Source organism: Pannonibacter sp. CBAS1226, from assembly GCF_055685825.1.
In genome coordinates this window covers 111,036-167,813 of record NZ_JBVOUO010000006.1, presented here as the reverse complement: position 1 = coordinate 167,813, position 56,778 = coordinate 111,036, and the positions used below count along the sequence as shown (strand labels likewise).

Genomic DNA, 56,778 nt, shown 5'->3' with positions numbered 1-56,778 from the left:
CCGGTCGCCAGCGCCGCTGCGCTGGCAGCATCTTCCGCGCTCTGGTGCTCGCGCCAGAAGGCTTCGACGGCTTGCCTGTCGGCATCAAGCGTTGCGATCGCCGGTTTGAGAGACTGAAAAGCCTCAAGGCTCAGGTCCGCTCCGGCAAGCCTTGCAGCAAATGCCTCCTCGGCCTTCTGCTGCCGCTCCTGGCAGCTCAGATGCTGCGCCCTGGCGTTTTCGAGGTCGCGTGCGGCGGCAAGGGCCTTTTCCCGCGCTGCCCGGTCAGCTGTAGCGGCTGCCGTCCGCCCGGCCACAAGCTTGTCCAGCGCCTGCGAGACCTTTTGAAGGGCCGCAGCAAGGGCCTGCGGGCTCCGGAGGTCTGCGGGCACGTCTGCAAGCTGGCTGTCTCTGGCGCTGATGGCAGACGTTGCCCTGTTGCGGCTTTCCTCGAACTGATCCCGCAGCCTGTCGCGCTCCAGTTCAAGGGCGGCAAGCTGCCGGTCCAGCGCGGCAAGACCGTCTTCGGCGGAAGCGGCATCTGCCTCCGGCCCGAGCGCAGCGAGCGCGTCTGCCAGCTGTTTCAGTTGTCCGGCCAGAAGCGGCGCAGGCTCTTCGGGCTGTGAAAGCGCGGCAAGGCGCGCCTCCCGCTCCGCCCGTGTTGCCTTGAGGCCTGCCAGCCTTTCAGCCGCCTGGCCCACCTCGCGGCTGGCTGCCTCCCATGCGGCCTTTGCCATCCGGAAGGCCGCGTCCAGCCCTGCGTTTGCGGCTTCGCCCGTGGCGGGAGCCGGGTGCTCGGTGGCGCCGCAGACGGGGCAGGGCGAGCCCGGCTCCAGCCGGGTGGCCAGATGCAGCGCTTGTGCGCCCGAAAGGCTCTGTTCAGCGGCATCGAGATCCCGCTGTGCCTGTCCGGCCTTTTCCTGGGTTGCGGCATGAACAAGCTGCTGCCGCTCTTCCGCGTTACGGGCTTCGGACACCTCCTCAAGCGCTCTGGCATAAGCGGATGCAGCCGCATGTCTTGCGTCAAGGTCGCGGTGCTGTCCGGCGAGAAGGGCGCGCTGCTTTTCCGTCTCGCGCTGCACTTTCAAGGATTCCTGCGCCCGGTCCCGCTCCTGCCGCAGGCCGGCAAGCCTGTCCTGTGCCGTCTCCAGCTTTGCTGCGGCCTCTTCCTGAGCCTTCAGCGCGGCGGAGGCTGTCTCTTCGCTTCCGGCAGCTGCTTCCAGAACACGGCCGTAGCGGCCAAGGTCATCCTTCTGGCGGCGCAGTGTTTCCACTTCGTCAGACCGTGCCTCCTCGCGCTGCAGCGCCGCCTCTGCGTCCGCCGCCGCTTTCGCGGTCTTTTCGACAGTTTCCGCTGCCCGCTGCAATACCCCGGCGGCCTTTTCGGTTTCCGCCGTTGCATCTTTCACCCGCTCTTCCGGGTCGAGGAGGCCGCGCGCAAGGTCAGCCTGCCGCACCTGTCCGGCCAGCGTCTCAATCTGCTGGCGAGCTGCTTCCAGTTCCGCCAGCCGTGCCTGCGCCTGATCTGCCGCGGCGAATTTCTCCTCAAGGGCTTCGGCAAGCCGCAGGCGCTTTTCGGCGGCCTCCGTTTCCGCTCTTGCCTCTGTCTGGGCAAGCTCGAGCCCGGCAAGGCGGGCCTGAGCCGCTTCGATGCCCTCGTCCAGCGCATCGAAGCTTTCGAAGCCTTCCGCATTCAACTGCCGGTCGGACAGGGCCAGCTCCTCGCGCACATGCCGCTCGGCAGCCTCGGCTTCCGATTTCAAATCCGCCATGAGCGCTTCATAGCGGGAGACGTCGAAGAGCTCGCGCAGGATCTCCAGCCGCTCCTTTGTCTTGGCAGCGAGAAACGCCTCAAAACGGCCCTGCGGCAGCAGCACGATCTGGCGGAACTGCCGCGCACCATAGCCGAGCAGATCCTCGATGGCCGCATCCACGTCCCGCACCTTCTTTTCGGCGATGATCCGGCCGCGCTGCGCCTGTGAAATCTCCTCCGGCTCCAGGCCGGAGGCATCGAAGAGATAGGCTTCGTGCGCGCTGCGGGTTTCGCCGCCGCCCCGGGTCTTGAGGCGCATCTGTTCCGGGCGGCGCAGGGCGGTGTAGCGGTGCTCTGCGATGTCGAAGACAAATTCGACTTCGGTCAGCATGTCCGCATCGGCATGGTCTGACCGCAGCGAGGAGGCGTCCTGCTCCGCCTTGGCGGCCTCGCCGAAAAGGGCGAAGGTCATGGCGCTGAAGATCGTCGATTTGCCCGAGCCCGTCTGGCCATAGATGCCGAAAAGACCGGCATCGACTGCCTTGCGGAAGTCAATGCTGACCCGGCCGGGGTAGGGGCCGAAGGCCTGAAGGGTGAGCCTGACCGGTCTCATTGCCCGTCCTCCTTCATGCGCAGGCGCTCCAGCGCGGCGCCGAGAACCTTCAGTTCCGCCTCAGACAGGCGGTTGCCCCGCACCTGCTCCAGGAAATCGCCCATCACCGTCACCGGGTCGGCCGCTGCCACCGTGTAGCTCGCGGATTTCATCTCCGGTGCGCGCTGGTGGCGCTCGTAGACGAGTTCGCAGGCATTGGGAAACACCTCCCGCAGCCGCTTCATCCCATCGATGACCGGTGCTTCGTCGGTGAGAACGGCCTTGATGAAATCGCCCGAGGGCGGCGCCTGGAGCAGCTCCGCATGGGTTCCCTTCAGCACGCGCACGCGGCGCAGCGGGGTGAAGGGAATTTCCTCGACCATGGTCCGGCCTGCGGCATCCAGCTCGACAAGGCTCATGGATTTCGCACAGTCTGCCTCATCGAAACCGAAAGCCAGAGGCGATCCGGAATAGCGGATATGGGGTGCTCCCACCTCCTGCGGCCTGTGCAGATGCCCGAGCGCGACATAGTGGGCGCCAGTGAACACCTCCGTGCTGACGGTCTCGATGCCTCCGACCCGGGTCAGGGGCCGTTCGCTTTCGCTGTTGGAGGCTCCGGCCACAAAGGCATGGGCGACCGCAACCCAGCGCACTCCTTCGGGCAGATTGTTTCGGGCGCTGGCGATCTGGGCGCGCAGCACGTCCTCCGGGCTTTGCAGGGTGTCATCGGAAAAACACTCGCGGGCGGCGTGCTCATAGGCGAAAGGCAGACCGGTGAAGGCCACCGGTCCTGCTGCATCCTGCAGAACAAGCGGCATCTCGCTGGCGCTGATGACACCCCGGATCAGGGCGCGGCGTGTGTCGGTCATGACGGACATCGCGGCAATACGGTCACCGGAATCATGATTACCGGCGATCATCACCACCGCCGCGCGGCTCTGTGAGGCGACCTGCAAGAGGAAGGCGTTGAACTGGCGGACGGCGGGGGCAGGCGGGGCGGCCCGGTCGAAAATATCCCCGGCGATGACGAGGACATCCGCATCCCTGGACACGAGCGCATCAAGGATCTGGCCAAGGATGGCATCATGATCTGCCTCCAGCGGCAGGCCGTTGAACTGCCGCCCGAGATGCAGATCTGCCGTATGGAGTATCCTCATGCGTATACCTGTCAGGTTTCCAACGCATGAGGTTTAAAGGCAGACCGGCTGCTTCGTCTACCTGCAGTATGTTCCGGCCCGCCGCCACACACTCAGTCAGTAATTCGCGGGCGGATCGCTCGCCGGAAAGGACTCGTCGCTTTCCTCATCAACCTTGTCCCAGTCTTCCGGCGGATTTTTCATCTCCTGCGGACCGGCATTGCGGATATCCGGATAGTCGCCCGTGTAGGCGGGCGCTGTTGCTGCCCGGTAGAATGCAAACCCGGCAAGGGCTGCAAAGCCAAGCCTGCAGAGATTGGACATGCTGTGCATGAAGAGATCTCCCTGTTGGAAGGTTACGCCTGACCTGCTTTGGCCAGACGAAAATGTTATGTTCGATGCTGTCCTGTCACCGCAGACCGAAGAACGACAGGATTGCCACGATGACCACGATCAGCCCGACCAGATAGATGATGTTGTTCATGGTGAAGTCCTTTCCTTTTCTGGAACAGTGAAGCGGTGCACATGCGGCTTCCTCTGAGGTTCAACAGAAAGGGGCAGGGAATGTTCCGGTGAATGAGGTCTCTGTGTCTTCCGGCGGGATAAACGCCTGTCTGGCGGTGGAATGGATGACAGTGCCGTCCAGGGCGGCTTATCCGGGGCGCCAGCTTTCCAGCACTTCCTGCGCAAGGGCGACTTCAACCTGGGTGCCGAACCGCCGCAGGCACAGATCCATCAGGGCGTCGTGGCTGCGGTCGGAGGAACTGCACAGCGCGTCGCGGATCAGAACCACGCGGTACCCCCGGTCAATGGCGCCGAGGGCGGTGGAAAGCACGCAGATATCGGTTTCTCCACCGGTCAGAAGAAGAGTGTGAGCCTTGATCTTGCGCAGCAGCCCATCCAGGGCCGGGGTCAGCCAGGGGGAGTAGACTTGCTTGCCGACCACATGGGCCGGGGGCACGAAGCGGGCAAGGGCAGGGACCAGATCCGCCGCCTGCCGCCCGATCCGGTCCAGCGTCACGTCCTGCCATTTGCGGTAATAGCGCCGCCAGGCACCTCCTGCATCTTCAGGAGATGCAGGAGGCAGGAACCGGGTAAATACGGTATGCGCCGGAGCATGCTCGCAAAGCCGTACGACAGTGGGCTCGATCCGCTCCAGCCAGGGTACCGCCCAGGGCGAACCGGCCGCAAACAGGCGCTGCATGTCCACGCAGATGTGGATGCAGCCGCTTCCAAGCGGGCCATGGAGCAGTCCCTGCTTGCCGCTCATCGCGTCCTCGGGTCTTTCCGTGGGCGTGGCTCAGGCATCGTCCGGGCCTTTCTTGCCCCTCAGGGCAGGAGCACGCGCTCGCGTGACCACAGCCGCAACTCGCGGCAGCGGACGACAAAGCTGGCACCTGTGCCTGTCTCCAGCGGCATCATGCCTTCGTCAGCATCCGGGGCGATCCCGGCGGCCTGAAGCAGGGGCGCTGCGCCCGGTGTGTGGCCGATGAACTTGCAATGGGCGAAGGCATCGGTGACGAAATCCCGGCCCGGCGCTTCCTGTGCCAAGAGGTCTGCCCCCTCCGGCGTCAGGATCAGAGCCACCGCATCGAAGAGCACCGAAGGGCCGCCGTCGATGAGATGGGTGACGGGAACGAAACTGCCATCACCTGCGGTGATCCCGCCAGCCTTGCGGGCGATGATTTCAAGCTTTGCACCTTCGGCTTCAAGCGCGGCCTTCAGTTCCTGCAGCAGCGTGCCGTCTGCACCGTCGCAGGTCAGCACCCCCACCTTGCGTCCGGCGAAACTCGCCGGGGCATTCTTCAAGATGCTGAGGGCGGGCGAGGGCGGCAGATCCCGCGGCGGCACGGCAGCGTCCGCCGGGTCCGGCAGAGGTTCGATGCCGAGTTTGCCGGCCACCCTTTCGGCCAGCGGGCCGTCGATGTTGAGCAGATGCGCCACCATGCGTTCGCGGATCACCGGCATCTCGCATTTCGACAACTCGAAGATCAGCGCGTCTGCAATGTGCTTCTGCTCCACGGCCGTCTGGCTCAGGTAGAATTGCCGCGCCTGGCTGTAATGATCGGCAAAGCTCTCCGGGCGCAGGCGCTGCTTGGGGCCCTCCACCTGCGCAGGATAGGTGCGGATGCCGGTTGCCGGATCTTCGCGCGGCCCTTCACCCCAGGAATTCGGCTGATAATTGGCCCGTCCCCTCGGATTGTGCATGGCCATGTGCCCGTCCTGCTGGAAATGCGCGAAGGGGCATTTGGGGGCATTGACCGGGATGTGGGTGAAGTTCGGGCTGCCAAGCCGTTTCAGCTGGGTGTCGAGATAGGAGAAGTTGCGCCCCTGCAGCAGCGGATCATCGGAAAATCCGATCCCCGGCGGGACATTCTGCGTCATGAAGGCGACCTGTTCGGTTTCGGCGAAGAAGTTGTCCGGCATCCTGTCGAGGATCAGCCGTCCCACCGGGACAGGCGCGAGGATTTCTTCCGGAATGATCTTGGTCGGATCCAGCACGTCGAAATCGAAACTGTCTGCAAAATCCTGGTCGAACAGCTGCAGGCAGAGCTCCCATTCCGGGAACTGTCCGGAAGTGATGGCCTCCCAGAGGTCGCGGCGATGGAAATCCGGATCGGCGCCGTTGATCTTCAGCGCCTCGTTCCAAAGCACCGACTGCATGCCGGACTTGGGCTTCCAGATGAACTTGACGAAGGTTGATTTACCTTCCTCTGTCACCAGACGGAAGGTGTGGACGCCGAAGCCTTCCATGAAACGGAAAGAGCGCGGTATGGCCCGGTCGGACATGACCCACATGATCATGTGCATCGATTCCGGCGTCAGCGAGATGAAATCCCAGAAATTGTCATGCGCCGATTGCGCCTGCGGAAAGGCCCTGTCGGGTTCCGGCTTCACGGAATGGATCACATCGGGGAATTTGATCGCGTCCTGAATGAAGAAGACCGGGATGTTGTTGCCCACCAGATCCCAGTTGCCTTCCTTCGTATAGAATTTGACGGCAAAGCCCCGCACATCGCGCGCAAGATCGAAGCTGCCCTTCGAGCCTGCCACCGTGGAAAAACGCACAAAGACAGGCGTGATTTCGCCCGCGCGCTGGAAAATGTCCGCGCTGGTGTATTCGGCAAGCGACTTGTAGGTCTCGAAATAGCCATGGGCTCCATAGCCCCGCGCATGGACGACGCGCTCGGGGATGCGTTCATGGTCAAAATGAAAGATCTTTTCGCGGAAATGCTGGTCTTCCATCAGCGCCGGCCCGCGTGCGCCGGCCCGCAGCGTGTTCTGGTCGTCTCCGATCGGAGTGCCCTGTGCCGTGGTCAGGATGTCCATGCCCTCTTCGGCGGTCTGGTGAAGTTCCCCGCCGTGGCCCCGGGTGAGGGTCTGGTCATGGATCCTCGCGGACTGTGCGGGTGGATGCTGCTGGCTCATCGGTTTTCTCCGCTCGCTGGCTTGAAAGAGGTCTGCCGTTCCCATTGCTGCGGAAAGGCGGCGTCAGTTGAGGGCGGGATGCCCGCCCCCTGATGGGGGCGGGGACGGGCACCGCAAGGTCAGTTCGCCTGCGGGGCGACCGGACGGCCAAGCGTCTCCGGATTGGTCTGGTCGTATTCCGGCAGGGATTCGATCTGGTCACGGGTCCAGGGCAGATAGACCCGGGTCTCGGTGTTGTTGGCATAGACAGTCAGATCGGACACCGGCACGGCAACGCGTCGCTGGCCGATGCCGAGGAAGCCGCCCACATCCAGAAGCACGTGGGTGATTGTCTCAGGCGTGGCCGAGGGGGCCGGCGTCGGCTGCGTGACGCCGGACTGGCCGGTTACGGAACCGCCTGTTGCGCCACCGGTGCCCGGCTGTGCCTGCTGACCCGGCTGTGTTTGCTGGCCCGGCATGCTGCCGGTGCCACCCGTCTGGCTGTCCGGCGACATGCCGGTGCCGGTGGTGGTATCTGTGCCTGCCGCCGGAGGCGTGCCGGCCGTGCCGCCCGGGCTGGTGCTGGCCGGGGGCTGAGCGGCACCGGCAGCACTGGAGTCAATCACCAGATCCTGCACCGAGCCGATGGAGTCACCCGTGGCGTCATAGATGGTGGCGCCAAGCAGGTCCTCGGCCGTTAGCACGATATCCTGACGGGCATAGCCTTCGGGCGCGGTGAAGCCCGGCATTGCGCCCGTATCTGCGCCGGTGCCCGGCGCCGTCTGCTGCATTCCGGGCTGGGTGCCCGGCTGCGTACCGGTTTGGGCAAGGGCGGAGGTTGCGGCAAAGGCCGAAACCAGCATGGTTGTCATAAGCAGCTTTTTCATTGGTATCTCCTTGGTAGGACTGCCGCAGCGCGGCGGCAGCGCGGGGTTGCGGCGCAAGGACATGACGGCGGGAGCAAGCCGCCTCTCTCCCCGTGTTTTGCGCGGGGATGGTCCAGCACCGGAATGTGTGTCAGGGCCTAGCGGCCGGCCGTCAGATCAGCGGCACTGCGCTCAAGGAAACGCCGTGCGGTTCCATCAAGGTGCTCGAAAAGCCAGTCGGCCATGTCCTGCTCTTCCGTGAGGATCTGCTGGAAAACGGCGATGGCAGGTTCGTCACCCAGCTCGCGGGCTGCGGCGATCAGCACCTTGTAGGCCGCGATCTCCATGTGTTCGAACGTGTAGCTGGCCATGCCGCCTTTCACGACTTCATCGCTGGCAAAAAGCCCGCTCAAAGCCTGGCCGCTGGCTGCCACCTTGCCCATCACGTCCTTGACGGTGGAGGTGTCTGTAGCGCGGTCCTCCAGGAGCTTGCGCAGGGCGTCCTCCTGACGCTCGGTCTCTGTGATGTGCTGCCGGATCCGGGCGCTAAGCTCGGGGTAGTTCTCCAGCCTCGACATCATGCCCCGCATCATGGTCAGGGCCTGTTCCTCCATGGCGTGCGCGTCGCGCAGCCAGGAGAGATAATTCTCGCGGATCTCTTCCATAGGGTGTTCCTTTGTTGGCTGCCGTTTCTGTGGGACAGGCCGCAGGGGGGGAGGGCCCCCCTGCGTTCCGGGTCAGCGGCGGCGGTTGTCCCAGCCGCGGCGCGAGGCCTCGGAGTGGCCCTCGTAGTCACCGAACCAGCCGCCCTGGCCGTGGTCCCTGGAATGATCATCATCCCGGTGGCGCGAATAGCGGCGGTCATCATCGCTATAGCGGCTGGAGGACCGGCCATAGGTGCCGCGCTCATCCTGTCCGCGCCGGTGCTCCCAGCCACGGCGCGAGGCTTCGGAATGGCCTTCGTGATCACCGAACCAGCCACCCTGACCGCGGTCATGGGAGTAGTCGTCATAGTGGCCGCGGGACGAACGGCGATCGTCGTCGTCGTCCTCGTAGCGGCTGGATGAACGGGAATAGGAGCCGCGTCCGTCGTCCTCGCGGCGGTGTTCCCAGCCGCGGCGGGAAGCCTCGGAATGGCCGCGCGGATCGCCGAACCAGCCGCCATGGCTGTGCTCACGGCCATAGTCGTCATCACGGTGGCTGGAGTAGCGGCGGTCGTCTTCGTCGTGACGGCTGCTGTAGCGCCCATTGTGGCCGTTTTCGCTCATGAAGCGGCCATACCTGTCACGCTCACGGTAGGTGCTGCCGCCGTGGCGGCCATAGCCACGGTGATCGTCGTCACTCACGAAGCGGCCATGGGAGTCGCGTTCGGGCATGTCGTTGTATCTCGGCATTCTATCCTCCTTCGGAGTTTTCGGGCCTCGCTCCTCAAACCGCGCCGTAAAAAAGTGCGGGAGGGAAGGTCCGGGTCCGGCACCATGCCGGAAGGGGACGGAAGCCGGAGACCTTGGATGGCAGGTGTGCAGGGCCTAATTGCCCTTGCCTGCCCTGTCTGTCTGCTTCCGTCTGTGCCTGCCGTGTCCGGCATGCGACTGGTTCAACAGGCAGCTGGGCGGGATGTTCCTGAGTTCAGGCAGATCATTTGAGAAAGCCGGAAAAATCGGCCTGTCCACCCTGCGGCGGCATGCCGGACCCTGCTTATTCATCTGAAGAAAAAGGTTTTCGGCTGGAGGACGCCTGGAAGCTCTGCCCCGTTTACATACGGAAACGGCAGAGCTGTTGCTCCGCCGTCTGTGCCGGTTGAGAATTTTCGCGAACCGCAGAGCCCGCTTATAGGTCAGGTCAGATCGGCGGCAGGGGAGAGCGGGTGCGCAGCCGTTCCCGCCGTGTTGCTTCGGCGGTGCCGTAGTCCCAGCCTTCGGCCTCGAACCGGGTTCTCAGATCACCAAAGCCGACCGTCGGCACCTGATCGAGAGCGGCAATGACCTCGGCACGCCGCTCCTCCGGGAACCGGACGGTCAGCGCCACGTTGCCGCGCCGCATGGCCTCGTCAAAAACCGGAGCATCGCTGTCACTGACGCCCATATCCGTCAAAGCGCCAATGGCACTTCCGGCGACTGCCCCGCCGACTGCGCCGGCAGCCGCCGTTGCGAGCCAGCCGGCGGCCACCAGCGGGCCGATGCCCGGGATGGAAATGGCGCCAAGTCCGGCCAGAAGCCCGGCCCCGGCGCCGGCAACCGATCCGATCCCCGCGCCAGTTGCCGTCCCCGAAGCCTCATCATTCGGCACTCCGGCTGGCTCGTAGCGCTCCTGCAGGCTGCTGCCGCCGACCAGCGATACATCAATATGGTTGCGGCCGAGCGCCGTCAGCTTGGCATGAGCGCGTTCGGCGGTGGCGAGATCCGGATAAACTCGTGTTACGACAGGCATTGCAATTCTCCTTGGTTGTTAAGTGCGTTTCATTACGGGTTGGCCTGGTCACTGGGCTGCCGGAGTGGTGACGACGTTGCCCCGGTAGTCGACGGCAACCGACACCGGCTGTCCGTCCACTGTGCCGGTCCCGCGCCAGATGCCCTGATCATCCAGAGTGAGCTGGGAGACATTCGAGACATTCCACGCCATGGCGCGGTCGCGGGCCTGCTCTTCGGTGAAGCTGTTTGCACCTTCAAACGGAGCGCCCGATTCCGGTGCCGACTGAGACCAGGTGTGGGAGTCGCAGACCTCGAGAAACTGGTCCCGGGTCAGGCCCTGTTCGCCGATGACAATGCCATCGATCATTGTCCGTGCCTCTTCGCGAGCAGCCTCGCTCTGGCTCAGAAAGCCGTCTCCATCCAGATCGAGCGCATCGAACTGCGCCTGGCAGTCCACCTGCACAGCGTCCCGGCCGGTGAGCGGGTCGGCCCCTTGCGAAGGCGGCACCGTATCCTGCGCCGATGCCAGAGACGGAAGGGCGAGCGCTGCGATCACCGTGAATGCAAAACCGTGGCGTGTCATTTTGGTCCTCCTGGATATGCGGCGGTTTGGTCCGCCGGTGCGCTGGTGAACCTGACCCCGGGCGAAATGTTCCAGCGCCACGCTGAGGCCGCTTTTCTGCCTCTCCGGCAACAATCTTGGGGAACAATGCAGAGTCCTGGCAGTTGGCCTTCCCGAGTGCTGACGGGCTGCAGCAGTCCGGCCGTCCGGTGGGGATCTACTGAAGAGAGATTTCGTACGGGCGGCCCGGAGAATGCGGCGCAGCATCTCTGGCGGCCAGCTGACGCAAGATCTTGCTGAATAGGGGAATTGCAGGCTGCCTCCGCCCTGGCGGGAGCGATCCTGACGATGTCAGGCACTTTCCCGCCAGCGCAAAAGGTTGCGGATGTCCCGTGCCGCTGTGGCGGGCTCAACGTCTCCAGGGGGGACGATTCAAAACCCTGTCATCCATAGCTGCCGGTGGTGCGTAGCCTCTGGCCTGGTGCGTTGATCCTGATCACGCGCTCAATGAAACGGATTCCTGATGTAGATGTGCCGAACTTAGTGGGGAGTAGAAATGTCGACACGCATCATGATGAACTGCAAACTGGAACGGGAAAATGGGAAGCTCCTTCAACTTCTTTATCGGACAGCGCGTGGATTTGTTCTCCGACGGGGAGGATATTTTCTACGAAGCGGAGAGGGTCTTTGGGACTGCAGAGGCCGATCGCTCTGTGCCGAAGCATCTCCAGGCAGCTGCAATGGCTTTGGGACAGGCCCTTGATATCCGCTACGGCGGAGATGGGGCGCATCTGCAACGGACAAAGCCTCCTGGCCGCCGCGAAGCCGCATTCTCGGGGATGGGCGGTGGCGGTGCCCTTCAGGGATTTGACCGCACGAGACGGGGTGGCAGGTCATAAGCTGCCACCTGCCGGGAACATGCCCGCTGTTTGCCGGTTGCTGACCGGTCCATAACAGCGGAGGCATTGAGATGACCCATTCCACACACGGCGGCGCAGGCCGCGCCGCCCGGTCTTCCGGCAACCCGGAGGAAGGCCGCTCCATGCAGCAGGACAACGGTGCCCCGGCCAAGGGGCACCGGTCCTTCCCCCGCCCGCCGTTTCCCGAACAGACCCAGGATCTGCCGGGCAGTTTCCAGAAGATGGATCCGCGGCCGGATCACGGCGAGGAGACATGGCGCGGTGCTGACCGGCTGAAGGGGCTGGTGGCGCTCATCACCGGCGGGGACAGCGGCATCGGCCGGGCCGTGGCCATTGCCTATGCCCGCGAAGGCGCTGATGTAATCCTTGCTTATCTCAACGAAAGTGATGACGCTGCCGATACTGTCCGGCTCATCGAGGAAAGCGGCCGCCGCTGCCTGTCGATTGCGGGTGACATTGCGGAGGCGGAATTCTGCCGGGCCATTGTCCGCAAGGCGGTCGATACCTTCGGACGGATCGACATTCTGGTGAACAACGCCGCGCATCAGGACACGTTCGACGAGTTGAGCGAAATCTCCGACGAGGAGTGGGAGCGCACCTTCGCGGTGAACATTCATGCCATGTTCTGGCTTACCCGCGCGGCGGTGCCGCATATGGCGCCGGGAAGCTCCATCATCAACACGGCCTCGATCAACTCCGATATGCCCAACCCGACCCTCTTGGCCTATGCCACTACGAAGGGAGCGATCCAGAACTTCACGGGCGGGCTGGCTCAGCTGCTGGCGGAGAAGGGGATCCGGGTCAATTGTGTCGCGCCCGGGCCGGTCTGGACCCCGCTCATTCCTGCCAGCATGTCCGGCAGCAGGGTGGCGAAGTTCGGCGGCGACACTCCGATGAAACGCCCGGCACAGCCGGCAGAGCTGGCATCTGCCTATGTGATGCTGGCCGAACCGGTGTCGAGCTACACCTCGGGGGCGACCATTGCCGTGACTGGCGGCAAGCCTCTGATCTGATCGAATGGAAAAAGGGCTATGGGACTGAAGCTTCAGTGTCATAGCCCTTTGCTTCGTCCCCTTTACATGTGCCGTGGAGTCACGACAAGGAAGGACGGGCCCGTCTCCGGCCCGGGCCGACCAGGCCGGCATGCCGGTGCAGGTTCTCGAGGATATGGCTTGCGCGGTCTTCCGTCCCGGCTTCCGCAGTCCACAGGATCAGGTCTGCAAGGCTGCGCGGCAGGGAAAGGCCGGGCACGAAGCCGATCCGGTCTTCGGCCGTGCCCGGTTCGCCAACAAGGTGCCGTGCGGTGCCCTTGCAGGCCATCTGCAGCGGGGCCGCTGCCCTTTCTCCGGCATAGGCAGCCATTGCCAGCATTCCGGCAATGTCAGCCGCACTGTGGCCGATGCCTGAACTGATGTTGAGTGGCGGCATGTCCCGGGTGCAATTGAGCAGCGCCAGACGGAAGGCGCGGACGGCGTCATGCACATGCAGCCAGTCGTCCGTCTGCCCGCCATCCTCCAGCACGGGCGGACGCCGCCCTGCGAGGAGATGGCTGGCCATCAGCCCGGTTTCGCCGCAGAAGGTGCCGCCGCCCGGGAGCGGCGGGCCAAAGAGGCGCCCCATGCGCAGCACAGCCGCTTTCGCACCCGTAACCGCGCTCCATTTGCGCACCATTCTTTCGCGCATCACGCAGAGCTTGGCCGCATGGGTCAAAGGGGCAGGGGGCGTGTCTTCCGGGGTGGGCATGGCCGCGATGGGCTGGTCCCTCAGGCAGCGCGCCTGCCATCTTCCCGCTTCAAGGTCGTAGATCGTGCGCCGTGCCGGTTGCGGCACTCCATCTTCATCGATGTAGCGCCCTTCGCCGTACACCGTCAGGCTGGACTGCAGCACCAGCCGCTCGACCCCGGCAGCCGCTGCGGCCCGCAACAGCGTCACCGTCTGGGCCAGAGGAGGGGGCGGGCGCAGCCGTTCCCGGTCGAGCGGGTGCACCGGATCAATCAGATGGATCACGTGCTTGGCCCGCTTGAGGGCCTGATCGAGACGGTCAAGGTCATCCAGCTCGCTGGTGATCAGTTCCGCATCCAGCGGCGGTGGCCAGAGGTCTCCGTCCCAGGTGCCGGGCAGGCCGTCATCCCAGGCGATCACGTCATGCCCCTGCGCGCGAAGCCCGGCCACCAGATGGCGTCCGTGGTAGCTGCAGGCCGATGTCACTAATACGCAGGTCATGTGTTCCTCTGATAAAAGAGGCTGGCTGCGCATGGGACGCAGCCAGCCCTGTCGTTTTCTTCCGGCGTCAGGCAGCCTTGAGCGCGGCCTTGTTGAGCGAGCCCTCCGCCAGCTTTGTCAGCTTGCCGTCGGTGGCCTCTTCCTCGTTCAGCGTGTCCTGAAGGATCTTTGCGATCTCTCGCTGGCCAAGCAGTTCTGCCCAGTTGCGCAGCGTGCCATAGCGTGAGATCTCGTAATGCTCGACCGCCTGGGCCGAGGCAATGAGCCCGGCATCAAGGGCGGGCGAACCCTTGAAGCTCTCAAGCACGTCCTCGCCTTCCTCCAGGATGCCTTCGATGGCCTGGCAGGTCTTGCCGCGCGCGGGCTTGCCCAGAATGTCGAACACTTCCTGCAGGCGTTCCACATGGATCTGGGTTTCCTCGTGGTGCTTCTCGAAGGCAGCGCTCAGATCGGCCGAATTGGCGCCCCTTGCCATTTTCGGCAGGGCTTTCAGGATCTTGCGTTCGGCATAGTAGACGTCCTTCAAGAGGTCCATAAACAGGTCGTCGAGGGTCTTGGTCTTCATGGCTTTCTCCTTTGCTGGTGAGTTGGCCGGCCGGGCTCAGGTGCAGCAACCGGAGCCTCGGCGGTTTGTTCCAGCCCGCATCAGTTGGCGGGGGGCGGCGGGGAATTTTCGTTCTGCAGTGCATAGGCGATGACATAGTCCCCGGCCTTCGTGCCGACCGAGCCGTGGCCGCCGGCGACCATCACCACATACTGGCGCCCGTCGAGGGCGTAGGTCAGCGGTGTGGCCTGACCGCCTGCGGGCAGCCGCGCCCGCCAGATTTCCGCGCCCGTGGTCAGGTCATAGCCGCGCAGGTAATCGTCCACCGTTGCACCGAGGAAGGCGACGCCGCCGGCGGTGATGATGGGGCCGCCGATGCCGGGAACGCCGGTCTTGAACGGCAGGGGCAGGGGTGTCATGTCGCGCACGGTGCCGTTGCGGCGCATCCAGACGATCTCGCCGCTGCGCAGGTCCGCTCCGGTCACATAACCCCAGGGCGGAGCAGAGCAGGGCACGCCGAGGGGGCCGAGGAATGGCCCCATGAAGACGCCGAAGTCAGCTCCTTCGTTGCGGTTGAGACCTTGCTCGGAGGCTTTCTCGTCCTCTCCTTTCGGCGGAATTTCCGAAGCCGGAACCAGCCTGACGGTGAAGGGCAGGTAGGTCGGCATGCCGAACATCACCTGCCGCACCGGGTCGACCGCGATGGAGCCCCAGTTAAAGACCCCGAAGTTTCCGGGGTGGACGATGCTGCCTTCGATGGAGGGCGGCGTGTAGCGGCCTTCATAGTTCAGGGTGTGGAACTGGATCCGGCAGGCGAGCTGGTCGAACAGGGAGATGCCCCACATATCCGCCTCGCGCAGCTTCGGGGGCTCGAAGGACAGCGCGGAGACCGGCTGTGTGGGTGCGGTCCATTCGCCTGCAATCGCCCCGGCAGGGGCTGCGCGCTCGCCCACGGGCAGAAGCGGCGCGCCCGTCCGCCGGTCGAGGACGTAGATGTCGCCCTGTTTCGTGGGCTGGACAAGAGCAGGCACGCGGCCCTGTGGCATGTCGAGATCGATCAGAACGGGCTGGGCGGGCACATCCATGTCCCACAGGTCGTGACGGACGGTCTGGAACACCCAGACCCTGCGTCCGGTGCGGATGTCGAGGGCCACCACGGAAGAGGAATGCGCTTCGGTGGCGGCGCTGCGCCCGGTGCCCAGCTGGTCGGGAACCTCGTTGCCGAGCGGGATATAGACCAGCCCCAGCGCCTCGTCATAGGAGAAGATGGACCAGCTGTTGGGAGAGTTGGCGGTGTAGGTCTCGCCGCCGGCAATGTCGATCGGGGCGGTATTGTCCGGGTTGCCGCTGTCCCAGTTCCAGATCAGCTGGCCTGTCAGCAGGTCATAGGCGCGGATCACGCCGGAAGGCGAGTTTACGGAGAAATTGTCATTCACCGCACCGCCGATGATCAGCTTGCCGTCCACTGCGACCGGGGGTGAGGTGGAGTAGTAGTAGCCCGGCGGCTGGTAGGGCATGCCCGGGAGCAGCGAGATTTCTCCGCCCTCGCCAAAGCTGGCGCAGGGCTCTCCGCTGGCGGCATCGAGCGCGACCACACGGGCATCGGCGGTGGGCATGTAGACCCTTGCTGCACAGGCTTCACCGGGTGCTGCTGCCGGATTTTCCCAGTAGGTCACACCCCGGCAGGTCTGATGCTGACGGTCCGGCTCCATCCCGGACTTTACGTCATGACGCCAGATTTCCCGTCCCGTGGCCGCGCTGATGGCGATGGCAATGTTATGCGGCGTGCACAGATACAGGTTGTTCCCGACCTTCAGCGGCGTCACCTGATAGGTGGTTTCGGTCACATCCTCGGGCAGGCGCACATCTCCGGTCTGGTAACGCCAGACTTCGGTCAGGGAGCCAATAGTCTCCGGCGTGATCTGATCGAGCGGTGAGTAGCGCTGGCCGTAGCTGCCGCGCCCATAAAGCCGCCAGTCCTCATCGGCAAAATCCGCGCCTCCGGCAGGGGAGGGATTGACCGTGTCCGCTCTCAGAGTGCCCGAAATATTCTTGGGATCACGCAGGACGGAGCCGAGTGCCACGGCACCGCAGGCCAGCAGGACAACCGCAAGACAAGCCGCCCCCGGAGACCGTCCGGCTGCCTCTGCTTCACCGCCGGCGACCGGACGGAACCTGTCCAGGCCGATCAGCCACAGACCCATCAGCACCAGCAGCCAGCCGCGCGGCGCGAGCTGATACCAGTCGGGCCCTACTTCCCACAGCGCCCAGACCATCGTGCCTGCGAGGATGGCGGCGTAGACGGTCAGCGCATGTTGCGGCCGGTGGAGCAGGCAATGAGCCGTAAGGGCAAGGCCCAGCCCGATGAGCAGATAGGCGGGACTTCCGCCCAGCCAGACGAGCTGGACGCCCGGAAGGGCGAGGGCAAGGCCAACAAGAACGAAGAGAATGGCGGTCAGGAACCGGGCCATGAGGAAGGTCTCCTTTCGGTCTGTCAGGACGTGCGGCCGCGGCTCCTGCCCGCGGTGTCCGCTGGTCCAGACAGTCCCGCCGGCTGCTTTCCGGCCCATGAACCTCTGCCCTCAAGGATTGTTCCCGGTCTGCCCGGATTGCTTTTTCGGATGCAGGCGGACCCGGCCACAAAATCAACTTGTATGACACCTACATTCAGATTGCTGGGAACAATCTGCCCGTCCGTGGATTGCAATCGACGTGACCACAAGCCGCAGGCCGCACACCTATTCCTCACACCCGCAGCCGCTGGCAAGAACACGACCAGGGAGAAATTCATGACCGACTGGATGACAATCGCGGGGGCTGAAAGCACACGTGCGCCTTCCTGGGGAGGCAGGGCATCGGGGCAAACGTGCAAGCAGGAGATCATCCGGCTGAAGCCGGACGGGCGCAGACCCAGATCGACAGCGGCAGGAAAGCGCTGCGGGGAGGAGATCGTCAGCTACATTCCGGCACTGCGTATTTTCGCGCGGTCTTTATGCCGCAATCCGGTTGAGGCTGATGATCTGGTGCAGGAAACCCTGTTACGGGCCATCGAAAGGGTAAATCAGTTCGAGCCCGGCACCAATCTGAGGGCGTGGCTTTTCACCATCATGCGCAACCGGTTCTATTCCAACTGGGCCAAGCGGTCGCGCGAGCGCACCGGTGATCAGGATTGCGTCTCCGGAGAGCCGGTGGCGGTGGCCGACACCCAGATCTGGCATCTGCGCATGCAGGAGATGGAGGAAGCCCTTCATCAGCTGCCGATCCATTACCGGGAGACCATCATTCTCGTGGCGGTACTCGGCGAAAGCTACATTCACGCCTCGCAGATCCTCGGCTGCGACATCGGCACGATCAAAAGCCGGGTAAACAGGGCGCGAGCTGCCTTGCGGGACAAGCTTGATGAAATCTAACCGGCCATAGGCCTTTCAGCCCAGGCGGTTTCAGCCATTTTTGCAGACGCGGTCTTCCAGGGGCTGCGTACTGGCGCTTTTGCACGTGTGCGTGGGACTTCAGTGCGTGTCGCGCAAGCTTCTCGGCAGGAGCGCTGCACCGTCATGGGCACTTTCAAGCGCCTCGCCCAGTGCAAGGGCCAGATCCTGGAGCCTTTCCGGCACCGGTTCTGCCTCTGCGGCATCAACGATTTCGCGCGCTTCCTCCTGAAAGGCCTCGCGCTCTTCATGTCCCTCGTGAGGGGAACCGGCCGGTCCGTCCGGCTGCTGGGTCTTGTCTTCGCTGAACATCGCGGGGTTCCGGCTCTCTCGGGTATCTTGAAGTATTATATACCCTTTTCCCGCAGGTCGGCGAGCCCGGCACGGTCACATTGTTGAGCGTTTCTGAAATAAATGGTTTACATTAAGCAACCGGCGGCGTGCAGAAGTGCACGCCGCCGGTTGATCGTTTCATGCTTTCACTCAGTCACTCAGCTTTCCTTGGGCCGCGTCCGTGCGGCGGTTCTGGTGCCCGCTGTGCCGGTGGCGGACGATTCATCGCTGTCCCCGGACGCCTCCTGGACCCGCAGATTGTTCTGGACGTGCTGCACGCCTGAACAGTCCTCGATGCAGTCTTCTGCGGCTCGCTTGGCCTGGCGGGACGAGACGTGGCCGTTGAGTGTCACTTCCCCGTTGGAAACCTCCACGGTAATGCCGCTGGCATCCACCGTATCGGCGTCCACGAGCCGGTCGCATACATCTTCCCGGATGCGGTCGTCGCTGCGCTTGTAATCCTTCGGCCCATGGCCGCGGAAGCCGCGTGCCCCGGTTTCCTGGCGGCCCTGCCCCTGCAGGGCCGAGAGCATGCCGGGGTCATAGACGCGCGGGGGAAAACCCGGGCCGTTTTCGTAGCCAGGGCCACCATACATGCCACTCTCGCTGTTGCGGCCCCAGCGGCGCTCGTCGTCCCAGCCGCGCCTCTGTTCATCGTGGCGCTGGTCGTGACGGGCAAATCCGAAGGCGTTGCCGTCGTCCTGCACGCCATAGTCCGGACGGCCGTAGTCCTGACGGCCATAGGACTGCGGCAGACGCCCCGGCGCGCGGCCCGGCTCACGTCCATACATCCGCCCGTACATGCTGCCGTTCTCGTAAGGATCCTGGTCGCGGCGGTAGCTGCTGCCGTACCGGTCGTCATCATCGTCACGGGCCTGCGGGCGATCATATTCCCGCTTGGGCCAGTAAAGCGAGCGCTCGTCTTCCATGGAGCGGCCTTCGCGGCCATAGCGGGGTCTGCCACGGCTCTGATCATTGCGCTCGTCGTAGTAACGCTCTTCATAACGGCGGTCTGCCATTGCTTTTCCTCCTGTGCTGCCCGCCCTCCGGACTGGCTGGCGGGGTGTTGCCGCAGAGGGCCTCTGCGTTGTGCGTCAACCATGCGGGATGGGGAATGTTCCTGGATTACGGCCTTACTCGATGACCGCGCAGGCGAGGCGGTCTCCGGCATTTCCAGAGGGCTGACTGCGATAGTCATCGGCCTGCGCATGGACCATCAGCGCCCGGCCGCGGATCGAGTTTCCGCCTTCGTTGAGGGTCACAAGCGGATTGTGCACCTCGACACGCGCCATGCCCTCCGCGTCGGTCCGGATATTGGGCATGTCTCCGGCATGCGGCCCTGTCTCTGACAGGTATCCATGCTCCACACCTTCCGGATTGAAGTGGTCCCCGGCGGATTCATGGCCGCCATGGGGATCGCAGCTGCCCGTCTCGTGAATGTGGAAGCCGAGCCATTGGTTGGGCGGCAGGGCGCCGAGGTCGAGCTTGATCAGCACGCCGCTTGGAGTTTCAGTCAGGGTGGCGGTGCCGGTTTCGGTGCCCTCCCCATTGACGAAAGTGGTTCTTGCTTCCTGCGCAGCGGCCGGAAGGGGCAGCACCAGAAGCGTGCCAAGCAGGATGCGGGTCAGGTGTCTCATCGGTCTGTCCTCCTGTTGAGGACTGGGGAACCGTCTCCTGCCTGCGTTGTTCCCGCTTTCCTAAGGCCTGCCGCTGCCGTCTTTCTGCTGCGCAAGCGCTGGTTCCTGTGCGCGGATCTCCTTCACGTCCTCCGCCGAGACCGGTGTGCCGTCATTGCCCCAGGCCTGACGCACGAAACTGGCAAGTTCAGCAATTTCGCTGTCGGTCAGCCGGTCCGCATAGCCCTGCATCACCAGCGGCATCGGCCGCTTTTCCGTCCCCTCCACCTTCGCGCCATGCAGGATGATGGAGATCAGCGGCGTGACTTCCTCCGACACCACCAGGCTGTTGCCCTGAAGCGCGGGGAAGATATCCGGAGATCCCCGTCCGGTGACGAAATGGCACTGGGCGCAATTGTCCAGATAAAGTCTTGCACCCAGCGGCATATAGGGTGGGGCCATGCTCAGCATGCGCGTTGTTGCCTCCCCTGCCTGATCCGTGCCGGCAGGCGGCAGGGCGAGCGGGCCTTCAGGCACAGCCGTTTCCGGCGGATCATGCGGCTGGCCATCCTGCGCCTTGAGAAACCGCGCCATGGCAATGATGTCCTCGTCACTGAGGTATTGCAGAGAATGCTCCACCACGAGGCCCATCTCGCCATTGGCGGTTGAGGCAAAGTTACGGCCCGTGGCAAGAAAGGCTGTCAGTTCACCGATGGGCCATTTGCGGATGACGCTTTGCGGTCCGCGCAGAGGCGGTGCTTCCTGTCCCTCGATATATCCCCCGGTCAGGAAGGCAGGCTCATCCGCCTTGAGGCCGTCCTGCCCCATGTAGACCGTCCGGGGGCTGTGACAGGCAGCGCAGTGGCCGGGGCCTTCCACCAGATATTGCCCGCGATCCAGAACGGGATCACCCATGGTTCCGGTGAAGCCGCTGTCATGGCGCAGGGTCAGCCAGTTCAGGACCCTGAGGCCCCAGCGCTGATTGAAGGGGAAGGGCAGTTCCGGTTCTTTCACCGTGTTGCGCACGGGCGGCACCTCTTCCATGAAGAAGCGGTACAGCGCGCGGATGTCCGTTTCGGTCATAAAGCGGAAGTTCTCATAGGGCATGGCCGGGTAGAGATGGCTGCCATCGGCGCGCAGTCCATCCACCAGTGCTGCCCGGAACTGGTCCAGCGTCCAGCCGCCGATGCCTGTTTCCGGGTCCGGCGTGATATTGGCCGTATAGATTGTGCCAAGCGGGCTTTCGATCGGCCGTCCGCCCGCGAGATCCGCGCCGCCATCGGCCGTATGGCAGGCGATGCAGTCACCGGCACGCATCACATATTCGCCCGCGCCGGCTTCCGGCTCCCAGCCTTCCGGCGGCAGCTGCGACATCGGGGTGCGGCTCACCGGGATCAGGATGATGGCGGCCATGACAAGCCCGCCGGTGACAGCGAGAGCCAGCAGAATTTGAAGAAAGATCCTCATCTCTTGCCCCCTCAGACCAGCGGGCCCGGATTGGGCAGGTACTGCTTCCGGATCGCATCTGCGGCCCAGTAGGCGAGCCCGCCAACCAGCCCTGTGGGATTGTACTGGGTGTTCTGGACGAAAGCGCCGGCGCCCATGACGAAGACATTGTGCTTGTCCCAGGCCTGCAGATACCGGTTCAGCGGCCCGCCGTCCGGAGTTGTGCTCATGATCGAGCCGCCGGTGTTATGCGTGGTCTGATAGGGCCGTATGTCGTAAAGAGACTCCTCGTCCTTGTAGTCGCCATGCATCAGGTCCGGTTGCATGGACCGGGCAAGCGCCTCGATTTTTTCCTGCAGAAAGGCGTTCAACCGCAGCTCGTTGGCGTGCCAGTTGAAGGTGATCCGCATCAGCGGCCTGCCGTGCCGGTCGCGGTAAGTGGGGTCGAGATCGCAATAGTGGTCCCGGTAGGACATGACCGAGCCATGATGCGAGATGTTCATCTCGTGGCCATACCATTCCGCAATGGCGGCCTTCCAGCGCGCCCCCCATTCGGGCGTGCCTTCCGGCAGGGGCATGTTGCGGATCGGCTGGCCATTGGTCTGCGCCGAGGAAATATAGGCCCCGCCAATGAAACCCTCCGCACCGAAGTCGATGGCGTTCATGCCGAAATCGTCGATGCACATGCCGTTGATGCCGGAGCCGACAAAGGGATTGAAATGCTCGTTGCGGAAGAACAGCGAGGTGGAGCCGGTGATCTGATAGCCGTAGTTCTTGCCCGTCACCCCTTCGCCCGTCGCCGGGTCATAGGGCTGACCGATGCCGGACAACAGCATCAGGCGCACATTCTCGATCTGGTAGGCCGCCAGGATCACCAGATCTGCGGGCTGGAACACCTCCTCGCCCGCCGCTTCATCGTAATAGGTCACGCCGGTGGCCGTGCGCCCGTCCGTTGCCATCTCCACGCGCAGCACCTCCGCTCCAGTCCGGTAGCTGAAGTTGGGCTTGCGGAACAGGGCGGCGAGGATGGTCGTCTGCGGTGAGGATTTGGAATACTGGTAGCAGCCGTAGCGTTCGCAGAAGCCGCAGAAATTGCAGGCGCCCATCTGCATGCCGTATTCGTTGACATAGGATGTGGAGGCATTGCCGCCGGGACGGGGGAAGGGGTGATAGCCCATGGCCTTTGCGGCTTCGGCGAATTTGACACCGTTCCATGTCATCGGCAGAGGCGGCATCGGATAGTCGCGTGAGCGCCAGCCCTCATACGGGTTGCCGCCGTCCCGGATTTCCCCGCGGATGTTGCCGGCGATGCCGCTGATGCCTGCCACCCGCTCGAACCGGTCGAAAAAGGGCTCCAGCTCGTCATAGGTGACGGGATAATCGGCAATGGTCATGTCTTCGGGGATGATGCCCGCACCCCAGCGCTCAGTGATGTAGCTCCGCAGCCGCAGTTCCTCCGGCTGGGGGCGCCAGTTCTGGCCGTTCCAGTGCACGCCGGATCCGCCCACGCCGTTGCCGAGCAGGAAGGAGCCCCATTTTCGGATCGGCAAGGCCGTTTCTGACAGATTCCGGCGGAAGGTCACGGTGGATTGTGCCGGGCGCAGCATCATCTTGTGGCGCTCGCCCTGGCTCAACTCGTCGATCATCTGCGGATAGCGCATTTCCGGCACTGTCCGGCGGTCCGGGCCGCGTTCCAGCGCCAGGACCTCAAGACCCTCACTGGCAAGCTCCATTCCGAGGATGGCTCCGGTCCAGCCGAGGCCAACGATCACGGCGTCCTTTTTCGTCTCCTGCCGGGCCATCGCTCAGGCCCTCTCGCCGGAGATGGAAACCGGCCCCAGCGGATAGGGGACGTTGTGCTGCTCCACCCATTCGCGGTAATGGGCGCGGGCACCGGGAAAACCGATATGCACCCATGCCGCCATCTGGTGATTGCCGCCGTGGATCGGGTCGGACAGATATCCTTCCTTGGTGTTGGCGAGCAGCAGGTCAAAGAAGTCCCGCAACTCCGGCGGCAAGGGCACGGTGCCCTCTTCCAGTGCGGTCAGGGCCTCATCCTGGGCTGAGGCGGGCAGGGCAGTGAAGGCCGCGCCGAAGCCGGTCTCGCACCAGGCGTCAAACAGGGGGATGGCCTGCCGGTAGACATCAGCGGGAGCCAGCGGAGACTGCCAGCCGAATTCCGGTTCGGCATCGGGCTGGTGCGGTCCTGCCATGTACCAGTCGGCCGCCGATCCGAAATCACCGGACAGTTCCCGGTCGATGAAGACCGGCACCCGCGCCTCCAGCGCTCCCGGGCCATCGCCTTCGGAGGGGATCAGCCGTGCCACGGCCGCCAGCACGAAGGCCCATTCCGCATCGGTGAAAAACGTCCTTGGATAGTCTTCCAGCGGCGGCAGCGGCTCCTGTGCCAGGGCGGTGGCGGGCCAAAATCCGGCTGCGGCAAGGCTGCCTGCGGACAGTTGCAGAAACTGCCTGCGGCCGGTGCGGAAGGAAGCGGGGTGATGCGGCGGGGTGGTCATGTCGTCTCCCTGGCTTGGAACTGGCTGGAAGCGGCATCGGGGATGCTCTTGCTGCATGTTCTGGGGTCGAGGAACCGGCGGGCCGCCGAAATGTTCCAGTCCCGCGTGGAACAGTCCGGCCCCAGCCGGGTTTCCTGTCTGCAACAGATGAAGAGGACGGCGCTGGAGATGCAGGACAACAACCTTGTGCTGGGGGCGGTGCTGGACCACCTGGAGGAGGCAGGCAAGGCGGAAGCGGTCAGTATCGGCACGATGGTGGAAGCTATCGGCGCCCGTTCCTTCGCAACGCTGATGCTGGTCTTTGCCCTGATCTCCGTGTCCCCGGCCAGCATCCTGCCGGGGGTGACGACCCTTGTTGCCCTGCTTGAGTTCATTCTGGCCGCGCAGATGATCCTCGGGCGCCGGCACATCTGGCTTCCCGGCATTCTGGAACGGCGGGAGATCGCAGGGGCACGGCTGCGTGTGGCGGTCTCCTGGCTGCGAAAGCCGGTTGCCTTCGTTGATCACATCCTGCAGCCGCGTTTCAGCACATTGACGGAAAAGCCCTGCCTCTATGTCTGGCTGATGATGATCATGGCGCTGACCCTCTTCATGCCCTTCATGGAGCTGGTGCCCGGCAGCGGCACGGTCGCCTCCGGCTTCATTGCCCTGGTCGCGGCCGCCATCCTCACCCGCGACGGGCTCTTGCTGCTGCTGGCCGGCCTGTGCCTCGCCGGACTGGGCTTGATGGTCCACTGGGTCGGCGAAACCATGCTCTGACAGGTCCGGCCGCATCATCGTCATGCAGCAATTGAAAAAGGGCGGGAACATCAGGCCGCCGGACAGGTTGCCACATCCGAGGTCCCTGCCTCAGGGCCGGATCTCACGCCTACCCAGTCTCTCACTGGAACTTCAGGCGCCCGCTCCGGTGGGCGCCGCTTTTTTTGTGCGGGGTCCGGAAAATGCGAAAAGGCGGCCCGGAAGGTCCGCGCCGCCTGCAAATTTCATGTGCCATTCTGCCCTGAAACGGCTCAAGCGCCGCACCGGCTGGTGTCAGTGCTTGTGCTCGGGCAGGTCTTTCAGCTGATCCTTGGTCCAGCTGGTGACGCCATGCACGTTGCCTTTCTCATCCCGCATCAGGTTGAGCTGATCTGCACGCACCAGCACCGGCTTGGCGCCGATGCCGAGAAAACCGCCGACATCGACGACGACCTCGGTCATGTCACCGGTCCGGTGCACATGGGAAATGGTGCCGACCTTGCGGTCAGCGGTGTCGTAAATCGGAGCATCGGCCAGAACAGCTTCATTCAGGTCCTGCCGGGGCAGCGGGGTGTGCTTGCTGTGATCCATGAGTTTCTCCTTTGGTGTTGCTCGTGTTTTCCCCGCAAAGGGGAAGGGGTGAAAATGCCGCTGCGCTGGGAGGGGCAGAAGCGGGGCTGCCTGTGCCAGCGGCCAAAAGGGGAAGCTCGGAAGACCACCAGATCCTTCGCTTCACCAGGGCAGGCTGTCAGGCGCAGCGGCATTTTCGTGCCGTCAACCTCTGCCGTTGCCGTTTGTTCCTGAGTTTCCCGGGAGGCACGCCGGCCGGCATGCAAGGCTGAGCAAGGACGCAGGTTCTGGAACACAGGGGCCGGCTGCAGGGTTGATCCGGCGTCTGGCCGGGAGAAAGTTCATGATCGACAGCACAGTGGCGCTGATTGCCGGGGAGTTCCGTGATCCCTTCGTTGCCGTCCGCTTCGAGGTGGCCCTGCTGCGGCTGGTCTTTGCGGCGGTGCTGGGCGCGGCGATCGGTTTTGAGCGGGAGATCCACTCCAGTGCTGCGGGGCTGCGCACCCACATGATTGTGTCCATGGCGGCCTGCCTCTTCACGATCATCGCCGCCGAGATCATGGCCAACGAGTTCAAGGGTGCAACGCATCTGCAGACAGATCCCTTGCGTCTGATCGAGGCGGTGACGGCCGGTGTCGCCTTCCTCGCGGCGGGCTCGATCATCACCTCCGGCGGCCGGATCACCGGTCTGACCACCGGAGCGGGGATGTGGATGGCAGGCGCCATCGGCCTTGCCTGCGGCAGCGGCCTTCTGCCGCTTGCCATCCTGGCGGCGGTGCTGGCCATCGCCGTGCTCTGGCTGCTCAGGCGCATGTCGCGGCGTATCGGCCACAAGGGCGGGCCGGATGAGGACACATGAAACCCCAACCACTGAAAGGAGAGACCCATGCCTGCAAGATCACAAGCACAGCAGAAGGCGGCAGGTGCCGCCCTGTCCGCCAAGCGCGGCGAAACGGACCGCAAGGACCTGTTCGGCGCCTCGCGGGAGATGTTCGACAGCATGACGGAAGCGGAGCTGGAGGAGCTTGCCTCCACGCCGCGCAAGGATCTTCCGGAGAAGCTGGAAGACGATCACAAACGGGACTAGCTGCCCGCATCGCAGGTGGTCAGCCCCACGACGGGGAACAGCGTCAGGGTGACGGAGACAAAACCGATCCACGCGCCGGCCCTGACCAGCGTTTCTTCCCTGCTGTCCCCGTCGGGGGACAGCAGGAGGATGGTCCCGGCCCCGGCCAGAGCCACGAGCCACAGGGCAAACAGCGTGAAGCGCTGCAGGTCGGCAATGGGAGCCGGCTGGGCGGGCCATCCCCAGGCGCAGCCAAGGCCGTGCGCCGCATAGATGAGGGAAAAGGCGGCGGCCCAGAAGAGGGGGCCAAGCAGGGTGCGTAAAGGCCATTTCACCGGAGTGCCTCCTGTAGTGTGACAAGCAGAACCAGAATCAGGGTGGTGGCGAGCGTGTAGTCCTGCCAGATGCGCCAGACCGGCCAGGCCGATTCCCGCCCCTCTCCGATCCGCCCGTCCCGTTGTTGCACCACGCAGACAAGGGCGAGGAGCGCTGCGATCACGCAATGCAGCGCCACATAGCCGAGACCTGCCGCCCGCAGCGCATCGCGCGCATGCCGGGTGGGGTCATCCAGCAGGGGCACAAGCGCTGCGATGACACCGAGAGCTGCCAGCATCGGAAAGAGAGAGAGTTTTGCCCCTTGCGCCTGTGGAATGCGCGCAAGGCCGCAGGCTCCTGCCAGCGCCAGGCACAGAATGGCCGTCAGCACGCCCGCAGGCAGGGTGGCAATGCCGCTGTCCGGGGCCGGCCAGTTCGGGGCAATCACCGAGAGAAAGCCGATGGCGAAGAGGAAACAGGCGTAAAGCGTGCCGTTGGCGATCAGAAGACAGGTCAATCCGGTGCGGGCAAGCCCGTCCGGCACCGCATGATTGACCGGCAGGCTGAGCCCCGGTGCCACGTTCAGCGGTCCCTCGTCATGCGTGCTCCCCATGAAGCGCTGCCAGCTCCAGGCGGTGGCAGCGACGGCCATCAGCGCTGCTGCCGCCAGCCAGTAAAGCCCGGCAAGCATCAGCAGCACGAAGACGCCGATGGCGGCGGCCGTCACAATCGGCAGGACCGAGTTGCCCGGAAGGACCGCCACATGCCGTGGCGTGCCGCTGATCACATCCACCACCAGGGTTTCCCGCCGGTGGCGGGGCGCTCCGGGCAGCAGGCCTTCACCGCGTGCAATCTGCACGGCGCTCTGGTCCGGCAGGGGCAGCGAGGCGATGTTGTAGGCCGGGGCCGGGGTTGCCATGCCCCATTCCAGCGTTCCCGCCTGCCAGGGATCGCGCCTTGCCTTGGGGCCGAACAGCATCTGCAGCAGAAGATCGAGCACGAACAGCGCAAAGCCTGCCGCCATGACGAAGGAGAAGAACGAGCTGACGAGATTGGGCCACAGCCATTCCGGATTGTCCGGATAGACATCGATCCGGCGCGGCATGCCCAGCAGGCCGGTCAGATGCATGATGAAGAAGGTGCCGTGGAAGCCGATGAGGATCAGCCAGAAGGCCATTGTGCCAAGGCCGCGAATGGCCTGCCTGCCGCTGAACAGCGGCATCCAGTAGACCGCGGCCGCCATCATCGGGAAGACGAAGCCGCCGATCAGCACATAGTGCAGATGCGCCGTGACGAAGGCCGTGTCATGGGCCTGCCAGTTGAAAGGCACGATGGCGAGCATCACCCCGGTCAGCCCGCCCATGACGAAGGTCGAGAAGAAACCCATCAGATGCAGCATCGGCAGGTGCATCTGCGGGCGGCCCTTCCACATGGTGCCGATCCAGGCAAAGATCTGCACGGCCGTGGGCACGGCGACCAGCGCCGAGGCGGCTGAGAAGAAGGCCAGCGCCATATGCGGGATGCCGGTGGTGAACATGTGGTGCACCCACAGGCCGAAGGACAGGAACACCAGCCCGAGCACCGCCGCAACGATGGCGCTGTAGCCCATGATCTGCGTGCGGCACATCACCGGCAGGATGGTGGAGATGGCGCCGGCCGCCGGCAGGAAGATGATGTAGACCTCCGGATGGCCGAACAGCCAGAACAGATGCTGCCACAGCAGCGGATCGCCGCCGCGTGAAACGTCGAAGAAGGGCCAGCCGAAGGCTCTTTCGATTTCCAGGAGCACCGAGGCAAGGATCAGCGGCGGGAAGCCGACAAGCATCATGGCGGTGGTGCCGAGCATGTACCAGGCGAAGAGGGGCATCTGCGTCAGTTTCATGCCCGGCGCGCGCATCCGCAGAATGGTGACGGTGATTTCGATGGCGGCCGCAAGCGCCGAGATTTCCACGAAGGTGACCCCCAGCAGCCAGACATCGGCATTGATGCCGGGGCTGTAGGCCTTGGACGACAGGGGGGTGTACATGAACCAGCCGCCATCCGGCGCCACACCGGCCACGAGCGCGGCAAGAATGATCAGACCGCCGAAGAGATAGCACCACCAGCCAAGGGCGGAGAGGCGGGGGAAGGCCAGATCCCGCGATCCCAGCATCTTCGGCAGCAGATACATCCCCAGCCCTTCCAGCATCGGAATGGCAAAGAGGAACATCATCAGGCTGCCGTGCATCGTGAAGATCTGATTGTAATGGGCGGTGTCGAGAAAGGCGCCCTCCGGCGTGGCCAGCTGGGCCCGGATCAGCATGGCCAGGCATCCGGCTATGGCAAAGAACACGAATGCCGTGATCATGAACCGCAGCCCGAGATCGCTGTGGTTGACCGTCATGATCCAGCCCCGGAACCCTTCGGGACGGCCCCAGATCCGGTCAAGGTCACGGTGCAGCCGCAAGGCATTCTGCGGCGGGTTGGGGGTTGGCCCGCTCATTCTGCGCCTCTCCCGTCTGTGCTGGTGAAATCTGGTGGCGAGGCCGGGTCATAGGCGAGCACCTCGAACACCATCCCGGCATAGCCGGTGCCCGAGAACTCCGCCGAGCGGCCTTGGTAAAGGCCCGGTCTGAAGGCTTCGATGCGCAACAGGGTGTCGCGGCCCGGCAGGGCATCCATCTTGCCTGCAAGCTGCGGAACCCAGAAGGAATGGATCACGTCCTGCGAGCGGATGACCACATCCACCGGCTGCCCGGCCGGAATGTGCAGGCGTCCCTCCGTGTCGACCATGGTGCCGTCCGGGCCGGGCTGACGGAAGCGCCATGCCCATTGCCGGGCAATGGCCTCGACGCGCATTGCCTCCGTGCCGGGACGGGGCAGGTGCCGTTCGCCGGTCCAGATTCCGGCTCCCACCACAGCAAACAGCACGGCGAAGCTGAAACCCAGGCCCATGCCCTTGATCCAGAAGGCTTCTCCGAGGGCTTCTGTGGGGGCTTTGCCGGGCGTGCGGACGAAGGCGCGCCAGACGAGCGCCAGCACAAGACAGGTGATCAGCGCCGCCCCGGCCAGCATTGCCCACCACAGGGTGGCGATGTCTGCGGCGGCCGGTCCTTGCGGGGAGAGCGTGGACAGAGGCCCCTCGCAGGCGGCAAGGGCGGGAACCATAAGCGCCGCTGCCAGTTGCCTGAAAGACAGCCTTAAGGAGGAAAAGACATGCCCCGGACCAGAGCGTTCCGCCGCCGTCTCCATGACCCGATCCACGAGCACCGCAGTTTTCACCGCACGGACTCGAAGATTGCCATCGCCGGCCACCCGATTCACGCCATGCTGGTGACCTTTCCCATTGCCATGTGCGTCAGCACGCTTGGAGCCGACGCGCTCTACTGGTGGACCGGAGACCTGTTCTGGCCGCGCGTCGCCTTCTGGGCGTCCGGCACCGGCTTCCTCATGGGGATACTGGCCGGGATTGCAGGCACCGCCGAACTGCTGCTGGTGCCCGGCATCCGCATCCGGGCGGCCAGCTGGACCCATTTCATCCTGGCCGTGATGCTGCTTTCGATCCTCGGCGCAAACTGGGGCATTCGCTTTGGCGATCCGGTCCAGGCGGTGCTGCCCTGGGGCTTCCTGACCTCCCTGCTGGCGACGGGCATGACCGGAATGACCGGCTGGCACGGCGGCAAGCTGGTCTTCGATTACGGGCTGGGGACGCAGAATGATCATGATGCCCCCTTGCGCGGTGACAGCAGCTGATCGGGGATGAGGGCGGTGAAGACCCCGCCCAGATCTGGCTTGACCAGTGCCAAAGCGACGATGGCCGCGATCAGCGGCAGAACCATCAGCAGGGCCGCAAGGGGGGCGGCCTGCCAATGGCTGCGCCGCTCTTCGCCGGACCGCTGGATCAGATGACCGATCCAGGCATGCACCACCACCATGGCCGCAACGAATGACAGCTTCAGCAGCAGCCAGGGCTCGAACACCCTTGCCGCAAAGATCAGGCCGGTGCCGGCGATGATGGTGGCAAGAGCCGCAGGCGTGGCAAAGCCGATGTAGCCAATGTGGGTGATCAGGCGGAACCTTGCATATTGGCGCTGGTTGCCTGCACCGCCATGCGCCCGCATCAGCAAGGGCAGGGCGACAAGGGCAGCGCTCCACGAGGCAAGGCCCGCAATATGCAGGAACTTCAGCGCAGCGATCATGCCGCAAGCCCCCGCGCCCAGGCGCGCCGGGCCATGAAGGCAGCGATCACGGCCAGCGGCAGCAGCCCCGGCACCCACATGATCAGGCCCGCTGCCTGCTGGTCCGCCAGTGGTTCCAGTCCCCACATCAGGGTGACGGGCAGATGCTCCAGGTAGAGCGGCTCTGCCGCGAAGGTGAGCACGGCCCCGATCAGGCCCATGATGCCTGCGAGCGCCCCGGTCATCAGGGCATTGGACAGGAGCGCTCCGGCATCCTGTTCCCGCCAGTCGAACACGCCCGACCAGAAGGCTGCCGCAGGGATCACCAGGGCTGCCTGCATCAGCCAGTACACTGCAGGACTGTCCCATGCCGCCGTATAGACCACCGGCACATGCCACAGCACCAGTGCGGCCCCGGTCATCCCGAGGGCTGTGGGCACGGCTATGCCGCGCAGTGGCAGGGTAAGGCCCAGAAGAGGTGCCGCGACGCTGACCAGAAGCAGGTGATGCAGCGCCCGCGCGCTGAACAGGGCGCTGGTCAGGGCGCAGAGCGGTGAGACGAAGGCGAGAACGAGAACACTCCAGGCCAGCAGAAAGGCGGGCCGGTTTACCGCCGCCTTGCCTCCCGCAACCAGCGCCGCAAGGAGGGCGGCGATCAGCAGCGGATCAAGGTTCCAGCTGCTCAGAAACGCTGCCGGAGACGGTGCTTCGCCGCAATAGGGGATTGAGGGGCCGGTTGCTGCTGTGTCCATGTCTCTCCTCATGGGGCTGTGCCGGGCGTTTCGGGATGTCTCCGGGGCTGGGATTTGCGGCGGGAGTCACTGACGGGTGTCTCTGTCGGGAGTCACTGGCGGCTGGCGCTGCTAGCCGGGCGGGATCCGGCGCCTGCCAGCACCCGTTCCACCTGTTCACGGTGCTCCTCCGCAAACCGGACGCTGACCGCAGCGCCGCCGTGCAGGATGGCTTCGCGGAAAGCCCCTTCCTCCTTGGCCGGAATGCCGAGATCCGTGAGTGCTCCGATGGCGCAGCCCGCGAGGGCCCCGCCCGCCACGCCTGCCAGTGCCGGAGCCAGAAGCCCGGCAGCCGCAACGGGCCCGGCTCCCGGGACGGCTGCTGCACTAAGGCCTGCAAGCAGTCCGGCCCCGCCTCCAATCACCGCGCCGGCGGCTGTGCCTTTCGCCGCGCCGGGGGCAGGTTCGGGAACCTGCGTGCGTTCCCCGGTCACAGGGTCCTGTTCCACCCGCATGTCGCGGTAGTCCGGCAGGTCATCCTTGCCGATGATGGATGTTTTCACAGAGGAAAGGCCCAGAGCGTCCAGCTGCCAGGCTGCCCTGGCGGCCGCTGCCTGATCTTCAAAAAGACGTGTAGCCACCGGCATGGTGTTCTCCTTCTCCGGTGTTCCGGCCCGTTGCTCATGCCCGCCCGGCGCAGGCGCGCGCCGTCGAACGGAAGGGCTGCAGCAGACACTGAACCGGCCGGGTTCTGACCCGTTTCAGATGGACAAAGGAAAGCTGCGCACGTGGCGGAACCTGCCGGATCGCTCTGGATCGCTTTGGCCGGTTCCGCCGCTGCGGGCTTTCATTTCTGAATTGCCAACTGTTTCAGCTGCTTTTTGTTCCCGTTGCCAGCTTCCGGGCTGCGGGACGGCTCAAGCCTTGCCTGTCATGCGAAGGCTCAGAGATGCCGGGGGCATCGCGCCCGGAAATTGCGCGGGCGCTGCACAGGCTTGATCTGCTCTCACCATGCCGGGCTCATTGAGGGCTGGTATTATCCAAGTCCCCACACTGTGCGGTTTGCCTGAGCGCCGGCCATGCCACCGGTGAACCACTGCGCGCCCAGAAATGCGGCTGTCGCAATATTGAGCGTGTCTCCGCTCCAGCCCGGCCCGGCGCCGAAGCTCCAGGGCTTTCCGGGAACAAGGATGTTGTTGTCCGAGATGGCCTTCCCGTCACGGCCCGTTCCGCCGATCACGTAGAGCGAGCCGTTGACCACGTTGACGTTGGGGCTCGAACGGGCCAGCCAGTTGGGCGTGCTCGCAAGGCCGTCCCAGTAGAGCCCGTCCGTGCTTTGCCAGGCATCGGCAAGCGGCCCGCTGGCCCCGCTGCCGGCTATGAGGCACATGGCTCCTCCGAAGACCACCGCACCAAGCGCAGACCGGGCCGGCCAGACCGCCTTGGCCGTGACCTGTGTCCAGTTCACCCCATCCAGAGAGTTCCAGACGTCGCCCAGCGGCTGCCCGTTTGCATCTGCGCCACCGAAGATCCAGAGCTTGCCGGCAAAGGCGAGGCAGGCATGGCGGCTGCGCGGGGACCAGTGGCCGCTGGCGGCAACCTGTGTCCAGGTGACGCCGTCTGCTGTGTTCCAGATCTCGTTCACGCTGCCTGCCCGGGTCTTGCCGCCCGTCAGCCACATGCGCCCGTTGAAGACACAGCCTGCGGCATCCCCGCGCGGGGAATAGGCGGCATTGTCGGTCGCATAGTCCCAGGTAAAGCCATCGATGCTGCGGAAAATCGCACTTTTCAGATCTTCTGAACCACCGGCCAGAAACCACAGCCGCCCGGCAAAATCAGGGATCAGAACCGGCCGGGAAAACGTGTTCCACAGTCCCGCATTGGCGGCGCTGCGCCAGCCGTTGGGAATGGGAACGATGGTCAGGCTGCTTTGCACCGGCCCGTTCTGCCCCTGTGCCGTGACGGTGTACTGAACCGTGGCCGCGGGGTTGATGATGAGGCCTGAGGCCGAAAGCGGTACCGTGCTTGAGCCGTTGACCGGCGGGCTGATCGTGCAGGCTGTGGCGGAGGAGGTCGCCCAGGACAGGGAGACCGGATCCCCGTAGTGGATCCCGGTGGAGGGGGAAGCACTCAGTTGCTGTGTGAAGCGGACCGGCAGGACATCGATGGTCAGGGGAAGGCTTGTGCGGGTCCCTTGCGTGTCGTTGAAGGCCGTCAGCGTGTAGGTTGTCGTCATCGTGGGCGTGACCGTGTAGGTGCCCGGCGACTGCACCGGCACCGGCACGCTCTGGCCGTTCACCGGGCTCAATTCGCAGCGGTTTGCATCGAAGGTCCGCCAGTTCAGCGGAACCTGCGTTCCGGCAGCAACATTGTTCTTGCCGGAACTGAAATCCTGGATCGCAAGCTGAGGCGGCCGCTTGTCGATGACCAGCGCCTGAACGCCGTCATCGAAACCGGGAATGCCGGAGGACTGAAGGTAGAGGTTGGTGCCCGACGGTTCGAAACTGGTGATGATGCCGTCAATCCTGAACTCGACGATCGCGCTTGCTCCAATCCCAAGGATCTCCTGACTTTTCGGATAGATGGCCCAGTGGGGAGGGGTTTCCTGGGTGCGGTCCTGGATGGTCCAGGTTGTCCCGTAGTCCCCGGCGAGTGACACGGTGACGTTCTTCAGCCTGTCGATGGTGGTCAGCGCGCCATAGCCGGGTCCGCTGGTTGCGGTGACGAAGCTGAGATAGAAAACCGGGGTGCCGGGCCATGGCGTTTCGGGCGGGACGATTGGCTGCAATGCGGTGTTGTCGAGCCGGAGGATCAGCGCATTCGGCGGGATCGAGCCGCTGCTGTTCACGTCGATGAAGACCGTGTTGCCCTCGGCGAAGGAGATTGTCAGCACGTCTGCAAGACGCTTGTGGGTCGATGGGGGCAGTTCGAGGGCGAGGGCGAGCTGCGTTCCGTTGTCGGCAACGCCGGGCACATTGTAATTCGTGACGTTGAATGAACCGGGGCCCGTCTGGCCATCGGCGGCAAGATTGGTCAGGCGGAAGACGAAACTGTCGCCCGGCTGGACCGTGATGTCGGAAACCGGGGTGAGTGCAAAGCTTGTCAGCTGGGCCGCCTGCCAGCCAGCGGGCGGGGCGACCTTGATTGCCTGGAATTCTGCCGGCGTCAGGAAGGGAGTGATGGTGAAGTAGAAGGACGTTGGGCTCTGCGGCGTGATCTGGCCTTCCGGGACCGGAGTTCCCCCCTTGAAGGTGACCGGTGAACTGCCGGAGTAGGTTACGGTGAAGACGAGATCGTTCATCGCCGTGTCTTGGGTCACGTAGATGACCGCTTCACCGGTGGCGGCATTGGCGATGGCCAGTCCGATTGATGCCTGTGCGCTCATGCGGTCCTCACTTCTTGCGGAAACGCCGGGGGCTTGCGCCGCTGCGCGTGTCCGGCGCGTGTTCGAGTTTGAGCCAGCCTTCCTGGATCTGCTGCGGCAGCAATGAGACGTCGTCACCGCCGGCGACCGGCGTCACGCTCCACTGGCCCGCACCGGCGATCTGCGTGACCCAGTTCCACACGTATCCGCTCTCGGGCGGCACCGGCACTTGCGGCTCGTCGGCCAGAAGCACCGGTGTGGTGAGGAAGGTCACAGCGATCCGGGCCAGATCGTTGGAGATCATCGAGGACGGGATGGCCAGCTCGGTGAGCGGCAGCAGGCCCGTGCGTGCATGGACCGGTGCATTCGGATCAATCAGCATCGCGACGGTCACGGGTGTGCTCGCAGCCGACGTGACCAGGGTGATCTGGTCCGGTGCAGGCGGCTTGACGCCGTGGCTGTCCCCCGGATCTGCCGCTTCGGTGTAGAAGGTCTGGTATGCGTTCTCGCTGCCGTCATCGATGAAGTAGCCGGTCAGCCCGTCGTCGATGTCGTCGAATGCACCGAGCACGACAGGGATCTCGACGGTCGTTGCGCCGCCATCGTCCCGCTGTAGCGGATCAGATGCTCCGGTTGCGGCGGCGAAGCTTGCAAGGCTCTGGTTCATGGCCGGCAGGCCGAGCAGCTGAAGGTCCAGCGAGGCGCGCGTCAGGGCGAGAGGCCGGCCGATCAGGATCGAAAGGCTGTCGAAGGGCTGGTTCTGGCCGGGGGCGATGAAGCCCAGGCTCTTGTCGATGGCCTTCAGCATTTCTCCCAGATAGGCAACCGGATCGGCGGCGGAGGACATGCCCAGGGCAAAGGCGCGCAGATGCGGATTTGCATCGGCGAAGACTTCCTCGATGGGCTTTGCGAATGTCGCCTGATTGCCCGGTGCCCCTTGCCAGAAGGGGCCGAGCAGGTTGAACGAGCCGAGGGCCGTGCCGCTTTCGTCATAGATCATCAGCGCCTGGTCGAGCCGGTTGAACAGCACCCAGCCAAAGACCGGAGTTGTCGCCGGATGGCTGTTCATCTCCACCGCATCATTGTCCGCCGACAGCCAGTTGAAGAGGAGCCGCGAGGGCTGCGTGATCCGGAGCGGCAGGTTGATCAGTTCTTCGCTTTCGGCGGGAGGGATCAGGTTTTCAGCCCGCACAATGGCTGGGGCGGGAAGGTCCAGCGGCTGCCCGAATGTGTCGATGATGCGCACCCGGGTCACACGGAAGCCGCCATTGCGCAGTGGCGAGAAGGTGTTGTTGCCAAGCGGGCTGTCGGTGTTGAACGCAGCGACAGCCTCTTTCACCGTGACATTGGTGAAATTGGCAAAGAACACGCCCTTGAGAATCCCCAGCGGATCGGAAACGCCCATTTGCAGGATGCGGGCCAGCATGAGGAAGGACTGGTTGAAACCGCTGAGCGCCTGCGCCTGCATCGCCGGATGCAGGTTGTCGAGAATCTCGCGCAGTTCGGCGTCGATGTCTGAATCGGGGAAATTGGTGAGATAGGCCTCGATCTGCTGGCGAATGTTGATTTCCGTGTTGCCGGTCAGAACGATCGTGCCCTCATAGGTCCGGCTGTTGCTCTTGTCAGCCGGAATGCTGCCGTTGAACTGCAGATCCAGCTCGTCCGGCCCGAAGGTGTAGTTCGCGGTCAGAAAGCCGGGCGGGTAAGGAGGAAGGGCATTTGGAAAATGCTCCACCTCCCACTGCAGGATGATTGGCAGCCATGGCCGCGACCAGGGTTTGAAGGCGAGCGGGCTCGGCGGGGTGCCGGTGAAATGCAGCGAGGGCTCCGGAGCCGTTCCGTAGAGAGCGGCCTGCGCGGCCTCAATCTGCGCGGTGAAACCGGCGAAATCGGCAAGCGCCGGATTGCCCGCCCCTCCGAGCCTCGCGAATGCAGCTGCGGCAACGGGAGCCTGCACGGGATCGGCGAGGAAGGCTTCACCGGTCAGGGCGGTCATGGCCTCCGCAACCGGCAACCCGGCCGGAAGAGCAAGGGAAGGCAGCGATGCGGCGTCGATTTTGAACTGTGACTGGCCGCTGGTGGCGGTGAGGGAACTCAGGAGGGTGGTGGCCACACGGCAGACCATGTTGCCCGCCGGATCGCGGGCTTCGGCGGGTGCTGCCCTGTATGCCGGCCGGACTTCTTCGCCTGAGAAGAGCAGGGCCGGATCCGTCGGGGCATAGAACCTTGCGCCGTCCGTCGTTGTCAGGCTGTAGCGCGGGTCGAGAATGTCCAAAAGGGCGGCCTGAGCAGTCACCACAGACTGTCTGGCGGTCTGCAGATCCGACAGCAGGGTGTTCAGACTGCCGGTTTCGGCTGTGATGAACTGGCGCGCCTGATCTGCCGTGACCGGATAGCCGCCGGGCGGGGGCGGGGAATACTGGATCTGCATGTAACGCACCCAGTCGGCGAAGATGCGGGCCCGCAGACTGTCGCAGTTGCGCTCGAGCTCATCGGCCTGCGCCTGTGCAAGATTGAGAGCGTTGAGTGCATCGCCCGTCTCCGGCGGCAATTCGGCCAGGCTGGGAGCGCCCTCGGCGGAACCGAGATCTGCACCCGTTGCTGCCTCTATGGTCCAGACCGTGCCCTGACTGGCCGAGGCAAAGCCGTTCTTGTGCAGGGCATCCTCGACATCGCGCAGGCCTCCCGGCAGTTCGATCCGTGTCAGAAGGCCCAACTGAAGTGCGTTGAGGATCAGTTCGACATTCTGCAGCCCTGCGAAGTCGGGCTGCGCCGCAATCAGTGCCGATAGGGCTTCGGGGGTGGTGTTGCCGATCGCAACCTTGATGCCATCCGGTCCGGGCTGACGCGGCGTGATGTAGTGGGTGGTCTTGTCCCAGGCGATGTTGGTCAGCAGAGAGGTGTAAACGGTCCGCCCTGGCACCGCTGCAAGGCCATCTGCCGGAAAACTCCAGCCATAAGCGGCTGCGATTGCGGCGATCTTTTCGGCCAGCGTGGCCCCGGCAGGATAGGCAATGCGGGTGAGAGGGTCGTCCTTGGCATCCGCATGCCAGCCAGCCAGAAGATAGGATACGCGCGTGCTCGCAGGCGGGTAGGCGGCGGGGTCAAGATCCGCCAGCGTGTCCCAGAAGCCGAAGACATTCGGACAAAGCTGGTAGGTTGCGGCATAGGTCGCCTCGCCATAGCCGAGCGCCGTCAGGTTCGCGCGCTGGGCGGATGGGTCTTCTGCCCAGCCATCGAGGGCAAACACCCGGCCCAGCGTCTTCCAGGATTTGTTGGGCTGCACATTCGGAGTGGGCTCAATCGGAACGGCCAGGCTTGCCGCGTTCTGTACGGGATCCGTAGGCTGCAGCGGGGTCTCGCCGTCCCACAGCCGGTCGCTTTCGAGGATCCAGGCCTTCAGGCTGGTCTCGGGAGTCTGCGGCACGGCCGTGTTTGTCGCGATGCGAAGCACGAGCCAGCGGTTTGGCGCGGCCTGGAAACTGATCGACCCTGCCGTGTTCTGCGTCCCGTGCGTGAGGGTCTCCGGCAGCGCCCAGTGCAGGTGGATGCCTGTGTCGAGCGGATCCGAGGCCTTCTGGAACACGCCGGGCAGGACCTGGCTGCTGAGATAGGGGCCGGAGTTGCGGGCGGTGCCGTCCGCAGCATAAGGCAGCAGCGAGAAATCCGGGGCCAGCCGCGAGAAGTCTTTTGTGCCATAGGGCTGTGTCGCTGATCCGTTGACATCCGTCTCGCCGACGCACAGCGCGGCAAGATCAACCGGGACAACGAGCGTGTCGGAAAGGGCTGCCATTGGCTCACTCGTCCTCCTTCGGGGCCGTCTGGAACGTGACTTCCTGGGTTCCCTCGACGAGTTGCAGTGCAAACTCGGCGGAGGTGAAGGGAAGTTTGCTGCCGTCGGCGGAGTTGTCGGCATCGCGGGCGTAAAGAGCGGCGGAAAGATCCGACGCGAGCCTGGCAATCCGGATGGTGCGATGGGTTGCGTCCCTGTAGACGGGAGTCACGCTGGCGCCGTCAATCTGGTCACCCGGGCGCGTGCCCTCAGGCGCAGTCTTTGGAACGGTGACATAGCGCAAGGGTTTGCCGCCCTGAATGCCGATGCCGAAATGCAGGCCAATTGCCGGCTCACGCAGGATCACCTTGTCCAACTGGCCTTCAACCACATAAAGCAGGATTGAGTCCGTGACCCGCTCCATGCGGATCACGTTCGTCAGTTCCTGATTGCTGGCATCAAAGGCCACGATCTCGAGCTTCGGCCACCCGGCGACAACCTGACTGCGCAGGAGGAAGCCCGATGCTGTATCAGGCGCCGTTTCGCCTGCCGCCGCGGCTTTGTCTGCAGCTGCGTGAAGTCTGGGCATGGTAACCGTGTGCAGGGTTTCATCCAGCGCGCTTGATTGCCCGATGCTGCAGGCGCCCTCGACCAGCGCGAAGAGCCAGTTGAAATCGACATTGAAGAAGCGGATGGACTCGTTGGGAAGCATCCGCCCGTTCGCCACGAGATAGCGGAACGGAACCCCCTGCAATTGCTTCAGCCGCCCGAGCCAGTCCGTCACGGTGACGGCCGGATCATTGCCGTCGAGGGCCGCCTTCAGGCTTGAAGGGTCCTCAAGAAAGGATGTTATCCGCAGGCGTCCGCCGCCACGTGCGCTCAGTCGAACCATGGCTTAATCCTCCCTGTCTGCCGGCCCGTCACGGCCGCCACCGCTGCCGAGGCCCGGGGCGAGAAACTGCTTGAGCCGGGTGCGGATGAAATCGGCGGCGGCATGGTGGAGCTCGTTGCCGTCAGCCCTGGTGGCCCGCATCTGCGTGAGGGCAAGAGTTCCGCCGAAGGCTTCCTCCAGGACCTGCCGCTCGAAAGTCTCGAACACCTTCCGGGTGTTGGCGGTTTTCCACCGCACGAGAGCATCCGAGAAACCCTTGTCCTGCAGGGCGAGAAGACGGCCGATTTCCCAGGCGGCCGCGTAGCTCACGTCCATCATCCCTGTGTCCGGATCGTACCGCACGGCCTCGTCCGCCGTGCGGATCGGAGCGGCATTGTCCGCACCGCCCGGAACCGGCACAGTGATCGTGCCGGAGACTTCGAAGGGGACGAACGGGCCGCGGTACCACGACACCGTGCGGCTGCCCTGACGGGTGTGATGGTTGGCTGGCGTGTAGCCGAGATTGAGCGCGTTTGCGGCATAACGGCCCGCCTCCGAGGTATCTTCGGCGCCGTTCTTGATGGCAAAGACGCGCAGTCCATCCTCGGCATCGAGGTTCATCAGCAGGCCCGTGAAGGTTTGCTGCGGATCGACCGAGCGGTAGCTCCAGCTGAAAAGGCTCACGAGGCGGATGGTTTTGGCCGGTGTCCCGTCCGGCAGCAGGATGTTTGCGGGCGTGTAGCTGTCGCCTTGCGGGAGCAGGCTTGCCATGCCTTCGAGCGAAACCAGATGCACGGTCACACGGCTGTTCGGATCGGGCAGCCGGTTGCCGGTGACAACCGAGGTCTCGATGCTGGTTTGTCCGCTGGCAAGGCCAGCCGCGCGCAGCGGTGCCGTGCTGCTCACCGTGCGGCTGTGGGCAAGCCAGGGCATGTCGGCAAGCCCCGGTGCAACCGCGTTGAACAGGTCTACCGGCACGTCGATCACCCGGCAGGGGTCCCAGGGAAACTGGCCGTACTCCAGCGTCAGTCCCGGATAGGATACCGCGTCAGCAGGAAGCGCGCTGGCAGCCGGAGCCTCACCCTGCGCATGCGGGAAAGGCGCAGGCGTCAGGTCTCCCGTCATGACCTCGCTCACCCTTGGCGGGGGATCATTTTCGTCGAAAACAAGCAGGGCAAGCCAGCTTGAGTCCTGTGCGTCTCCGAGGGAGCGCTGCCAGGGCAGGCTTTGCAGGTTGAAGACGGCATGCGGCAGCACCGTCGCATATTCCCCCTGGCTGCCGGCGGGAGGAAACGAGCTGTCGATTGCGGTGCTGTCTATGGAGAAACGCGCCCCCGCGACCTGGAACCGCCGCGTATGCGTATAGGTTTCGTCGAACTGCGCATCCGGCCGCGCATTGGCGTCCGTGTTCCGCACGCTCTGGGCGACGGTAATTTCATAAAGTCCATCCTCCAGTGCGGGCCGGTGGCTCTGGATGAACGTGATTGTGCCCGTGACCGGCTCGGGATCCTTGGCTGCCTTCGGTTTCGTGCTCATGTGTGGTGCCCGTCCCTGTAAGCTGGCTCTGCCGTTGTCATGCCGCACGCTCCTCGCCGAGGTAGGAGAGAACCGGCGGGCTCAGCAGCACGATGTCTGCCTCGGCCGCCAGCACGCTGACATCAACCTGATCGTAGACACCCAGATCGAGCCCCGGCCCGTTCAGGACCGATAGGATCGCGGTGCGCTTTGCTGCAGAGGACAGCAGCGTGGTCTGGAAGGTCTCCATGGCCTGGCTCTGGTCGAACGGATCGGTCTGCGGGATGTCCGGCGTCAGCCAGGCAAATGTGACCGTGCCCTCGTTGTCCTGCTGCAGGATGGTGATATCGATCGGCAGCGGCGTGTGGTCCGGGACAGCCGGATTGGCCTTGATGCTGTAACCGACGCTGAGGCCGGAGATATTGGCCGGTGTCGAGTTGATCTGGCTGATCGACGGATTGACGATGGTCTTGCCGCCCCAGGTAGCAGAAGGAAGGTTGGACGTTGAAAGCGTCACCACCGCCGTCGTTTCGATGTCGAAGTGCGGATCTGCGGTGCCTTTGACGATCCGGTTGACCGTGATCGCATGGGATGAGCTGAAGTCGTCAATCGCAACGCCCACCGGGCCGACACCGAAGCCGGACTGTCCCACGGGCAGCGGCACCGTCCTGGTGGCAGCGGTGGTCAGGCTGGCCGATTTGCTGGGCAGGGCCGTCATGGTGACGATTTCAAGCGTCTCGCCCGAGACGATCCAGTCGGGAGCGGAGGGGTCTGACTTGTGGTCCGTCAGATCCTTGATGAGCCCTGACGCAACGGAGGCGAGGCAATAGGCGTCTGTCGTCACAGTGCTGCGCAGCGCCAGACCTTGGGCATGGGGAGCATCGCCCTGCGGCAGGAACGAGGTCTTGAAATCCGTCCAGCTGATCGGCTGCGGCACCGGCTTGTTCCGGTTGCCGATCGAGACGGTGAAGGTGATCACCGACAGGTCGACATAGATCGAGCCGCCAAAGGGAGGCCCCCAAAGGTTGAGTTCCACGCCGATATGCACGGAGATCGTGACCGAGGTGAACAGGAGATCCAGCTTGTAGGAGGCGCCGATGCTGAGGCCGATGCTGGCCTCATAGTGGAACGGCTTCCAGGACAGCAGGAAGTCGGCATGGGCTGTGAACCAGGCCTTGAGGTCGCCGCTCTGCCAGACAGCTTCCAGCGCACCGCCAGCCATGAGCGCCGAGGGCGTGAGCGCAAAATAGATGCCGCCCTGGATCGTCGTGTTGCCATCGACCTTCCAGTTGAAGCCGAGGCGGGGGACTTGCGGAAAATAGGCGGGTCTGGTGAAGGCGGGATTGTATCCGCCCAGTGTGACGACAAAATCGCCTGCGTGGTATCCGTTCGGGTCTCCGGCGGGATTGTCCTTGAACCACATGTAATAGGCTAACCCGCCCGTCAGCACGCAGCTTTTGTCGAGGATGAACGAGGCCGGGGTCAGCTTCGCCTCGATCTCCAGAATGCCGGTTGCCGGGGAGAAGCTTGCGCGCAGCGCCATCTCCACATAGCCGATCGGCTGGATTCCCGTTCCGGCTTTCGGGGGCAGGCTTGCGGTCGTCAGGCCGAGCAGGGCGAATTTGAAGTCGGTGCCGAACGCGACCGTGACCAGTGCGAAGGAATCCAGGATCTTGAACGAGGAGAATTTGATGCCGGCGGCAATCCAGTACTGCCCGACCCTCGGGGGGATGTCACTGGCGAGGGCCCCGATGACTTGCTGAACCTGGGATCCGATGTCGCCGGCCGGATTGGCGCCCGGCGGGTTCTTCCCGGTGGCCCAGGCGACCAGCGGAAATCCTGCAACGCCGTCGATGTCCGGCAGCAGCAGGTCGCGGTTGAAGCCAAGGCCGCCGGCAATCCCGTCGAGGAAGAAGAACGGGTAGCCGAACAGCGGCCGGTTGATCGAGACATACATGAAGAACGAAGGATCAGAGCCAAGCTGCGCATAGCCGCCGAGGGCGCCGAGGGTCAGCGACGGCACCGACACCTGCAGGGCACCGTTGAAATTCAGCGGATCGATCGTGCCGTAGAGGCCGCCGCTGACATTGACCGGGCCTTGCGCCACGGTGATGGTGAGGCCGGAGAGCGTTACGGCCGGATCGAAGGAATCCACCTTGGAGCCGATGCCGAGGCCGAGCAGCCCGATGCTGAGAACCTCCGCATTGAGCGAGATGTCACCCGTCACGAACAGGCGCTGGTTCTGATAGCTCAGCCCGAGCTTGCGGATGCCGAGCGGGCCGAACTGCTTCTGGATGTTGACCGACAGGCTGGCGGGCGGGGTTGCTGCATCTGCAACGGCTCCCAAGGCCCGGTCCGCCTGAGCGCCCGCCAGGCTTTCCTTGCTGGAGCCTCCGGTCGGGATCTGCAGCTCAAGGCTTTTCACCGTGTCGCCGAGCTGCAGGTTAGAGGAAACAAGAATTCCTTCAGAGAGACCGTCTCCGGGAAGCGGTATGATGCCTTTCGGCAGCAGCGCATTGACGGCAGCCGCCTGGGTCTTGTCGAAGCCGGGCTTGGCATAGGCGAATTGGAGCTGGTCAAACTCGACCGTCAGATCGGCCGGAAGCTTGTCACCGATGAGCGGGATATCGGTGAGACTGATGCTCGCACCAAGCTCCAGACCGAAGAGGAAGTGGTTGGTGGGCTGGGACTGGCCTGCGTCCTTCGCCTTGAGATAGGCGAATTTGACCGCATCCAGGGTGATCTCGATGTCTTCCGGGACAAGCCCGGCAAGCTGCTGCGATACGTCAGCCACGAGGTCATGCAGGCGCACGGAGCCGCTGCTGCGCTGGTAATCGGCGATGAAGATGCTCTGGCCGGTGTCGGTGGTGTTGAAGCGGATCTCGAATGTGTTGCCGGCAAAGACGACGGAACCGCCGAAGGTGGCGCTGTACCCGCGCGCTGTCGCCACGGCTTCGGGGCCCATGCGAAGCGCCTCGGGCGAGTTGGGATGCACGATATCGACACTGAAGGTGACCTCGACGGGCGTGTCGTAAACCGTGAAATCGCCAATGCAGAGAAAATGAAAGTCGCCGGTCTGTGTGTTGTAGCTGGTGGAAAGTGTCTTCAGCACCAGGGTGCGGATCGGCTCCGGGATCTGGTCGGGCGACAGGCCGAACTCGCGGCCCCAGTAGGTGATGATCTTGCCGATCGGGACTTCGGTGGCGCTGCCGGAGAGCGTCAGTCCTCCGCCCTTGCCATCATAGACGGCCCCCAGGAACAGCGCGGTGGCTTCGTCGATGACGATGGTGCCATGGAAATCAGCCGACACTGTTGTTGCAGGCGTGGTCGATACGCCGACACTTGCGGTGAGATCCTGCAGCTTGAGATCGCTGCCTGCGTCGATCTGGGCGACAAAGTCGAACGAGTACTGGCTCTGCGACAGATTGGCGAGCAGCGACAGCTGGTCGATCTCGACCTCCGGAAATCCCGCCGGAAGGGTGACGTTGAAATGGGCGAAAACATCCGCGATCGAGACGGTCTTGTCCTGTTGCAGGCGTCCCCAGACAAAGAAATTGCTTGGCGCAAAATGCGCGCCGATGTCGAAGGGCACACCCGCAAGGTCAAATTTGGCCTGAAGCTCGACATAGCTGCGGGCGCTGTCGAGAAAATCGACCATGAACTTGAGCGTGACCCCGCCTGCGGGAACATCGATGATGCCGAGCGCCGACCAGGCATCCGTATAGGCGATGTCCATGTAGACATAGGACAGTTTCGCGCCCGCCGGGTTGAAGGAGATCTCCAGCTCGGTCATCCCGAATTCGGCAAGCGTGTCGAGCGGGCTGGGCAGGTAGTCGGACAGGACGAGGCCGCCGGCCAGAGCGGAGAAGGCGTCAACTGAAAGAGGCTGCGCCGTGAAGGTTCCGCTCACGACCCAGTCGAGATCTGGATAAGGCGGCACCGCAACGGCAATCGGCAGCGTCAGCGTGTTGCCTGTGCCGATCACGATGTCGCAGGCCATTCCCGCAGTCAGGACTGCCACATCCTCCGCCGGCTGGAAGGACATGGAGGGGGTGGAGAGAACGAAGCCTGTCAGCAGTTCCCACTGTGTCCCGGCAGCGGTTGTGGTTGTGATGGCGAGCGAGAAGGGGCCGTCCGGCTTGCTCGCGTCCACGGGCTGGAACACCAGCTGCGTGGCCAGACCGGTCAGTCCGAAAAGGGACGCTGTGCCGCTCACCGTGACGGACTGGGGGCCGGACGTGCATGTCTCCACCGTGACAGTGGTGGCAAGGGCCAGCGCTTCATAGCTTGCGACCATGGCCGGCGACACATCGTCAGGGCCGATGGTCAGGCTGTCGCCGGGCTTGAGCCCCTTTGCCAGGGCGGCAAGGGCGTCATAGGTGGTGATCGCTGCCATGGCCTCGCGCGCCTCCGTCTACTGGAGTGTCTTTGGAAAGACGTGGAAGGGACAGTTTGCGACGCCGCAGGCCGGAGGCACCACGTTGTTCGCCATCATGATGTTGCCGCGTCCAGCCACGCCCGAGTTGGGACCCGTTTCGGCCGTCGAGGCGACATTGAGGAAATTGCCCCAGCCTGCGACCGGATAGGCTGCGACGGCAGCAGGGTTTGGATGGCCATAGCAATGCACGCCGCCCGGAACACCGCCATTGACCCCGTATGAATAGGCAAGGCGGCCCTGGTTTGCGGCGTAGGGGGCCGGAATCGGCGGGGCGGCCAGCGGAGCCGGCGGCGGGACCAGGTTTGTCGCGGAACCATGATGGGTTGCCGTCATCCAGCGCAATCCGCCAAAGCCGCCGAGGCCCGGTATCGACTGGAAGGCGGCATCACCCGGCAGCAGCATGTCGCGATTGTTGGGAATGTCGAGATGCACGATCACGGCAAGCCCGGTGTTGTTCAGGTCGCCAGGGGCAACGCCCGCACCCGGCACACACTGGATGATGTTGACATAGCCGCCGGGCAGCACGCCGAGACCGGCAGGGAATATGTGCACCTGACCATTCGGCGAGCCGTTGATCCCCAGGATCACGCCCGCCAGAAACGGTCCGGCCACTTGCGGCGGGAAGATCCAGTCCCGGTTGCGCAAGGCGGCTGCATTGGCCGACATGCCGAGCATCGAATAGTGGTCCCAATGGAAATGCGTCAGGATCCCGGGAGGATTGTTGGCGAGACACGGACCGGGATTGATGATCTCCACATTGCCGAGCGCATTGGCCGGCGGCATGCTGGCAAAGTTCGGGAACATCGGCAGGCCCGCATCCACATAGATCTGCGGTATGCCGTTGGCATCGTAGATCAGGTTGCAGGACGCCTGCCCGGTGTCCATCACGCCAACTTCACGCGGCTGAATGGCCATCAGCATCTTGATGAGCTTGGCAAGGTCGATCCGGGCGATGGGTTTGTAGCGCTGCCGCAGCCGGGTGAGCTTCGGACCGGTCAGTTTGCGCCCCGCTGCTTTCAGCGGAATCACGGTCGTGTCAAACACCGGGCGGGCGCGCTTGGCCGATCTGCCGCTATGGCTGGGAACCGTCAGGATGTACCAGTCACCTTCGGCGATATCACCCGCTGTCGTGCCGAGCGCTTCGGCCACCTCCTCCAGGGGAGCGTCATCGAAGACGAGCAGTGTGACGGGTGCGGGCGGCGGCAGGTCTCGCACGCTGTCCCCGAGGTTCATTACGGCAGCCTCGATCCACTCGAAGGGCACGAGTTCAAGCTGAACCGACTGGAGGATGGGGCCGCCCTCCTTGTATTGGACCTGTTCGATCTCTGTCAGATAGCCGTAATAGGTTTCGCTCGGGGAATCGTCGCCGTTGAACTCGGTGCCCTGCTTGCGCACGTCATCCATCGTTGCCAGAAGCGGTGCCGGGATCGCTGAAACTGCCAAGACTCTCTCCCTGAAGTTCGCGCCCGTAGGGCCGGGGATTGCAGAAGGAGGATGCTCTGTTCAGTGCCGCCCTGCCGGAAGGGCCGTTCCGTATTCCGGTTCAAAAGGGCTGCGGGCCTGCCATGGCAGGCACGGCTTCAGCCGCTGCCGGCTGGACGGGGCTGGCCGGGCGGCTTTCCGGCCGGCAATATCCGGCACCGGAGCCCTGCGGCCGGAGAGCCTCCGGCCGCAGATCGAGAGGCCCGTGTCAGCCGCCCTGCGCAAGCTTCGTCATGTCGCTTCCGACCGGGATCAGATAGTTGACCGGCATGTCGTTCAATGCGGTCAGCTGCCGTCCGTTGTCTGCGACATGGACGTGGTTGGGGAACACCTCGACTGCCGGGCGGGCATAGGCGGCAAAGACCTGGCTTCCTGGGGTGCTCGTCAGGATGGATGCGCTCATCGACACCGAGAAGTTTCCGTCAACGGGTGGGTTGCCATTGGCGTAGTAGGAATAGCTGATCGGTGACGTCCAGCCTGCCGGTACCTGATATGTCACCGTGAAACCGATCTGGGTCGGCTTGGTGACGGTGGTGGGCGGCAGGTTGATGTAGGTGCCGTCCGGCAGCGGGGTGCCGCAAGAGAACGAGACCTGCGAACCCACAGGGCAACTGACGCAGGTGACTGCGAACTGGACGGTCGCGGCCGTGGTCGATGGCGGATAGACCGTCGAGTTGGTGAAGGTCGGCGCACCGGCCGATGTAAACTGCACGTTGTGCCATCCGGTGCCGCCTGTCTTGCCGATCCAGGCCGCCAGGTCATTCATCGAGGTGACCGCGTTGGGCGGCTTCTGGCTCTCGAACGGATACTCGGGCGTCGAGATGAAGCCGACAAGGCAGGTGTGCTCGCTGATGTTGGTGGGCACCCAGACGAATGGGTCGGTCGTGACACCAATCGCATTCGGCGCGAGGGAACCAAGATCGCTTGTGGCGGAGCCGCGCGACGTCAGGATGGAGTTGTTCAGCCACTGTACGGGGTAGAGAAACAGCGACTGCGGTGCGTAGAAGACGCGGGCTGTGCCGGTCTGGGCTGCCGCATTGAGGTTCTTGCCGCGCAGATAGACGTAGTTGGTGGCGTTCTGCACGACCGGCTGCGTGGGGTCTGTCCCGTAACTCGCAGCGGTGCTGAACACGGCCTGCGGATCCTGGGTCGGCTGTGTGCCGGCCATGATGATGTCTGGGCTTGCCGTCCAGCCGCCAGTCCGGGGCATGAGGCCCTGGTCCTGAAGATTCTGGCGCAAGAGAATGCCGTCGTACTGGGTCATCGACTGCCTCCCGAGCTGTTTGGAGCTGTGCCTGGATAGATTGAACTTTCCGGAGCGGCTGTCATTTGCGCAACCGCAAGTTAAGCTACCGCAGGGGTATACATCTGGCAATCAAAATATCGCGCAATAGTTTTTAATAAAACTATATCAACTTTTGGTTGAAATTGAAGTGTTGCGCCCAAGTCTTGCTGTCTTCAGCTTTTGGTCAGCAAGCCGGCTGCTCTGGGGTCTTGTCGTGCAGGGCCTCTGCCGCTGTTTTTCTTGCAGGCAAGCAGGGCTGTCCGTAGTTTTTCGCCGTCATTATGCCGGCGATTGCCGCCGCGCACAGGGACAGCGTGGCCCGTGTTCGTGGCAGCAACACGGGCAGGATCTGCGTCGTATGGTTCTGTTCCTGATCGCAGGCGGGGCAGGCAGGCTTCATGGGGGGGCCCAGTCACCAACATCTTCACGGCCGTTCATCATGCCGCTGCCAAATTCCCCGCCTGTCCTTATACCAAGGCTTTCGATGCTGACGCATCACGCCTTGAAAATGCTCAAGCGCCGCACGGGCTTGACCAATTCTTGATGAGTCAAGCTCATCGAGAATTGGTATTACTCCTCGATCAGCGCAATCATCGTCTCCAGCCGCTTCATCGCCAGCCAGCCGTCGTGGATCTGCGGGGCGTTGCTGCTTTCGCCGCGAAGGGTGGCGGCCACGTCGAGGAGGAGGGCGTGATAGCCCTTGTAGTCCTCGTTGGCGGCGGCGGTGAAGTTGGGCGACCAGGTGAGGCTGTCGCAGCCCGGATCAAGGCTCGCCTGCGGGTCATCCACCTTGAAGGGCGGGTTGCGGCGCCAGGTGACGTTGATGACGTTCTCCACCTCGATACGGTTGTGGTCGCCCATGATCTGGACGAATTCCATCGGCGTGCCGCGGGACTGGACCGTGCCCATGATGATGTTGCCGATGACGCCGTTTTCGCACTCGAAATTCATGTGCAGCAGCATCTTGCCCTTGTCCGGCACATTCTTGCGCAGGCGCACGTCGGCAAATTCGGAACCGGCAAACCAGGTGATCAGGTCCATGTAGTGGACGCAGTGATGCAGGTAGAAGCCGGTGTAATCCACCTCTCCGGCGAAGTAGGTCGGCGCGGTCATGTAGCTGCCGTGGATGCCGAGCACCTGCCCGAAGGCGCCGCCATCAAGAATGTTCTTCGCCACCTTGTTGCCGGCCGAATAGCGCTTCATGAAGCCGACGGTGACGGGCACGCGGGCGGCTTCCGAGGCCTTGACCAGTTCCAGCGCCTGCGCCGCCGTGGCTGCGGGCGGCTTCTCCATGAAGACGGGCAGCCCCCGCTTCAGGGCAGCGAGCGTTGCCCGGTAGTGGATGTCCGGCCCCACCGCCATGCCGATGGCATCAATGCCGCCAGCCGCGATCATCTCTTCAAAGTCCGTATGGACGGATGTTGCACCGAACTGCCGGGCGGCATTGCGGGCGGCGGCCTCGTCCCGGTCGCAGACGGCGGTGATTTCAAAGCCGCTGCGGGCGAGTTGCGGCAGCAGCATCCAGGTTGCGTGGCGGCCGCAGCCGATCCAGCCGATCTTGATCGTCATCAGTGATTGACCTCAGCAAATGTCAGGGCAGAGCGGATCAGGCCAAGGCCCGCCCGCAGCTTTTCATCTTCGTCTTCGTGGGGCGCGCGCCAGTGGGCGATGGGCAGGGCCACCCGGTCGTCCTCGCGGCGGAAGGGCTCCAGCGACACCGGGCCCTCGTAGCTGACCGCATGGAGGGCGCGGGCAATGGCCGTCCAGTCCATGTTGCCGGTGCCGGGGAAGCCGCGATGGTTCTCATTGGCCTGGAAATGCACCAGCCGGTTTCCGGCGGCGCGGATGGCGTCCGGAATGGAGCGCTCTTCCATGTTCATGTGGAACGTGTCCAGCATCACGCCGAGGCCGGGGTTCCCCACCGCATCGCAGACCTCGATGGCCTGCGCGGTGGTGCAGATGATGTCGGTCTCGAAGCGGTTCAGCGGCTCCAGGCCGAAGACCTTGCCAGCTTCCGCCGCCTGCCTTGCGGCAACGGCAAGGCCTTCGATGGTGCGGGCGGCGCGGGCGGCGATCTGGTCTGCGCTCCAGGGGAAGGGCGGGCGTCCGGCAAAGACCAGCGGCTCGCCATAAAGCGGCCCGCCAATGATGGTGGCGCCAATGCGTTCTGCCGCCGTAATGCAATAGGAGAGATAATCCTGTCCGCCCTTGCGTGCGCCCGCATCCTCGCTGGCGATGGAGCGCTGCAGGTTGACGCGGGCGGCGAGCACGATGCCGAGGCCTTCGCCCGCGCAGATGCGGCGCACTTCGTCCGGGTCGAGATCATCCTCCGGCTCCGGCACCAGCAACTCGATGAAATCGAAGCCGAGTGCGCGGGTCTTCTTCAGGAACGGCAGTGCGGCATTGGTGAAGGGCCGGGTGTATTGCATCGAGATGATGCCGATGGGGTTTTTCACGGAATAGGTCCTCGTCTTGGATGGGATCAGCCCTTCACGGCGCCTTGCGTCAGGCCGCCCACCAGCCGCCGCTGCACGATCAGGAAAAGAAGGGTTGCGGGCATGGCGCCGACGATGCCGCCGGCAGTCAGCAGGCCCCATTGCACCTGGTATTCGCCGATCATGCTCTGCACGGCGACGGTGATGGGGCGCACGCTCTGGCCGCCGAGGGTGAGGGCGTAGAGATATTCGTTCCATGCGGTGATGAAGATGTAGATGCCCGTCGCGATGATGCCGGGGGTGCACAGTGGCAGCACCACTCTCGTCATGGCCTGCAGGCGTGAGCAGCCGTCGGTCATCGCGGCTTCATCCAGCGAGCGGGGAATGCCGTTGATGTAGCTCGTCATCATCCAGACCGAGAAGGGGATGGCGATGGTCGAGTTGGCGATGATCAGGGCAAAATGCGTGTCCAGAAGCCCGAGCTGACGCATCAGCACGAAGAGCGGCAGGATCAGCAGCACCAGCGGGAACATGTTGATCAGCAGGAACTGCAGCAGCAGCACCCGCTTGAAGCGGAAGTCAAAGCGCGAAAAGCTGTAGGCGGCGGAGACCGACAGGGCGAGGCCCACCACCACCGTGCCCGAGGCGATGATGAAACTGTCGAGCATGTTGCGGGCAAAGCCCACATTGGCAAAGAGCCGCTCATAGTTGTTCATCACCAGATCGGCGAGCGAGGGCCCGCGGGTGAAGAGCTTGTCTTCAGCTGTCAGGGACGTCAGCGCCATCCAGAGGTAAGGCCCCAGCGTGAAGGCGAGGATCGCCAGCATCGGCAGGTCGACCGTCAGGATGCGGGTGAGGGTTGTCTTGCGTCCGAGGGCCATCACTGCACCGCCTTTGCCGAACGTTTCAGATAAAGCACCACCACGCCCAGAAGCAGCAGGGTGAAGGTCATGGCCAAGGCCGAGCCATAGCCGAAGTTGAGATTGGTCCGCGCTTCGAGGAAGGCGTAGAGCGGCAGGGTGTAGGTGGAGTAGCCCGGCCCGCCGCCGGTCATGACGAAGATCACGTCCATCGAGTTGGCCACCCAGATGGTGCGCAGCAGAATGGCGGTGAACAGCACGCCCGAAATGCCCGGCAGGGTGATGTGCCAGAACTGGCGCAAGGTAGACGCGCCGTCGATGGCGGCCGCTTCATAGTAGCTTTTGGGGATCGACTGGAGACCGGCGAGGATCATCACCGCGAAGAACGGAAAGCCCTGCCAGGTGAGCGTCAGGATGATCGCGTAAAGCGCCGTGTCCGGGTTGGCGAGCCAGGGGATCGAGGTTTCCAGAATGCCGATGCGCAGCAGAAGGTCATTGAGGATGCCGTAGTTGGAATCGTAGATCCACGACCACATCAGCGCGATGACCACCGAGGGCAGCGCCCAGGGAATGATGATCAGGGCGCGGGCGAGCGGCCGCCAGGGGAAGTTCTGGTTCAGCAGCAGCGCCGTTGCCAGCCCCAGCAGCGCCTGTGCGGGAACGGTGAGTGCAATCCACAGCACGGTATGGCGCAGGGAGATCCAGAATACCTCGTCCTGCAGGATCGCCAGATAATGCGTGAGGCCCGCCCATTCAAAGCTCCTGGGCCGGAACAGTACATAGTGGTGCAGGCTCATCCAGGCGGTCTGCACCATCGGGAAGAAGACGATGGCGAGGGTGACCAGAACGGCCGGCGACAGCAGGGCCAGTGGCAAAACCTGCCGCGACAGGGCCGCCCGCCGTGATGTCTGGATGTCCCCGCCGTGGGGCCGCGTAATGCTGGACATGGTCTGGCTCTTCAGGGTTTGCGGGCCGCGCTTGCGCGCGTGTTCAGTGTTGGTGTCAGCAGATGGGTTCGTGGCGCCTCCGCACCCCTCCCCCTCGTGGGGAGGGGGTAGGGGTGGGGGGAAGAGCCTCTCCGGTGGGCAGGGAGATAAATGGTCGTAAATGGCATTCCCTATCGATAACCCGTCCAAGAAACTTTTGATTTTTCAGTTTGTTGCAGGCTCAGAGCCCCCCACCCCTACCCCCTCCCCACCAGGGGGAGGGGTGCGGAGAGGCCGGGTTCCAAGGCGAAGAAGCCCTCCGCCTCCCGCCAGATCACTGTCCTTCGAACAGCTTGGCGATGGCTGCGTTCATGTCGGCTGCGGTGATCTGGCCGAGCAGCGCGCGCTGCATGTTGGCCGGCCACACCGTGTTGACGAATTCCGGCGTGTTGGATGAGGCCGGCAGCAGGTGGGCGAAGGGAAGCGAGTCCTTCGTTGCCTCGACGAAGCGTGCCTCATGGCCGTTCCAGCTGGCTGTGTCGGTCTTGGTCACCGGCAGCTGGCCTGTCGCAGTGTTGAAGAGCGCGTTGTTGCCTTCAGTGGAGAGGAACGAGATCCACTTCCATGCGGCCTCCTTGTCGGTGGCCGAAGACAGGACACCGCTGGATTCATCGCCGAAAGTGGTCCAGCGGCCGCCGCCGCATTCGGGCACAGGAACGGCGCTGACCTTGTCGCCAAGAGCGGCCACCAGATCGCGGGAAGAGCCCACGTGGTGGATCGTCATGGCGGTCACGCCGGTCTTGAAGGCGCCGATGATTTCCTGGAAGCCGTCATTCGGGGCTGAGGGCGGGAACACCTTGTCCTTCTGGAACAGGTCGACGACGAACTGGGTGCCGGCAACGCCAGCCTCGGAGTTGAGGCTTGCATCCAGCGCCACACCGGTGCGGCCAAGGGTGAAGGTGCCCCAATGCTCGTGACCGGACTTGCCGCCCCGGAAGCCGAAGCCGTAGGTGTCGATCCTGCCGTCGCCGTTGGTGTCGCGCGTCAGCTTGATGGCGGCATCGCGCAGCTCCTCGCAGGTCTTGGGCGGGGTGAGGCCCAGTTCCGCGAACATGTCGGCGCGGTAGTAGAGATAGAGCGCCACATACTGGACCGGCAGATAATAATGCTTGCCGTCCTGCGCCTTGGTCAGCTCGAACAGGTTGTCGAGGATGTTGTCCTTGCCGTCCCAGCTGTTGATCCGCTCATCCAGCGGCTCCAGTGCTTCCATTTCCAGAAGGCGGGGCAGGGCGAACATCTTCAGCATCGCCGCGTCCGGGGCATTGCCGCCGGCAATCGCGGTGTAGAGATTGTCGTAATAGCTGTTCCAGGGAATGTTGCGGGCATCGATCTTGATGTCCGGGTTTGCATCCTCGAACTTCTTCACCAGATCCGACATCGGGTTTTCCGGGTTGTCGAAGTGGTACCAGAAGCGCACGGTGCTGGCGGCATCCGCCTGACCGGCAAGCAAAGCGGTGCCGAGGCCGGCCACGAGGGCCAGCGTGCTGATCATGGTCTTCATGTGCTATTCTCCTCCCAAAGAACTCGCGGGTAATTTACGGCGGGTTCAGGTCATCGTGCGGAACGCCTCGCCCGCACGGTCAAAGGCAGCCTCCGCCTGAGGCAGCCAGATGCTCATCTGCATGAAGCCGTGCACCACGCCGGGCACGGTGTCGAAAAGGTCCTTGCGGCCAAGCGCGTGCAGCCTTGCGGCCAGCGCCTCGCTGTCGGAGCGCAGCGGGTCTACCTCTGCGGCATTGAGATAAAGCGGCGGCAGGGCGGCGAGGATCTCATCGGATGCGCGCGCCGGGGTCAGGCAGGGATCGGACAGGCGCTGGTCCTCCGGCGCATAGAAATCCCAGTAACGCTGCATCTTGCCGCGCGTCAGGCCGGGGCCATCGGCCACCTGCCGGTAGCTGGGGCTTTCAAAGTTCGCGTCGAACACGCCATAGAACAGCAGCCCGCAATGCGGCAGATCGCGGCCCTTGAGGCGGACCATCAGAGCCAGCGCCAGATTTGCCCCGGCGCTGTCGCCAGACACCGACCAGCGCCGGCCGGTAAGGACATGTTCGCGCTCCGCCCAGAGGGACAGGCAATCGTCCAGTCCTGCCGGATAGGGATGCTCCGGCGCCAGCCGGTAATCGAAGGTGATGACGGGTGCGCCCGTTGCCAGCGCCAGCCGCCGGGCCGCGCCTTCATGGGTTGCCGCCGAGCAGAAGGCCCAGCCGCCGCCGTGGATATAGAGGATGGCCTCGCGGCCCGCATCGGACGGGGGGATGAAGACGAATGCCCGCCGTCCGCCCGGCGTTTCCACGATCAGCTCCCGTGCCATGGCCGGGGCGGGGCCGTTCCAGCGCCGGTTGGCGGCTTCGGCCTTTGCGCGTCCTTCGGCGGGCAGCAGCTGTGTCGGGTCCGGCGGTATGCCGTCTTCGGCCATCAGCCGCTCCATCACGGCCTGCATCTCCGGGGCAAGCGGCGGCAGGGGCAGGGTGTTGCGGTCTGCCGTCATGATGGCATGCCTCCCACGGTCATCACCGCCGGTCCCAGATCCACGATGGTGGAGATGTGATGGGAGAGAGCCTGATGCAGCGCCTTGGCATCGCGGGCCTCGACGGCCTCGATGATGACCACATGCCGGTTGGCAGTTGCCATCAGGTCGCGATCTTCGGCGCGGCTGTTGAGGATCTTGAAACGCTGACTGTGCACGAGGCAGCGGGCCAGCACCGGCTCGACCACAGGCATATGCGCGGCGGCGAAAAGGCTCAGGTGGAAGTGGCAGTCGTGCTGCAGCAGGGAATATTCGTCCTCCTGCAAAGCGGCAAGGCGCATCATCTGCAGATGGCCTTCCAGCGTCTTCATCAGCGCGCCATCGGTTGCTTCGGCCACGCGGATGGCGGCCCGGCATTCGATGTCATGGCGGATGTGCAGCAGCTCGCGCACGTCTTCGGAATTCGCCGGGGAAACATGGGTGTCGCGGCGGGCGCGGCGGATGATCAGCCCTTCCTCGGACAGGCGCATCAGGGCCTCGCGGATGGTGCCCTGGGCCACCTCGAAACGCTGGGCCAGCTCCAGCTCGCGCAGCACCTCGCCCGCAGCCAGCTTGCCGAGAACGATCTCGCGGCGCAAAGCCTCCTCAACCAGCTCGCTGCGGCTGGGCTGTGTCCGGGATCTGAGGTTTTCAACGGCGCTCATGCAGGATCTTCCGTTCGCCACGGGTATTTCGATCGTATTGATAATCGCATTCTTATTGATAATGTCAACCGTATTGATAATATGGTTTTGAAATTTCCGGCTGGGAGGCCGGGCCACGGGATGAATGCAAACGAGCTTGAGGAGGAAATGATGGCGCGGATTGAGCTGGCAAAGGTCGTCAAACGCTATGGCGCGGTGGAGGCCATTCATGGCGTTGATCTGGAGATCGGGGACGGGGAATTCGTCGCTTTTGTCGGCCCCTCCGGCTGCGGCAAGTCCACCATGCTGCGCATGATCGCGGGGCTGGAGGAGATCAGCGGCGGCACGCTGCGCATTGGCGAGGCCGTGGTCAATGATGTGGAGCCCAAGGGCCGCGACGTGGCCATGGTGTTTCAGGACTATGCCCTGTATCCGCATATGAGCGTGGCGCAGAACATCGGCTTCGGCCTGAAGATGCGCGGCGAAGCGCCGGAGGTGATCCGCCAGAAAGTGGAGGACGCCGCCCGCATCCTGCAGCTTGAAGACTATCTGGAGCGCAAGCCCGGCCAGCTCTCCGGTGGCCAGCGCCAGCGCGTTGCCATGGGCCGTGCCATCGTGCGCAAGCCCAAGGTCTTCCTGTTTGACGAGCCGCTGTCGAACCTCGATGCCAAGCTCCGGGTGGAAATGCGCACCCAGATCAAGCGCCTGCACCGCATGCTGCGCACCACGACCATCTACGTCACCCATGATCAGGTGGAAGCCATGACGCTGGCCGACCGTGTGGTGGTGCTGCGCGGCGGTAATCTCATCCAGCATGGCCGCCCGCTGGAGCTTTACGAGCGTCCCAACTGCCGCTTCGTCGCCGAATTCATCGGTTCACCCCAGATGAACATCCTGCCCGGTGTGGTCATCAGTTCCGATGGCAGCCCGGCCGTGGAACTGGACGGCGGGGCAATGGTCCGGACACCCGGTCTTGCGGCTGAGCCCGGACGCAAGGTGGACGTGGGCATCCGGCCCGAGCATATCGAAGCCTGCAGTGAAGCCGGGGCTGATCTCGTGGTGGACGTGGATGTGCTGGAGGAGCTCGGCTCCGATACCCTTGCCATCTGTCTCTGGGCCGGGCGCGAACTCACCGTCCGCCTTCCCGCCGGTCCCGGTTCAGGTCTGGGCTCAATTCAGGGCTCAAGTCTGGGCCTCGCCGCCCGCACCCGCCTCCCCTTGCGCTTCCGCCGCGACTGCCTGCACGTCTTCGACGCGCAGACTGGTGTGCGCCTTTGAGGGAGGAAGCTCAGGCGTCTCCTGTCCGG

The 56,778-nt window shown here is 64.1% G+C and carries 48 protein-coding genes (2 of these 48 running past the window's edge); 7 read left to right on the top strand and 41 right to left on the bottom strand.

The window, feature by feature from the left end; genetic code table 11:
• The 10 genes from AC0CMF_RS17330 to AC0CMF_RS17285 form a co-directional block, all read right to left on the bottom strand.
• Window positions 1-2,345: the 5' portion of an AAA family ATPase gene (locus AC0CMF_RS17330; RefSeq protein WP_374628820.1), read on the bottom strand. It extends 730 nt beyond the left edge of the window; the window shows 2,345 of its 3,075 coding nt (coding positions 1-2,345); it begins with the start codon at window positions 2,343-2,345; its stop codon lies off the left edge, out of view.
• Window positions 2,342-3,481, bottom strand: coding sequence for an exonuclease SbcCD subunit D (locus tag AC0CMF_RS17325; protein ID WP_374628819.1), 1,140 nt, complete (start codon window positions 3,479-3,481; stop codon window positions 2,342-2,344). The genes AC0CMF_RS17330 and AC0CMF_RS17325 overlap by 4 nt, the downstream gene beginning before the upstream one ends.
• Before the next feature lie 96 nt (window positions 3,482-3,577).
• Complete coding sequence (locus tag AC0CMF_RS17320) at window positions 3,578-3,793, bottom strand: hypothetical protein (protein WP_119396674.1); 216 nt, start codon at window positions 3,791-3,793, stop codon at window positions 3,578-3,580.
• A 319-nt stretch (window positions 3,794-4,112) separates the two neighbouring features.
• Window positions 4,113-4,730, bottom strand: a complete 618-nt coding sequence (locus AC0CMF_RS17315) for a cysteine hydrolase family protein (RefSeq protein WP_186392701.1) — start codon at window positions 4,728-4,730, stop codon at window positions 4,113-4,115.
• Window positions 4,731-4,789: 59 nt separating this feature from the next.
• Entirely contained in the window at window positions 4,790-6,889 is a 2,100-nt protein-coding gene (katE, locus tag AC0CMF_RS17310; RefSeq protein ID WP_374628818.1) for a catalase, read from the bottom strand.
• Window positions 6,890-7,008: 119 nt separating this feature from the next.
• Window positions 7,009-7,755: a PRC-barrel domain-containing protein gene (locus tag AC0CMF_RS17305; RefSeq protein WP_374628817.1), complete on the bottom strand. Its 747-nt coding sequence runs from the start codon at window positions 7,753-7,755 to the stop codon at window positions 7,009-7,011.
• A gap of 137 nt (window positions 7,756-7,892) precedes the next feature.
• Window positions 7,893-8,399: a ferritin-like domain-containing protein gene (locus AC0CMF_RS17300; RefSeq protein WP_122520845.1), complete on the bottom strand. Its 507-nt coding sequence runs from the start codon at window positions 8,397-8,399 to the stop codon at window positions 7,893-7,895.
• A 72-nt stretch (window positions 8,400-8,471) separates the two neighbouring features.
• Complete coding sequence (locus tag AC0CMF_RS17295; RefSeq protein ID WP_374628816.1) at window positions 8,472-9,128, bottom strand: hypothetical protein; 657 nt, start codon at window positions 9,126-9,128, stop codon at window positions 8,472-8,474.
• 448 nt (window positions 9,129-9,576) lie between these two features.
• A complete protein-coding gene (locus AC0CMF_RS17290) occupies window positions 9,577-10,164 on the bottom strand; it encodes a hypothetical protein (RefSeq protein ID WP_094463077.1) in 588 nt (195 codons plus the stop codon).
• A 48-nt stretch (window positions 10,165-10,212) separates the two neighbouring features.
• Window positions 10,213-10,728 (bottom strand): hypothetical protein, encoded by a 516-nt coding sequence (locus AC0CMF_RS17285; RefSeq protein WP_058898958.1) that lies wholly within the window; start codon window positions 10,726-10,728, stop codon window positions 10,213-10,215.
• A gap of 1,021 nt (window positions 10,729-11,749) precedes the next feature.
• Between AC0CMF_RS17285 and AC0CMF_RS17280 the strand changes: the two genes are divergently transcribed.
• Window positions 11,750-12,640, top strand: a complete 891-nt coding sequence (locus AC0CMF_RS17280) for an SDR family oxidoreductase (protein ID WP_050473120.1) — start codon at window positions 11,750-11,752, stop codon at window positions 12,638-12,640.
• 79 nt (window positions 12,641-12,719) lie between these two features.
• Here the strand turns inward: AC0CMF_RS17280 and AC0CMF_RS17275 are convergent, their stop codons facing one another.
• The 3 genes from AC0CMF_RS17275 to AC0CMF_RS17265 all read right to left on the bottom strand — a co-directional run bounded on the left by AC0CMF_RS17275 (window position 12,720) and on the right by AC0CMF_RS17265 (window position 16,865).
• Window positions 12,720-13,850, bottom strand: coding sequence for an NAD-dependent epimerase/dehydratase family protein (locus tag AC0CMF_RS17275; protein ID WP_082205942.1), 1,131 nt, complete (start codon window positions 13,848-13,850; stop codon window positions 12,720-12,722).
• Between the two features lie 67 nt (window positions 13,851-13,917).
• Entirely contained in the window at window positions 13,918-14,415 is a 498-nt protein-coding gene (locus tag AC0CMF_RS17270) for a YciE/YciF ferroxidase family protein (RefSeq protein ID WP_374628815.1), read from the bottom strand.
• Between the two features lie 80 nt (window positions 14,416-14,495).
• The gene (locus AC0CMF_RS17265; RefSeq protein WP_058900664.1) at window positions 14,496-16,865 is read right to left on the bottom strand and encodes a membrane-bound PQQ-dependent dehydrogenase, glucose/quinate/shikimate family; all 2,370 of its coding nucleotides are present in this window, start codon (window positions 16,863-16,865) and stop codon (window positions 14,496-14,498) included.
• A gap of 318 nt (window positions 16,866-17,183) precedes the next feature.
• Between AC0CMF_RS17265 and AC0CMF_RS17260 the strand changes: the two genes are divergently transcribed.
• Complete coding sequence (locus AC0CMF_RS17260; RefSeq protein WP_244274493.1) at window positions 17,184-17,804, top strand: sigma-70 family RNA polymerase sigma factor; 621 nt, start codon at window positions 17,184-17,186, stop codon at window positions 17,802-17,804.
• Between the two features lie 99 nt (window positions 17,805-17,903).
• Here AC0CMF_RS17260 and AC0CMF_RS17255 read toward each other — a convergent pair whose 3' ends face one another.
• From AC0CMF_RS17255 to AC0CMF_RS17230, 6 genes are all read right to left on the bottom strand, one after another.
• Window positions 17,904-18,134 (bottom strand): hypothetical protein, encoded by a 231-nt coding sequence (locus tag AC0CMF_RS17255; protein ID WP_050472984.1) that lies wholly within the window; start codon window positions 18,132-18,134, stop codon window positions 17,904-17,906.
• Between the two features lie 179 nt (window positions 18,135-18,313).
• Entirely contained in the window at window positions 18,314-19,174 is an 861-nt protein-coding gene (locus AC0CMF_RS17250; protein ID WP_058898960.1) for a BON domain-containing protein, read from the bottom strand.
• 114 nt (window positions 19,175-19,288) lie between these two features.
• Window positions 19,289-19,792: a superoxide dismutase family protein gene (locus AC0CMF_RS17245; protein ID WP_058898961.1), complete on the bottom strand. Its 504-nt coding sequence runs from the start codon at window positions 19,790-19,792 to the stop codon at window positions 19,289-19,291.
• Between the two features lie 60 nt (window positions 19,793-19,852).
• On the bottom strand, window positions 19,853-21,238 hold the full coding sequence (locus AC0CMF_RS17240; protein WP_374628814.1) for a c-type cytochrome: 1,386 nt from the start codon (window positions 21,236-21,238) through the stop codon (window positions 19,853-19,855).
• Between the two features lie 11 nt (window positions 21,239-21,249).
• A complete protein-coding gene (locus AC0CMF_RS17235; RefSeq protein ID WP_374628813.1) occupies window positions 21,250-23,019 on the bottom strand; it encodes a GMC family oxidoreductase in 1,770 nt (589 codons plus the stop codon).
• A gap of 3 nt (window positions 23,020-23,022) precedes the next feature.
• Window positions 23,023-23,736 carry a gluconate 2-dehydrogenase subunit 3 family protein gene (locus AC0CMF_RS17230; protein ID WP_374628812.1) on the bottom strand — a complete coding sequence of 238 codons (714 nt, stop codon included), beginning with the start codon at window positions 23,734-23,736 and terminating at the stop codon, window positions 23,023-23,025.
• On the opposite strand from AC0CMF_RS17230, the gene AC0CMF_RS17225 reads away from it, so the two are divergent.
• Window positions 23,719-24,495, top strand: a complete 777-nt coding sequence (locus AC0CMF_RS17225; protein WP_472482261.1) for an exopolysaccharide biosynthesis protein — start codon at window positions 23,719-23,721, stop codon at window positions 24,493-24,495. The genes AC0CMF_RS17230 and AC0CMF_RS17225 overlap by 18 nt on opposite strands.
• 273 nt (window positions 24,496-24,768) lie before the next feature.
• Here AC0CMF_RS17225 and AC0CMF_RS17220 read toward each other — a convergent pair whose 3' ends face one another.
• Complete coding sequence (locus tag AC0CMF_RS17220) at window positions 24,769-25,065, bottom strand: PRC-barrel domain-containing protein (RefSeq protein ID WP_374628810.1); 297 nt, start codon at window positions 25,063-25,065, stop codon at window positions 24,769-24,771.
• Between the two features lie 322 nt (window positions 25,066-25,387).
• Between AC0CMF_RS17220 and AC0CMF_RS17215 the strand changes: the two genes are divergently transcribed.
• Both AC0CMF_RS17215 and AC0CMF_RS17210 read left to right on the top strand, forming a co-directional pair.
• Window positions 25,388-25,903, top strand: a complete 516-nt coding sequence (locus AC0CMF_RS17215) for an MgtC/SapB family protein (protein WP_050472991.1) — start codon at window positions 25,388-25,390, stop codon at window positions 25,901-25,903.
• A 27-nt stretch (window positions 25,904-25,930) separates the two neighbouring features.
• Complete coding sequence (locus AC0CMF_RS17210) at window positions 25,931-26,131, top strand: DUF3008 family protein (RefSeq protein WP_050472992.1); 201 nt, start codon at window positions 25,931-25,933, stop codon at window positions 26,129-26,131.
• On the opposite strand, the gene AC0CMF_RS17205 is transcribed toward AC0CMF_RS17210, so the two are convergent.
• Genes AC0CMF_RS17205 through AC0CMF_RS17195 form a run of 3 tightly spaced genes read right to left on the bottom strand, consistent with a single transcriptional unit; the run spans window position 26,128 to window position 29,572 of the window.
• Window positions 26,128-26,445, bottom strand: a complete 318-nt coding sequence (locus tag AC0CMF_RS17205) for a hypothetical protein (RefSeq protein WP_050472993.1) — start codon at window positions 26,443-26,445, stop codon at window positions 26,128-26,130. The two genes, AC0CMF_RS17210 and AC0CMF_RS17205, sit on opposite strands and share 4 nt — an antisense overlap.
• A complete protein-coding gene (ctaD, locus tag AC0CMF_RS17200; protein ID WP_374628809.1) occupies window positions 26,442-28,907 on the bottom strand; it encodes a cytochrome c oxidase subunit I in 2,466 nt (821 codons plus the stop codon). The genes AC0CMF_RS17205 and ctaD overlap by 4 nt, the downstream gene beginning before the upstream one ends.
• Window positions 28,904-29,572 (bottom strand): cytochrome c oxidase subunit II, encoded by a 669-nt coding sequence (locus AC0CMF_RS17195; RefSeq protein ID WP_374628808.1) that lies wholly within the window; start codon window positions 29,570-29,572, stop codon window positions 28,904-28,906. Before AC0CMF_RS17195 ends, ctaD begins: the two co-directional genes overlap by 4 nt.
• A 48-nt stretch (window positions 29,573-29,620) precedes the next feature.
• Between AC0CMF_RS17195 and AC0CMF_RS17190 the strand changes: the two genes are divergently transcribed.
• On the top strand, window positions 29,621-30,157 hold the full coding sequence (locus tag AC0CMF_RS17190) for a DUF2231 domain-containing protein (protein ID WP_374628807.1): 537 nt from the start codon (window positions 29,621-29,623) through the stop codon (window positions 30,155-30,157).
• Here AC0CMF_RS17190 and AC0CMF_RS17185 read toward each other — a convergent pair.
• From AC0CMF_RS17185 to AC0CMF_RS17105, 17 genes are all read right to left on the bottom strand, one after another.
• Window positions 30,124-30,603, bottom strand: coding sequence for a CopD family protein (locus AC0CMF_RS17185; RefSeq protein ID WP_374628806.1), 480 nt, complete (start codon window positions 30,601-30,603; stop codon window positions 30,124-30,126). The two genes, AC0CMF_RS17190 and AC0CMF_RS17185, sit on opposite strands and share 34 nt — an antisense overlap.
• Window positions 30,600-31,334 carry a cytochrome c oxidase assembly protein gene (locus AC0CMF_RS17180; RefSeq protein WP_374628804.1) on the bottom strand — a complete coding sequence of 245 codons (735 nt, stop codon included), beginning with the start codon at window positions 31,332-31,334 and terminating at the stop codon, window positions 30,600-30,602. The genes AC0CMF_RS17185 and AC0CMF_RS17180 overlap by 4 nt, the downstream gene beginning before the upstream one ends.
• Window positions 31,335-31,426: 92 nt before the next feature.
• Window positions 31,427-31,960: a hypothetical protein gene (locus tag AC0CMF_RS17175; RefSeq protein ID WP_058898970.1), complete on the bottom strand. Its 534-nt coding sequence runs from the start codon at window positions 31,958-31,960 to the stop codon at window positions 31,427-31,429.
• Window positions 31,961-32,349: 389 nt separating this feature from the next.
• Complete coding sequence (locus AC0CMF_RS17170) at window positions 32,350-34,698, bottom strand: Kelch repeat-containing protein (protein ID WP_374628803.1); 2,349 nt, start codon at window positions 34,696-34,698, stop codon at window positions 32,350-32,352.
• Window positions 34,699-34,705: 7 nt separating this feature from the next.
• Complete coding sequence (locus AC0CMF_RS17165) at window positions 34,706-38,470, bottom strand: hypothetical protein (RefSeq protein WP_374628802.1); 3,765 nt, start codon at window positions 38,468-38,470, stop codon at window positions 34,706-34,708.
• A gap of 4 nt (window positions 38,471-38,474) precedes the next feature.
• Window positions 38,475-39,341: a hypothetical protein gene (locus AC0CMF_RS17160; RefSeq protein ID WP_050473001.1), complete on the bottom strand. Its 867-nt coding sequence runs from the start codon at window positions 39,339-39,341 to the stop codon at window positions 38,475-38,477.
• A gap of 3 nt (window positions 39,342-39,344) precedes the next feature.
• A complete protein-coding gene (locus AC0CMF_RS17155) occupies window positions 39,345-40,856 on the bottom strand; it encodes a hypothetical protein (RefSeq protein ID WP_050473002.1) in 1,512 nt (503 codons plus the stop codon).
• A gap of 37 nt (window positions 40,857-40,893) precedes the next feature.
• The gene (locus AC0CMF_RS17150; protein WP_374628800.1) at window positions 40,894-45,231 is read right to left on the bottom strand and encodes a DUF6603 domain-containing protein; all 4,338 of its coding nucleotides are present in this window, start codon (window positions 45,229-45,231) and stop codon (window positions 40,894-40,896) included.
• 18 nt (window positions 45,232-45,249) lie between these two features.
• Entirely contained in the window at window positions 45,250-46,716 is a 1,467-nt protein-coding gene (locus AC0CMF_RS17145) for a ComEC/Rec2 family competence protein (protein WP_374628799.1), read from the bottom strand.
• Window positions 46,717-46,963: 247 nt separating this feature from the next.
• Entirely contained in the window at window positions 46,964-48,019 is a 1,056-nt protein-coding gene (locus AC0CMF_RS17140) for a hypothetical protein (protein WP_374628798.1), read from the bottom strand.
• Between the two features lie 591 nt (window positions 48,020-48,610).
• The gene (locus AC0CMF_RS17135; protein WP_374628797.1) at window positions 48,611-49,609 is read right to left on the bottom strand and encodes a Gfo/Idh/MocA family protein; all 999 of its coding nucleotides are present in this window, start codon (window positions 49,607-49,609) and stop codon (window positions 48,611-48,613) included.
• The gene (locus tag AC0CMF_RS17130; RefSeq protein ID WP_374628796.1) at window positions 49,609-50,496 is read right to left on the bottom strand and encodes a sugar phosphate isomerase/epimerase family protein; all 888 of its coding nucleotides are present in this window, start codon (window positions 50,494-50,496) and stop codon (window positions 49,609-49,611) included. Before AC0CMF_RS17130 ends, AC0CMF_RS17135 begins: the two co-directional genes overlap by 1 nt.
• 26 nt (window positions 50,497-50,522) lie before the next feature.
• The gene (locus tag AC0CMF_RS17125; RefSeq protein ID WP_058898980.1) at window positions 50,523-51,356 is read right to left on the bottom strand and encodes a carbohydrate ABC transporter permease; all 834 of its coding nucleotides are present in this window, start codon (window positions 51,354-51,356) and stop codon (window positions 50,523-50,525) included.
• Window positions 51,356-52,282, bottom strand: a complete 927-nt coding sequence (locus AC0CMF_RS17120; RefSeq protein WP_374628795.1) for a carbohydrate ABC transporter permease — start codon at window positions 52,280-52,282, stop codon at window positions 51,356-51,358. The genes AC0CMF_RS17125 and AC0CMF_RS17120 overlap by 1 nt, the downstream gene beginning before the upstream one ends.
• 313 nt (window positions 52,283-52,595) lie before the next feature.
• The gene (locus AC0CMF_RS17115) at window positions 52,596-53,822 is read right to left on the bottom strand and encodes an ABC transporter substrate-binding protein (protein WP_374628794.1); all 1,227 of its coding nucleotides are present in this window, start codon (window positions 53,820-53,822) and stop codon (window positions 52,596-52,598) included.
• 45 nt (window positions 53,823-53,867) lie between these two features.
• Entirely contained in the window at window positions 53,868-54,809 is a 942-nt protein-coding gene (locus AC0CMF_RS17110) for an alpha/beta hydrolase (protein ID WP_374628793.1), read from the bottom strand.
• Window positions 54,806-55,492: a GntR family transcriptional regulator gene (locus tag AC0CMF_RS17105; protein WP_019965938.1), complete on the bottom strand. Its 687-nt coding sequence runs from the start codon at window positions 55,490-55,492 to the stop codon at window positions 54,806-54,808. The genes AC0CMF_RS17110 and AC0CMF_RS17105 overlap by 4 nt, the downstream gene beginning before the upstream one ends.
• Before the next feature lie 150 nt (window positions 55,493-55,642).
• Between AC0CMF_RS17105 and AC0CMF_RS17100 the strand changes: the two genes are divergently transcribed.
• Entirely contained in the window at window positions 55,643-56,749 is a 1,107-nt protein-coding gene (locus AC0CMF_RS17100) for an ABC transporter ATP-binding protein (RefSeq protein ID WP_374628938.1), read from the top strand.
• Window positions 56,750-56,759: 10 nt separating this feature from the next.
• Here AC0CMF_RS17100 and rtcR read toward each other — a convergent pair whose 3' ends face one another.
• Window positions 56,760-56,778 carry the 3' end of an RNA repair transcriptional activator RtcR gene (rtcR, locus tag AC0CMF_RS17095; protein ID WP_374628792.1) on the bottom strand. 1,598 nt of this gene lie beyond the right edge of the window, so only the last 19 of its 1,617 coding nucleotides appear in the window; the start codon falls outside the window, past its right edge; the stop codon is at window positions 56,760-56,762.

Excerpts from the sequence above, each read along its gene's own strand:
- AC0CMF_RS17325 (WP_374628819.1), bottom strand. The coding sequence starts at position 3,481 with ATGAGGATACTCCATACGGCAGATCTGCATCTCGGGCGGCAGTTCAAC.
- AC0CMF_RS17320 (WP_119396674.1), bottom strand. The coding sequence starts at position 3,793 with ATGCACAGCATGTCCAATCTCTGCAGGCTTGGCTTTGCAGCCCTTGCC.
- AC0CMF_RS17315 (WP_186392701.1), bottom strand. The coding sequence starts at position 4,730 with ATGAGCGGCAAGCAGGGACTGCTCCATGGCCCGCTTGGAAGCGGCTGC.
- katE (WP_374628818.1), bottom strand. The coding sequence starts at position 6,889 with ATGAGCCAGCAGCATCCACCCGCACAGTCCGCGAGGATCCATGACCAG.
- AC0CMF_RS17305 (WP_374628817.1), bottom strand. The coding sequence starts at position 7,755 with ATGAAAAAGCTGCTTATGACAACCATGCTGGTTTCGGCCTTTGCCGCA.
- AC0CMF_RS17300 (WP_122520845.1), bottom strand. The coding sequence starts at position 8,399 with ATGGAAGAGATCCGCGAGAATTATCTCTCCTGGCTGCGCGACGCGCAC.
- AC0CMF_RS17295 (WP_374628816.1), bottom strand. The coding sequence starts at position 9,128 with ATGCCGAGATACAACGACATGCCCGAACGCGACTCCCATGGCCGCTTC.
- AC0CMF_RS17290 (WP_094463077.1), bottom strand. The coding sequence starts at position 10,164 with ATGCCTGTCGTAACACGAGTTTATCCGGATCTCGCCACCGCCGAACGC.
- AC0CMF_RS17285 (WP_058898958.1), bottom strand. The coding sequence starts at position 10,728 with ATGACACGCCACGGTTTTGCATTCACGGTGATCGCAGCGCTCGCCCTT.
- AC0CMF_RS17280 (WP_050473120.1), top strand. The coding sequence starts at position 11,750 with ATGCAGCAGGACAACGGTGCCCCGGCCAAGGGGCACCGGTCCTTCCCC.
- AC0CMF_RS17275 (WP_082205942.1), bottom strand. The coding sequence starts at position 13,850 with ATGACCTGCGTATTAGTGACATCGGCCTGCAGCTACCACGGACGCCAT.
- AC0CMF_RS17270 (WP_374628815.1), bottom strand. The coding sequence starts at position 14,415 with ATGAAGACCAAGACCCTCGACGACCTGTTTATGGACCTCTTGAAGGAC.
- AC0CMF_RS17265 (WP_058900664.1), bottom strand. The coding sequence starts at position 16,865 with ATGGCCCGGTTCCTGACCGCCATTCTCTTCGTTCTTGTTGGCCTTGCC.
- AC0CMF_RS17260 (WP_244274493.1), top strand. The coding sequence starts at position 17,184 with ATGACCGACTGGATGACAATCGCGGGGGCTGAAAGCACACGTGCGCCT.
- AC0CMF_RS17255 (WP_050472984.1), bottom strand. The coding sequence starts at position 18,134 with ATGTTCAGCGAAGACAAGACCCAGCAGCCGGACGGACCGGCCGGTTCC.
- AC0CMF_RS17250 (WP_058898960.1), bottom strand. The coding sequence starts at position 19,174 with ATGGCAGACCGCCGTTATGAAGAGCGTTACTACGACGAGCGCAATGAT.
- AC0CMF_RS17245 (WP_058898961.1), bottom strand. The coding sequence starts at position 19,792 with ATGAGACACCTGACCCGCATCCTGCTTGGCACGCTTCTGGTGCTGCCC.
- AC0CMF_RS17240 (WP_374628814.1), bottom strand. The coding sequence starts at position 21,238 with ATGAGGATCTTTCTTCAAATTCTGCTGGCTCTCGCTGTCACCGGCGGG.
- AC0CMF_RS17235 (WP_374628813.1), bottom strand. The coding sequence starts at position 23,019 with ATGGCCCGGCAGGAGACGAAAAAGGACGCCGTGATCGTTGGCCTCGGC.
- AC0CMF_RS17225 (WP_472482261.1), top strand. The coding sequence starts at position 23,719 with ATGCGGCGGGGTGGTCATGTCGTCTCCCTGGCTTGGAACTGGCTGGAA.
- AC0CMF_RS17230 (WP_374628812.1), bottom strand. The coding sequence starts at position 23,736 with ATGACCACCCCGCCGCATCACCCCGCTTCCTTCCGCACCGGCCGCAGG.
- AC0CMF_RS17220 (WP_374628810.1), bottom strand. The coding sequence starts at position 25,065 with ATGGATCACAGCAAGCACACCCCGCTGCCCCGGCAGGACCTGAATGAA.
- AC0CMF_RS17215 (WP_050472991.1), top strand. The coding sequence starts at position 25,388 with ATGATCGACAGCACAGTGGCGCTGATTGCCGGGGAGTTCCGTGATCCC.
- AC0CMF_RS17210 (WP_050472992.1), top strand. The coding sequence starts at position 25,931 with ATGCCTGCAAGATCACAAGCACAGCAGAAGGCGGCAGGTGCCGCCCTG.
- ctaD (WP_374628809.1), bottom strand. The coding sequence starts at position 28,907 with ATGAGCGGGCCAACCCCCAACCCGCCGCAGAATGCCTTGCGGCTGCAC.
- AC0CMF_RS17195 (WP_374628808.1), bottom strand. The coding sequence starts at position 29,572 with ATGGTTCCCGCCCTTGCCGCCTGCGAGGGGCCTCTGTCCACGCTCTCC.
- AC0CMF_RS17190 (WP_374628807.1), top strand. The coding sequence starts at position 29,621 with ATGCCCCGGACCAGAGCGTTCCGCCGCCGTCTCCATGACCCGATCCAC.
- AC0CMF_RS17185 (WP_374628806.1), bottom strand. The coding sequence starts at position 30,603 with ATGATCGCTGCGCTGAAGTTCCTGCATATTGCGGGCCTTGCCTCGTGG.
- AC0CMF_RS17180 (WP_374628804.1), bottom strand. The coding sequence starts at position 31,334 with ATGGACACAGCAGCAACCGGCCCCTCAATCCCCTATTGCGGCGAAGCA.
- AC0CMF_RS17175 (WP_058898970.1), bottom strand. The coding sequence starts at position 31,960 with ATGCCGGTGGCTACACGTCTTTTTGAAGATCAGGCAGCGGCCGCCAGG.
- AC0CMF_RS17170 (WP_374628803.1), bottom strand. The coding sequence starts at position 34,698 with ATGAGCGCACAGGCATCAATCGGACTGGCCATCGCCAATGCCGCCACC.
- AC0CMF_RS17165 (WP_374628802.1), bottom strand. The coding sequence starts at position 38,470 with ATGGCAGCCCTTTCCGACACGCTCGTTGTCCCGGTTGATCTTGCCGCG.
- AC0CMF_RS17160 (WP_050473001.1), bottom strand. The coding sequence starts at position 39,341 with ATGGTTCGACTGAGCGCACGTGGCGGCGGACGCCTGCGGATAACATCC.
- AC0CMF_RS17155 (WP_050473002.1), bottom strand. The coding sequence starts at position 40,856 with ATGAGCACGAAACCGAAGGCAGCCAAGGATCCCGAGCCGGTCACGGGC.
- AC0CMF_RS17150 (WP_374628800.1), bottom strand. The coding sequence starts at position 45,231 with ATGGCAGCGATCACCACCTATGACGCCCTTGCCGCCCTGGCAAAGGGG.
- AC0CMF_RS17140 (WP_374628798.1), bottom strand. The coding sequence starts at position 48,019 with ATGACCCAGTACGACGGCATTCTCTTGCGCCAGAATCTTCAGGACCAG.
- AC0CMF_RS17135 (WP_374628797.1), bottom strand. The coding sequence starts at position 49,609 with ATGACGATCAAGATCGGCTGGATCGGCTGCGGCCGCCACGCAACCTGG.
- AC0CMF_RS17125 (WP_058898980.1), bottom strand. The coding sequence starts at position 51,356 with ATGGCCCTCGGACGCAAGACAACCCTCACCCGCATCCTGACGGTCGAC.
- AC0CMF_RS17120 (WP_374628795.1), bottom strand. The coding sequence starts at position 52,282 with ATGTCCAGCATTACGCGGCCCCACGGCGGGGACATCCAGACATCACGG.
- AC0CMF_RS17115 (WP_374628794.1), bottom strand. The coding sequence starts at position 53,822 with ATGAAGACCATGATCAGCACGCTGGCCCTCGTGGCCGGCCTCGGCACC.
- AC0CMF_RS17110 (WP_374628793.1), bottom strand. The coding sequence starts at position 54,809 with ATGACGGCAGACCGCAACACCCTGCCCCTGCCGCCGCTTGCCCCGGAG.
- AC0CMF_RS17105 (WP_019965938.1), bottom strand. The coding sequence starts at position 55,492 with ATGAGCGCCGTTGAAAACCTCAGATCCCGGACACAGCCCAGCCGCAGC.
- AC0CMF_RS17100 (WP_374628938.1), top strand. The coding sequence starts at position 55,643 with ATGGCGCGGATTGAGCTGGCAAAGGTCGTCAAACGCTATGGCGCGGTG.